This window comes from Parafilimonas sp. (genome assembly GCF_051953455.1).
Lineage (GTDB): Bacteria > Bacteroidota > Bacteroidia > Chitinophagales > Chitinophagaceae > Parafilimonas.
Genome location: NZ_JBQCIT010000063.1, coordinates 1 through 57,671 on the forward strand (window position 1 = coordinate 1; position 57,671 = coordinate 57,671).

Below are 57,671 nucleotides of genomic sequence, written 5' to 3' on the forward strand. Positions count from 1 at the left end.
CCACTTTTGAAAAATACGGCGAGGGCGGCCTATGCCACCTATATTCTTCACCCGCTTGCCGTTATTGCCATTACATTGTTGCTTAAAAACTTGCAGATTGAACCGGCAGTAAAATTTTTAATTGCAGCACCTGTTATTGTAACCTTGTCATTCCTGCTGGGTTCACTTGCCGTAAGATTGCCCGGGATAAAAAATATTGTTTAAAATTTATTTACCGGGAATGGTTGGCCTTATTTCTACCTTGCTTGGCAATGCACGCGCATTCATTTTCAAGAGATCTTCCACAAGTTCGCCAATATCTTCGGGCTGAATTTTCCATGCATCATCATCAGATGGCGTGTGATCATTAAAATGTGATGCAACAGAGCCGGGCATTATGGTAGTTACTTTAATTCCGTATTGACGGAGGTCTAACATAATCGCCTGTGAAAAACCAACCAGCCCGAATTTACTCGCATTATATGCAGAACCATCTTTAAAAAAATTGGTGCCGGCGAGGCTTGCAATAGTTATAATATAGCCTTTGGTTTTCTTTAATGCATCAATACTTGCCTTAACGCTGTTAAAAACGCCGGTAAGGTTGGTATCGATTGTTTCATGCCATTCATCTATCGTTATATCTTCAATGGATGCAAAATGGCCAACACCGGCATTGGCAATTAAAACATCTAACCGGCCAAATTTTTTTATCACTGCAGCTACCGCTTTGTTTTCGTTTTCAGCATCACTTACATCAGATTGCAAGGCCAGCACTTTTGAGTCATCATTGCTTAACGATTGCGCTGCTTTCTTTGCTGAACCTGCATTGCGGCTTGTGATAGCTACTTTCATTCCTGCTTTCAATAATGTTTCAGCAATACCGTAACCAATGCCTTTGCTGCCACCTGTTATATAGGCCACTTTATTTTCGAGTGAATTCATTGTATGTTTTTATTGATTACAATATGTCAAAAACTCAGCCATTTGTTTAAACTGATTATACTACGCTTCATTAAGTTATGCGGGCTCCGTTATTGCGGCCTTAACTGCAGGCACCACTTCCTTTCCAAACAATTCAATGGAGTGCATAATCTTTTCCTGCGGGATATCGCCATGAATTACCTGCGCTAAAAACCGCGTGTTATTAAATAATTTGTATTGATAAATCAATTTATCAGCCACTTCTTTTGCGCTGCCCACCAACAAAGGGCCTTCCGGCTGGCACAAATATTCAAACTGCTGTTTATTCATGGGGCTCCATCCTCTTTCCTGTCCTATCTTATTCATCATCCTTCCATAAATAACCCAGAATTCATTCCTGGCCTGTTCACTGGTATCAGCCAGATATAAATGTTCATTGATGCATAGCTGCAGTTTGTTTTCATCGTGCCCTGCTTTTTTTGCGGCATTCCGGTATAAATTGGTAAGCTGCGTAAACTGCACGGGGCTGCCGCCAAGAATAGCGATGGTTAAAGGCAAATTCAAACTGCCGGCGCGGATTACAGAAGCCGGTGTTCCGCCAACAGCAATCCATATTGGTAATTGCTGTTGCAATGGCCTCGGATATACTCCAAGATTATTCAACGAAGCCCGGAGCGTTCCTTTCCATGTAACGTGTTCATGCCGGTTGATGTTTAATAAAAGATCAAGCTTTTCAATAAACAATTCATCGTAATCATCCAGGTTGTATCCGAATAAAGGAAACGATTCTATGAATGAACCTCGGCCCGCCATAATTTCTGCACGGCCATTTGATAGTAGATCGAGCGTGGCAAAATTCTGAAATACACGCACAGGATCTGAAGAGCTCAAAACCGTAACGGCGCTTATAAACCTTATGTTTTTTGTAATGGTTGCGGCGCCTGCCAATACCATTTCAGGTGATGATACAACATAATCGGAACGATGGTGTTCTCCTAAAGCAAAAACATCCAGCCCTATTGCATCTGCAAGCTTTGCTTCGTCCAATAAATCCTGTATCCTTCTGTGTGCATTTTCTGCATTGCCCGCTTTATGATCGGGAACGATTTCTCCGAATGTGCTTATGCCAAATTCCATGAGCTTAATTTATGTAATGTAAAAGTATTAGATAGATGAACAGGAAATTATAAAGGATAGATGAATGAAAATTATTCGTGGCTGCACAAAGGGGTTAATGCGCCTTTAGCAGCTAAAGAAATATTTTTACAAGTGATAAAACGGGTGTATCAGGTTTGCTGCTGCAGGTTGGAAATATTTTCAAACTCATCAAACAACTTCAAACTCAGGCTTTCAAATATCCGGAAATAATTATTATATATTTTATGATTCTGCTTGTTGGGTTTATAGCTGTCGGGCACCACAACTGTTTGCGCCGCTTCGTCAATTGTTTTATATATGCCCATTTCCACAGCACTCAGCAGGAAAGCGCCGAGACCAATACTGTTATTACTTTGCCTGCTTGCATATAAAGGCTTATTAAACATGTCAGCAATTATTTGCGCACAAAAAGGTATCGAAGCAAAGCTTCCGTTTACGGAAAGGCTTTTTATGCTGCGGTGTTCCTGTAGTGTTTTTCCAATGCTGTATATTTCGTATAAAATACCTTCAATGGTAGCGCGTATAAAATGCTGGCGGCCGTGATTAATATTCAATCCAAAATAGCAACCCCTTGCATTAGGGTTCCATATCGGCGCCCGTTCTGCCAGCAGGTACGGCAGAAACAATAATCCTTCGGAGCCCGCGTCCACTTTAGCAGCTTCGCTCATCAGCATATCCATACTGTATTCTATATCGAAAGGGTTTTTAAATTCGCCAAATTGCCGCGCAAACCAATCGAAGATAACGCCGCCATTATTGGTGGGCCCGCCCGACACATAATAGTTTTTTGTAAGCAGGTAATTAAAGAAGCGCTGCTTTTCATCCTGTAACACCTTTTTGCCCACAATACGCACGGCGCCGCTGTCTTCAATGGTAATGGTAGCTTTGCCTTCGCCCCAAACGCCGGCACCGAGCGTGGCCAGGCAGCCATCGCTGGAACCGATTAAAATTTTAACCCCCGAAGGCAGGCCAAGCGAAGTTTGATAGGCCTTCAGTAACCGGCCCGGCGAATGAAATACCGGCACAAGCTCCGGCAATTTATCCGGCTTAATACCGGCAAATGCGAGGGCGTCTGGCTCCCAGTCCAGTGTATGGATATTCATCAGGCCTGTTGCAGAAGCGAGACTGTAATCAATACAGCATTTGCCTGTTAGTTGCTGAACGATATAACTTTTAATGGATAAAAATTTTGCGCTTTTTTTAAATTTCTCTTTATCATTTTCTTTTATCCAGGCAATTTTTATTAATGGCGACATTGGATGAATAGGAGTTCCGGTGGCCGTATAAATTTTTTTGCATGCCCGTGATGCAATTAATGCCGCCGCCACTTTTTTGCCGCGGTTATCACTCCATGTAATGGCATTATCAAGCGGCACCCCGTTTTCATCAACCGCCAAAACGCTGTGCATGGATGCGCTGAAACAAATGCAACGCACTTTTATTTTCTGCGGATGGATTTTTTCATTTAACAGGTTCTTTAATACATACAGCATGGTAATAAAAATCTGTTCCGGGTCCTGCTCACTGTAATCGGGCCGGATATGAAATGTAGGATATGAGCCCTTCATAGAGGCAAGCAGTTCGCCTGAAAGGCTGAAGGCAAAAACCCTCACTGCATTTGTTCCTAATTCTATCGTAATAATACATTCCATAAAAGTTGTTGATTTATTTTTGAAGCAGGTTATTTTTTCTGAATTCACTTGGCGTGAACCCGGTTAATTTTTTAAATGTTGTTGAAAAATGCTGTGACGAATAGAAACCCGTATCCAAAGCTATGGCTGTAACCGATGTGTCGCGCCGCTTCAATAATTTAATAGCTTCCGATATGCGGATATTAATAAGGTAATTCAAAGGGGAAAAGCCGGTATAGTTTTTTACTTTCTCATTAAAGGCCGTGGTGCCAAGGCCAACGAGGGCCGCCATTTCATCAACCGTCCATTGATAATCCAAACGTAGCCGCAGTTGCTCTTCTAACTCCAAAAAAGTTTGCGGAAAATTGCGCAGCGTATTGTTTTGCCGGGTAAGCCCCCGCGTAATTATAATAAACAATTCATCTATCAGTTGGTTCACCCTTGTATGAAAACCAATTTCCTGGGAGCATAATTCAGCTTTTAATTTTTCAAGAATAAAGCCGGCTTCTTTCAGTTGCAAATGCAGTGGCCGGTTATTCATCATAAGAATTTTGCCGATGGTTGTTCTTTCATTTTCAGAAAGGCTGCTCCATTTTCCCGGAACTAATTTCCCGGCTGGTTCTATTTTCTCTATTTTAATATTTATCCAGCAAAGTGTTCCTATATCAAGAAACCCTTTGCCGCCGCCAAATTTCTGGCCCGGCAATATCATGGCCACATCGCCGGGATATAAAATATGCTGCCTTTCGTGAATGAGCCATTCAAATTTACCATCTATTACATAGTAAATGCGCAAACTGTTAGTTGCTGTTGTATTCAAAGAGTCCAGCCGGATGGCATTATTCTTTTTTAGAGCAAGCTCAACAATATGCGGAAATGATTGCAGTTCTTTGGCAGCGCCTTGTTGTAAATAAAATTGGTTCATGCAGCAAGCAGTTAAAAATACAAATTCCTGGTTATTATGCGAATATTTGATCGGGGTAATGAGTTAACAAGCCTCAATATTGTTTGTATAAAATTCACCACCGTAGATTATTGGAAGTTTGGGTGTTGATGTTGAAATATCATTGCTAAAATAATTGTGTTCCGAAAGGGTGCTTAGAGAATTTATCAACTGCTAAAATTTACTTGCTGTATGAAAAACGAACCTTCGTGCCGGTGCGCCGGCGTAAGGAAAAAGTTACTCGGTTTCTGTTTATTTTTTCTCCTGGCTTTCTCAGTTAAAAGCCAAACAGTTACCGGTAAAGTAACCGATGAAGATGGTAAGCCGCTGCAGGCTGTATCTGTTGTAGTAAAAAATACGAAAACGGGTACAACCACCGATTCTTCCGGTAATTATAGTATCAGGACCGGCCCAAATGTTACACTTGTTTTTAGTTCTGTAGGGTTTGTGAGTATAGAATTGAATGTGGGAAACCGCTCAATTGTTGATGCTGTTTTGCCGGCCAACACACAAAACCTGGGCGATGTGGTGGTAACAGCCCTGGGTATTAAAAGGAGTGACAGGGGCCTGGGTTATTCCGCCACAATCGTTAAGCCCGATGAGCTTACGGTAAACCGGACCTCTAATCCCATGAATGCATTGCAGGGAAAGGTGGCCGGTGTAAATATCTCATCGTTAGGCACGGGGCCGGGCGGCACTTCCAAAATACGCATCCGTGGCCAATCGGCTATTACCGGTGGTGGTAACCCGCTTATTGTAATTAATGGCGTGCCGATTGATAACTCCAATTTTAACGGCAATACCGTTGGGGTTAACGGCGGTGGTGTATATGCCGATGGCGGCGATGGCCTTGGAAGCATAAACCCTGATGATATTGAAAGCATGACCGTGCTGAAAGGCGCACCCGCGGCCGCGCTTTATGGCAGCCGGGCCGCTAATGGTGTCATTATGATTACCACAAAAACAAAGGGTAAGAACAAGGGCATCGGCGTTACGTTAAACTCGAATTATACGTTTGAAACACCGCTGGATTTTACAGATTACCAGAAAGTATATGGCCAGGGGGAAAACGGGGTACGGCCAACCACGCCTAACCCTACGTCGGGCGAATGGTCGTTTGGTGAAAAAATAGAGCCGGGTATGACGCAAATACTGTTTGATAATCTTACTGTTCCTTACGTGGCACAGGGAAGCCGTATAAAAGAATTTTACCGTACCGGGCAAAACTTTGCCAACACTGTAACACTGGAAAGCATGGGTGAAAAAGGCGGCGTGCACCTTTCGCTGAATAATACGGAAAACCTCGGTATTACGCCTAATAACAAATTTAGCCGGTACATTGTAAACCTTGGTTTTAATTATGATCTTTCCGATAAATTCAGCTTTGCCGGTAATGTGAATTATTCCAATGAGCGCATTAAAAACCCACCCAACATTGCTAACCAGGATAATTCAATTCCAACCACACTCATGGCTTTAGCTAATACAATGCCGCTGAAAGTATTGGAGGAAAACAAATACAATGCAGATGGCAATGAATATGTGTTTTCACGTTTTACAAACCGTACAAACCCTTACTGGGTTTTGGCAGAGCAGTTTCATAATATTAAAAGAGACCGCATTTTCGGCAATATCTCTTTAAAGTATAACATACTTCCGTGGTGGTGGGTGCAGGGCCGTGTGGGCATGGATTACTACAGCCGCGATGAAGATGTAAATAATTTCCCCACAGGAATTGCTTCAAGGGCTCCGGCCCAGGCTGGCTTTGTAAACGGCGTATACACCCAGGAGGCGCGTCGCAACAGGGAAACAAATCTTGACTTTTTAACGGTAGCCAATAAATCCTTCGGGGATTTTGATATAACACTTACTGCAGGTGGTAATAACCGTCGCAACCGCCTTGATATAAATAATGTGCAGGTTACCGATTTTGTAGTACGCGGTCTCTATACCGTGCAGAACGGAAGGGCAAAAAACCCGGTTTATACCTTATCACAGTTTGGCGTTAATTCATTGTATGGGTCAGGTGAAATTGGCTGGAAGAAAACACTCTATTTAAACGGAACAATAAGAAAAGACTGGTTCTCTACCCTTTCTAAGGAAAACATGGGCATTATTTATCCCTCAGTATCCGGTTCCTATGTTTTTTCAGAATCACTGGGTAAAGCAGCTCCCTGGTTAACCTTCGGAAAACTAAGGGTTGGTTATGCAGAAGTAGGCAGCGATGGCGATGTTGGGCCCTATGCAGACCAGTTATTCTATGCCGTAAATTCCAATACTATTCTTAATCCTTCGGGAACAGCCGTTACAGTAGGTACAAGCGGCACCACCTTGCCTAATCCAAATCTGAGGCCGATGAGGGTAAAAGAATTTGAGGCCGGTATGGAATTAAGGATGTTCAACAACCGCGTGGGCCTGGATGTAGCCGTGTATAAAAAAACCACTATCGACCAGATATTCTCTGTTCAGATTTCAGATGCATCCGGCTTCCTCAATACCCGCATTAACAGTGGTGAAAGTTATAATAAAGGTTTTGAAGGCCTGTTGAATATAACACCTGTGCTTACCAATAATTTCAGGTGGGATTTCACGGCCAATACATCTTACAATATCACCAAGGTAATAAGCATCAGCAGTAAGACTCCAGGTGAGCGTGCCACCATTGGCAGCCATCCGTTTAACGGCGAAGTGCGTGTAGTAGTAGGTGAAGAAATGGGACAAATAGCAGGCTATGGTTATGCAAAAGATGATAATGGCGAAAGGATCTTTCAAAGCAACGGATTGCCATTGCGTACCAGTGATTTTGTATTGTTTGGGAGCGGCCTGCCTAAATGGACCGGCGGTTTCTTCAACAGCTTTAATTACAAGGGCGTTTATCTTACTGTTTTGATTGATTATAAACTCGGCAATAAAATGTTATCCGGTACCAACTTCAATGCAGTGCGGCACGGTTTGCATAAAATGACGCTGGAAGGACGTGAAACAGGTTATGTGGTGGGAGATGGTGTATCGCAGGATGGGCAAAAGAATACCGCACAGGCGGCTGTGCAAACTTACTGGGAACACCTTCGTACCCAGCAAATTGTTGAACCCGTTGTTTACAACGCAGGTTTCTGGAAGATCAGGCAGGTTTCGCTTGGCTACGATTTTACAAAAAAGCTTCCTGCTAACTGGCCTATTAAAGGGCTTAAACTGGATTTTGTGGCCAACAATGTTTTAATTCTCAAAAAATGGGTAGATAATATAGATCCTGAAACAGTTGGTTATGGAGTTGATAATATGATCGGCCTTGAATCGCCCGGCGTACCTTCTACCAGGAGCATGGGCGTAAATCTAAATATCAAATTTTAATACGATAAGTATATGAAAAAAATATTGAGTTATTGTGCCCTGGCTTTATCGATGGTCACAATTGTGTCATGCACAAAAGGGTTGGAAGATTTGAATGTAAACAAAGTAAACCCCACTTCTCTTGACGCTGTACTGCTTTTAAATAATGCCATTATCAATACTTCATACCCAACAAAAACCGTGGTATATGAAATGTGTATTGTACAGCAAATGGTAACGCCGAATGGTGGTGTACTGGCCGGCGGAAATTTTAACCAGGATAGCCGTGATGTTACGAATGCACCCACCTGGGCAGGCTATTACCAGAATGTGATTAAGTATACGCACGATGCCATAACCAAAACCAAAGACGACCCCGCCCGTGCCAATCTTTATAATATGGCGCGTATATGGCAGGGGTACGCCTTTATGATCCTCACTGATACCTATGGTGCCATCCCTTATTTTGAAGGCGGGGCAGGTGTAACAGACCAGATATTATTACCTAAATACGATCAGCAGCAGGATATTTATACCGACCTGGTTAAGGTATTTGATGAAGCTTCGGCAGCGCTAAGTACATCGGCAACCGTTGAAACTTCCGATCTTTTGTATGCGGGCAATATTGAGAAATGGAAAAAGCTTGGTTACTCCCTTCTGCTCCGGGCGGGCATGCGCCTGAGTAAGGTGGATGCCTCAACTGCGCAAAGCATAGTAAAAAAGGCGGTTGACGGCGGCGTAATAACCGATAACGCAGATAATGCTTATATGCGGCACGACGCCAATTACCTGAACCCCATCGGAAATATGCTTAACAGTACAGAAGCAGCTAACTGGTACCTCGCAAATCCTTTTGTGGATACTTTAAAGATGAATAATGATCCGCGGTTGCAGTCAATTGCGGTACGTTATAAGGGCGCTACATCAGGCTCCGGCCAAACGGCTGATCTTGCTACCACTGCTCCTGAAGACCAGATAGGTATGCCCATGGGTTACGATAATGGAACCATAGTTGCCAAAGCAGCTTCCGATGGCCTTGCCAGTTTTTACGACTACAGCCAGGCTGACCGGAAAAGAATTGCCGCCACATCTTCACCTATGTTTTTTGTTACAGCAGCACAAACCAATCTGCTGCTCGCCGAAGCCAGGTACAGGGGCTGGATAACCACAGGCACGGCAGCACAGTTTTTTGAAGCTGGCATAAGAGCACACATGAACCAACTGGCCACTTATGGAGCCAGCGTCGCTGTGGATGCTTCAGCCGCAGATACTTATATAGCCGCACACCCGCTGGTTGCCGGCAGGGAGCTGGAGCAGATCAATACGCAGTATTGGATTGCTTCTTTCTTAAATGGGCCTGAAGCATTTGCCAATTTCAGGCGCAGTGGTTACCCGGCCCTGGCACCTAATCCTTACGGGCAGCCAAACAATCCCGACGTGCCAAACGGTACGTTTATCAGGAGAATTGGTTACCCCACTTCGGAATTGTCAGTTAATACGGATAATGTAAATGCAGCCATAGCTATTATGGGCCCTGATAAACTTAGCACCCGGCTCTGGTGGGATAAATAAAATAAGAAAGCCGGCTGCGTCTTAAACAGTTATAATGTATGCAGCCGGTTAGCTGGCTGATATCGAAATAAAAAATGTTAAACAGCTTTTGAAAAAGAAAGCTGCAAACATCTTTGCAGTATAAAAGTTTTTTATGGAAAAGTTCAGGAGCTCAGGCTGGTTTGGAAGGAAAGATAAGGATGGAATTATTTACAGAAGCTGGATGAAGAACGAGGGTATGCCACCCGATATGTTTGATGGCAGGCCGGTAATTGGCATTTGCAATACGTTCAGTGAATTCACACCGTGTAATGCACATTTCAGAACACACGCAGAATCGGTTAAACGCGGTGTGCTGGAAGCTGGTGGTTTTCCACTGGAATTTCCTATAATGAGTTTGGGCGAAACCCTGCTGAAACCAACTGCCATGCTTTTCCGCAATCTCGCAAGCATGGATGCAGAAGAATCTATTCGCGGCAATCCTATCGACGGCGTGGTGCTGCTTACCGGCTGCGATAAAACCACGCCTTCCACGGTAATGGGTGCTGCAAGTGTTGGCCTGCCTACAATTGTTGTTCCCGGCGGTCCTATGTTGAATGGGAAATACAAAGGCACAGATATAGGTTCCGGCACACATGTGTGGAAGTTTGACGAAGACATGAAAACAGGCCGGATGACGGTGGAGGATTGCGAATTTGCTGAAAGCTGCATGAGCCGCAGCATTGGCCATTGCATGACGATGGGTACCGCTTCCACCATGGCCTGCATGGTTGAAGCATTGGGCTTAACGCTTTCGGGTGCAGCTGCTATTCCTGCGGCTGATTCGAGAAAAAAAGTAATGGCGCAGTTAAGCGGCAGAAGAATTGTTGATATGGTAAAAGAAAACCTTACCATTGATAAAATACTTACAAAAGAGGCTTTTGAAAATGCCATAAAAGTGAATGCGGCAGTAGGCGGCTCGTCTAACTTTTTAATTCATTTAATGGCTATTGCCGGAAGGGTTGGGATAGATCTGAAGCTGGAAGATTTTGACAGGCTGGGCAGTGAAATCCCTTTGCTTTTAAACCTTATGCCTTCAGGAAAATATTTAATGGAAGATTTTTATTATGCCGGCGGCCTGCCTGTTATTTTGAATGAATTAAAAGACCACCTGCATAAAAATATAATAACCGTAACGGGCAAAAATCATCATGAAAACGTAACAGGCAAATGTGATTGCTACAATGCTGATGTAATTGCTTCTATTGCTAAACCTTTTATTGAACATGCAGGTTGCGTAGTGGTAAAAGGCAACCTTGCAGAAAACGGCGCCGTAATAAAACCGTCGGCAGCAACGCCTGCTTTAATGAAGCACCGGGGCCGCGCCGTTGTATTTGAAAGCATTGAAGATTATCATGCAAGAATTGATGATGAAAACCTCGATATTGACGCAAACTGCGTAATGGTTTTAAAATATGTGGGCCCGGTAGGTTATCCCGGCATGCCGGAAGTTGGCAATATGGCTTTACCCAAAAAAATATTGCAGCAGGGCATAACAGACATGGTGCGCATTTCAGATGGAAGGATGAGTGGCACCGCCTATGGAACTGCAGTCTTGCATGTTTCGCCCGAATCCGCCATTGGTGGTAATCTTGCACTCGTTCAAAATGGCGATATAATTGAATTGGATGTGGCACAAAGAAGGCTTCACCTGGATGTGAGCGATGATGAACTGGCTGAAAGAAGGAAGAATTGGAAGAAGCCTGCACCCGCTGCAACAAGAGGCTATGTTAATCTATATATCAACCACGTTCAACAAGCTGATAAAGGCGCCGATCTTGACTTTTTAGTTGGCAATTCCGGTTCGCAGGTAACAAGAGACTCGCATTAAAAAACCCTTTGGCCTGTTATAGATAATCAGTTGTTTTTAAATTTTCCATCCGGCTTGCCGGATGGAAATTACATCAGCTTTATAAAATTGCAATTATCTGTGCAGCAAATGCCGCAGTCTTTCATCAACATAACTTCTTTCTTTTTCTTCAAATATTAATAAGCAATTAAGCGCTGTTATGTATTTTCATTGTGCTTAAACTTATTTGTGCATGAGGAGTTATAACCCGAAAGAATGGTGGAAGATCGTATTGGATTTTCATAAGTCTGATACACTGCGCAAGCTTTTGCCCGTTTTAATTGCCGTAGGTGTTTATGCTTTCTGCATAGCTTTTATTGAAAAGCATTATGTGGATAGTGAACATAAAACCTTGATAAAGGGCCTGTCGATCATACATACCCTGCTGGGTTTTGTAATTTCTCTTTTACTGGTATTTAGAACCAATACAGCTTATGACCGCTGGTGGGAAGGACGTAAGCTTTGGGGAAGCCTCGTAAACAACAGCCGCAACCTCTCCATTAAATTAAACAGCCTGCTGGAAGCTGATGACAAAAATTCAAAGTCATTTTTCGCAGCGCTTATTTCAAGGTTTGCATTTGAGTTAAAAAAGCACCTGCAAAGTGCAGATGCCCGTTATGCATTGGACCAGTTTGAACACCCGGAAATTCCTGATTTTGACCGTTTCAGGCACGTGCCTGAGCAGGTAGTTGGTACTATGATAGAGAGACTGATGCAAATGCAAAGACAAGGTCGGATTTCAGCAGAGCAAATGTTGTTTATAAATCCTGAGCTGACATCGTTCATGGATATTTGCGGCGGCTGTGAACGTATCAGGAATACACCGATCCCTTTCTCTTACAGCAGCTTTATAAAAAAATTTATTTTGTTTTATACCCTCGCATTGCCCATTGGTTATTCATTGTCGCTTGGCTATTTAATTATACCGGTTGTAGTTTTTGTGTTTTATGCGCTTGCCAGCCTGGAATTGATTGCTGAGGAAGTTGAAGAGCCTTTCGGCAGTGATGAGAATGATCTTCCAATGGATAAGCTTGTTGAAACCATAAATAAAAACGTAACCGCTATCCTGTCTTAATAAAGCTTATTGCATTATTGCTTTTTAAAAGGAAAGCCGCAGGCTTTGCATTGCACAATAGCAGTTTCAGAATAACTTCATCATGCACTGTTTATCATATTAATGAACACTTGAAAAATGTTTACTATTTTTATTGCAACCAAAACAATTTCGTGCCATGTATTGCAGAATACTGCTTTCTGTTTTATTAATATGCTTATTACATTTTAATGGCCTTGCGCAAACAAAAAAAATAAATGCGCTTAAACAAAAGGTTGACGTTGCTACTTCAAATGATGAAAAGCTTGCAGCTATTATTGCTTATTGTGAAGACTATGGAAATATTGCACAGGACAGTCTTGAAAAGTATGCTTATATAGCGCTTGACCTTGCCGCTGCTTCTAAAAACGAAAGGCTGAAAACGCTTGCGCAGCTTACGCTTGCACAAGATTATATGCAGTGGGGATGGACAGATAGTGTGCACGCTGTTGTGGCGCAGGAATTACCAAAAAATAAAGTAACTGATAATGACCGGCGCGACATTTATTTCAAATTAAAAAGATTAGATGCAACTGCATATGGAGCTGATGGTAAAATACAGGAATCTATTGCTATTCTATACCCGCTTTCGGCTGAAGCAGAAAAATATAATGACAGTGTGCAGTCATCTGCAATTGCGAATATTATTGGTTTTGCGGCAGCATACCGCAATGAAATGAAAGAAGCGCTTAAATGGAACAATAGAGCATTATTGTATGCATCAGGAACAAAGCATAGCAACCTCGGTTCAATATATATAAGCAGGGCGCAGATAATGTACAAAGAAGATAAGATTGATTCCGCCTTATATTATCTGCAAAAAGGAATTGACCTGTGCAGGCAGGTGGAAATGTACGACAGGCTGGCCAGCGCATATCGTTTTCAATCTGCAGTATATGTAAACATGAAGAAGTTAAATGATGCCGAAATAGCATTGCGCAATATGCAGGAAATGCGTAATAAAATTGAAGCGAATCCTGATGCTATTATAGAAGATAATTTGCAGATAGCAGACTTTTATGCCAGTACGGGCCGTTTAAAAAAAGCCATTGCCTTTTGCTGGAGCAAGCTTGAAACGGGCGACCTGCAAAGAAAGCCGGGCGATTCATCCAAAACCTTCAATAACGATCCTTCTGTACGCCTGCCCTTTTATCTGGCACTTGCCCGCTATTTAAAAGAAGATAAGGATTATAGTGAATATCAGCAAGTGCTTGAAGAAATCATTGTATTAAAAGACACGGTATATGAAAGAAACAAAGCTGAAGCTATTGCTGAAATACGCACTAAGTATGATGTTAACCAAAAAGAAAACACGATTGTGGTGCAGCAGTTAAAACTGGCAAGAAGAAATTATTTATTGTTTGGTTCAATCGCTTTTATTGTTTTAGCAGGCATAATAGCATGGCTTTGGTACCGCAATCAAAACATAAAACAAAAAGTGCGGATGCACCAGGCAATTGAAGAAGAGAAAAGAAAGGCAGCGCAATCTATTCTTAATGCGGAAGAAAAAGAGCGCAAACGCATTGCTGCTGATCTTCACGATAATATTGGCGCTTATGCCACAGCTATCTCCGCCGATGTTGAAACTATTTCAGCAAAAGGCATTGAGGCAGGAAGCCGCCAGCTTGCAAACCTGCAATTACATTCAAAAGAAATCATTCATTCCCTGCGCGATACCATATGGGTATTGAATAAAGAAAATATAACCATTACAGGCATAAGCGACCGTGTAAAAAATTATGTGAACAAATTAAAACCAAGCTATGGCCATATAAACATTGCTGTTGAAGAAAATATAGTAAACGATATTCGGGTCGGTTCGCAAAAAGCGCTGAATATTTTTCGTATTGTGCAGGAAGCTATCCACAATGCTTTAAAGCACAGCCACGCAAAAAATATTATTGTTGAAATAAAAACCGGCGATGTTATTTCCATTATAATTAAAGACGATGGAACGGGCATTACTAGCACTGCCGATAGCGCTGGGCATGGTTTAAGAAACATGAAAATAAGGGCTGAAGATGCGGGCATTCATTTCAATATAGGATCAGCAGAAGGCAGTGGCACCAATATTTTTTTAGAAACTGCCTGAATTATAAAATTCAACGCTACTATAAATTAAGTATTGTGTTTTTTAAACGTATAAAGAATTTTGCATAGAATTATATTCCTCTTTAAAAGCCTTGTATGAATCCGTTAAGAATTGGAATAACAGACGATAAAGCCATTAACCGCAGCAATATAACCGATAAGCTAAAACAATTTAATGATCTTAAAGTTTGCTTTACTGCGGTTAACGGGAATGATTGTCTGGAGCAGTTGAAAGGCCTCCCCATTGAAAAGCTGCCACATTTGATATTTATGGATATTGAAATGCCCGAAATGGATGGCATACAAACCATAAGCATTGCACGCTCTCTTTACCCGGATATATTTTTTATTGTGCTTACTATTTTTGATGACGACGATAAAATTTTTGAAGCCATAAAAGCCGGCGCACACGGTTATTTATTAAAAGATGAAGATGCAAAAGGATTGTATAATGCTGTTATAACGGTAACCCAAAACGGGGGTGCGGCTATAAACCCGGCCATTGCACGAAAAACACTGCAATTGCTCAGCCAGGCATCTGTACCGCTGCGGGAACAGAAGCCTGCTGGCAGCGATATATCATCTTTATTATCTGAAAGAGAGAAAGAAATTCTGCATCACACTGTGAGAGGATATGATGCAAAACGCATAGCAGAAATAACGGGTATAAGCGTGCTTACGGTAAGAAAACATGTGGGTAATATTTATCAAAAGCTGCATGTAAACAGTAAAGCGCAGGCTATGCGCATTGCTTATGATAAAGGGTTGATATGATTACTTTTCATTTAAAAATTATTGCCCGGTTTAATGCTTAAAGTCGAGAATATTCAGTTGCCGGGTACAAAAACTGAATTCATTTTTATCATTGCTTGAAATAATAACCAGCCTTCCATTGCTATAATTCTCAATCCATCTGTAATACAAGGCGAAGCCTGCTGCATCAAGATTGGTGCACGGCTCATCAAGCAATATAACAGGCACATCAGAAAAAAATGCCTGCGCCAGTTTTAGCCTTTGTTTCATACCACTGCTAAAAAAACGGATCTGTTTATTAGCTGCCTGCGCTAAATCAGCTTCTTCTAAGATAGTTTCAACAGGAAGATTTTGTATAAATTTTTTGAAGTTGCTGTGAAAAAGCAGGAATTCTTTTGCCGTCATTTCCTCGATCAGTTCAAGATAAGGTGCTGCAATAGAAATATAGGCATTTGCTTCTTCAGGTTGCATATTCTTATTGTCCGGCTGCCACTCTATGCTGCCTTCATTTAAGGTAGATGCACCGGCAATGGCCTGCAGCAATGTGCTTTTACCACTGCCGTTAGGGCCGGTTATTGCGTATTGCACACCGGGCAAAAATTCATAACTAAGATTGCGAAAAATCCACTCACGGCTAAAGCGTTTGCCGGCATTTGTAAGCTGTATTTTCATTTGATTGCTAACAAAGATAAGAGAGTGGCGGCTGGCTACTGTTCGTCGTCCGTATCGGGCTTGGAAAATCTTTTTATAATGCCTCTTTCGCTTTCGCGGATGAAACCAACAATTTCGTCGCGTTCATCGCTGGCCGGCATTTCTTCTTCTATATACTCCAGTGCTTTGGTTGTATTAAGGCCTTTATTGTAAATAATGCGGTAGATATCGAGGATGGCGTTTATCTTATCTAATGAAAACCCTCTTCTTTTTAAACCCACGCTGTTAACGCCGCCGTAACTTAAGGGATTTCTTATTGCTTTTATGTAAGGCGGAACATCTTTTCTTACAAGGCTGCCACCTGCAATAAATGCATGCTGGCCAATTTTTACAAACTGATGAATGGCTGTAAAACCTGCTACCCACGCATAATCACCCATAACCACGTGGCCGGCCATTTGGCTGTTATTGCTCATAATACAGTGATCACCAACTATACAGTCATGTGCAATATGGCTGTACGCCATAATGAGGCAATTTTTGCCAACTGATGTTTTCCAGCGGTAACTGGTACCGCGGTGTATGGTTACAAATTCTCTTATAGTAGTGTTATCACCAATTTCAACGTAGGTATCTTCATCCCTGTATTTTAAATCCTGTGGAACAGCACCCAGTACGGCACCCGGGAAAATGCGGCAGTTCTTGCCGATTTTAACGCCTTCCATAATGGTAACGTTGCTGCCTATCCAGGTACCCGCGCCAATTTCCACATTTTGGTGAATGACGGTAAAGGGGTCAACCTTTGCATTTTCAGCAAGCCTGGCGTTTGGATGAATGTACGTGTGCGGATGAATCATTTAATATTGCATTAATGAATGCAGGATTTGTTTAAAAGTAAAACGCGGCAAAGTTAGCCGTTCATATTTAATATAATGCTAAATTGGTTAATCAACTTTTACGAGCTGGGCCACTAGGTTAGCTTCTGTTGCCACCTTTCCGGCAACATAAACGGTGCCTTTCATGTCGCAAATACCCCGCCTGATAGGCCCGTTTAATTCCATTTTTAGCACCATCGTATCGCCGGGAACCACTTTTTGTTTGAATTTGCAATTATCGATCTTTAAAAAATAAGTATCATATTTTCCTTCAGGCATAGAGTTAATACAAAGAATGCCACCGGTTTGAGCCAGCGCTTCAATTTGTAAAACGCCGGGCATGACAGGATTATTTGGAAAATGCCCCTGGAAAAACCACTCGTTGAAAGTAACATTTTTAATACCGATGATACGTGTATCTGTCAACTCAATAATTTTATCAACCAACAAAAACGGAAACCGGTGTGGTAATGTTTTTTCTATATAGTCAAGGCCAAACACCGCAGGCTGCGCCGCATCGTAAACAGGCACATCTTTTAAGTGTTTGTTCTTCTTTATATACTGCTTTATTTTTTTGGCAAAAGCTACATTGCTGCTATGACCCGGCCTGTTGGCAATAATATTTGCCTTTAAAGGATAGCCCACCAATGTAAGGTCGCCCACAATATCCAATAGCTTGTGCCTTGCAGGTTCATTGGGAAAACGCAGCTCCAGGTTATTAAGGTAGCCTTCGCTTTTTACTTCAATCCTGTCTTTTTTGAAAACTTTTTGAAGACGTTTTAATTCTGCATCGCCAATTACTTTATCAACAATAACAATAGCATTATTAATATCCCCGCCTTTTATAAGGTTATTATCCAGCAGCATTTCGAGTTCATGCAAAAAACAAAAAGTGCGGCAGGGCGCAATTTCGGCTTTAAAATCATGCATGTTTTTTAAACCGGCATGCTGCGTACCCAATACAGGGCTGTTAAAATCTATTAATGTAGTAATGCGGTAATTGGTGGATGGCAGCGCCGTCATTTCCACCCGTTTATCTTCATCAAAATAGTAAATATTTTCTTCAATGCTGTACCAGGCTTTTGCAGCTTCCTGCTCCAGCACGCCGGCTTCTTCAATATGTTCAATAAAGGGCTGCGAACTGCCATCCATAATGGGTACTTCAGGGCCGTTCAATTCAATCAAAACATTGTCAACACCCATACCGGTAAGCGCAGCCAGCAAATGTTCTATCGTGCTTACTTTGGCTTCGCCAATTTGCAAAGTAGTGCCACGGCTGGTGTCGGTTACAAAATCGCAATCCGCTTTTATAGCTGATGAACCCGGCAAATCTGTGCGCTGAAACTGGATGCCAAAACCCGGGTGGGCAGGATTGAGCTTCATATCAACCAAAACACCCGTATGTAAACCGGTGCCGCTGATGGTAATTGCGTTAGCTAAGGTGTGTTGTTTATCTGGATTAAAATTTACATCCATTCTTAAGTTTTTTATGCTGGATTTTTTCAATACTTATTAATCTGAATATTACCGGCGTGCAAAACTAAGCCTTCTGGTTTTGGTAATAGTTTTAAAAGGATATATGATGCTATAAAATTCAATTTAAAAATTAATTTTTTCCTGCATTAATTGCTGAACGAGTTTTTCTAGTTCAACCAGCCTTTTTTCCATTTGCGGAAGGTTGCGGGTTAATGCCTGGCTGCGTAAAGCGCTTGTGTAATCAAAAGCGGGTGAACCAGTAACCGCAGTATTTTTTTCTTTTATTGATTTTGACACGCCACTTTGTGCATTTATTTTGGCCCCGTCGGCGATTTGGAGATGCCCAACAATACCCACCTGCCCGCCGATCATGGCATTCTTTCCTATTTTGGTGCTGCCGCTAACGCCGGCCTGTGCTGCAATTACCGTATTGCAGCCTATTTCAACATTATGTGCAATTTGTATAAGGTTATCGAGCTTGGTACCTGAATGGATAATGGTGGAACCAACTGTGGCCCGGTCGATTGCTGCATTGCTGCCAATTTCAACGTTGTCTTCTATAACCACATTACCAATTTGCGGTACCTTTTTGTAACTGCCGTCATCCTGCGGGGCAAAACCAAAACCATCGCCGCCGATAACTGTTCCTGCATGTACGGTTACATTTTTTCCTATCTGGCAACCAAAATAAATTTTTACACCGGGATGAAGAATGGTGTTATCATCAATCTTTACATCGTTGCCCACATAAACACCGGGATATAATTTTACATTATTGCCAATAACAGCATTTGCGCCCACATAAGTGAAAGCGCCTACAAAAACGTCATCACCTAATTTGGCCGAATCATCTATGTAACTTGGCTGCTGAATACCGGTTAATTGCGATTTCATTAATTCCTCGTATATCTGCAATAATTTGGCGAAAGCTATATAAGCATCCGGTACGCGGATTAGCGTTGACGTAACCGGCTGTTTTAACTCGTAACTATCGTTTAATAAAACAACAGATGCCTTGGTCTTATACAGGAATTCTTCGTATTTGGGATTGGCAAAAAAAGCAAGCTGGCCTTCGCTGGCTTCTTCTATTTTGCCAAAAGAACTAACTTCGGCATTTCCGTTCCCTTCAACTTTTCCTTCTAAAAACTGGGCAATGCGTTCTGCATTGATCTTCATACATTAAATTTTATTGTTCCTGTATATGGCATCATATAAAAAATATACAGCGTCAAACTAATTGGCAAATGTAAAATTTTTTAACGGGCATAGAAAGTGTTTTGTGGATGAGGGGATCGTCAACCTGGGATATGTCTTTAACATTTCCGTTTTTTGAAAGAATGTTGATTTGTTCATCCTGCAGCCTGTAAGTTGTATTCATAGCCTCGCCCGTAAAAACAAAATACCCGGCTTCGTGTACAGATATATTCATTTTTGCGGCTATTTGTTTTCGTTTCTCTTCAATTTCATTTTCATCAAAAGCCTGCGTTTGAAGCCTGCATTTATAAAGTTTGCGGTTTAATAAATTGCTGCATAAAGTGGAAAGCACTTTATCTGCATGGCTGCTCCATTTTTTTACTGCAAACATCACATCGTAATCATCAATCAGGCAGAATTTTTTAAGCGCTTCATCATCCATTTCATAAAAATCTTCGAAAAAATAATCAAGTGTTGAATTAAGCTTTAAACTATCATCAAAAATTTCCCTTGCACGTTCAATAATTTTTACAATCATTTTTTCTGCGGCCAAAACGGTTTTATGCAGATATACCTGCCAGTACATTTGTCTGCGCGCTACCAAAAATTTTTCTACACTGTAAGTGCCTTTTTCTTCCACCATTAACTGACCATCGTGCACGGCAAGCATTTTTAAAATGCGGTCGTAGCCAATTACGCCTTCGCTTACGCCTGTAAAAAAACTGTCGCGGGTTAAATAATCCATGCGGTCCACATCTAACTGGCCGCTTATTAACTGGTGCAGAAATTGTTTAGGATATTGATTGGTAAAGATGTCAATAGCAGTAGTTAGCCTTCCGTTTAATTCATCATTTAATTTTTGCATAATGCGAAAACCTATCATTTCATGATGAACACCCGGCACGAGAATATGTTCAAGTGCATGCGAGAAAGGGCCATGACCAATGTCGTGCAGCAGTATGGCAGATTTAGCCGCTATTTCTTCTTCATAGCTAATGTCAATTCCCTTTTGCTTCAGTTCGTTTAGGGCAAGGCAGATTAAATGATAGGCGCCCAATGAATGATGCAATCTTGAATGCACAGCGCCCGGGTAAACCATTTGTGCCAGCGCCATTTGATAAATGCGGCGTAAACGCTGATACCAGGGGTGGTTAATGACATCAAAAAGCAAGGTGTCGTCAATGGTTATAAAACCATAAATGGGATCATTAATAATCTTTCTTTTTGATGATGGCATTACTGTTGAGGCTTTGTTAAATCGGCCATTAATAACATTTAGCTATGCAATAACGGAGTTTTAAAAAGATAATTTTACAAACCGCGCTTGTTTACAAAGATTGTAACATTTTGGTTGAAAACCGTAATCAAAAAAATCATAGATCATAAAATATTTATATGGCTGTAGCAACTATACTCTGGGTAGATGATGAAATAGAAAACCTTCAATCGCAAAAATTATTTTTAGAGAATAAAGGGTATGAAGTGCATACAAGAACCAATGGTTTTGATGCGGTTGATTTTGTAAAAGATAATACGCTGGATGTTGTTCTGCTGGATGAAACCATGCCTGGCATAACCGGCCTGGAAACTTTGCAGAAAATAAAAGAGGTGAAAAATATTCCGGTGGTTATGATAACAAAAAATGAGACCGAGAATTTGATGGAAGAAGCCATTGGCAGCCAGATAACGGATTATCTTATAAAACCCGTAAACCCAAACCAGGTTTTGCTTTGCCTTAAAAAGATTATTGATAATAAAAGGTTGGTTGCAGAAAAAACAACGTCAGCTTACCAGCAGCAGTTTCGTAATTTATTCATGGTGCTGAACAGTAACCCGGATTATAATGAGTGGATGGATATTTATAAAAAACTGGTTTACTGGGAGCTTGAAATGGAAAAAAGCAACAGCCCCGAAATGCAGGAAGTTTTTCAAACACAAAAACAGGAAGCCAATACGGAGTTTTTTAAATTCATTAGTAAAAACTATACTAACTGGATTAATGCCAAAGGTGATGATGCCCCTGTTATGAGCCATACTTTATTTAAACAAAAAATTCTGCCGCAGGTAAAAAAAGGTGAAACAACTTTTTTTATATTGATTGACAACCTTCGATTAGACCAGTGGAAAGCTATACAGCCTATTTTTATGGAGAGTTTCCGCATTGTGGAAGAAGATACGTTTTACAGCATTTTACCAACGGCCACTCAATATAGCCGCAACGCAATTTTCTCAGGATTGCTGCCGGTTGATATAGAAAAAAATTTTCCGGGCCAATGGAAAAACGATGATGAAGAAGGCAGCAAGAATTTATGTGAAGAAGAATTTTTTAAAGCGCAGTTAAAGCGTTTAAAAAAGGATGATTTAAAATTCAGTTATACAAAGGTGCTTCATCACAACGATGGCCAGCAACTGGTGAGCAATATTCATAACCTGCTGAATAACGACCTGAATATTATCGTTTACAATTTTGTAGATATGCTTAGCCATGCAAGAACAGAGATGGAAGTTTTGAAAGAGCTGGCCGGCGACGAAACCAGTTATCGCAGTATTACAAAAAGCTGGTTTGAACACAGCCCGCTGCACCAGGCTTTAAAAAAGGTGGCGGATAAAAACATTAATTTAATTCTTGCTACCGATCATGGCAGCGTGCGGGTAAACACGCCCTGCAAGGTTATAGGCGATAAACAAACCACGGCCAATCTTCGTTACAAACACGGCCGTAATTTAAATTATGAAGCGAAAGATGTACTAGCTTTCCGCGATCCGCGCCAGGCGGGACTGCCGGTGCCTAATGTAAATTCATCTTACATTTTTGCAAGGGAGAATGCTTATTTATGTTATCCTAATAATTACAATTATTACGTGAATTATTACCGCAACACTTTTCAGCATGGTGGCGTAAGCATGGAAGAAATGCTGATTCCTTTTGTGAAGATGGTGAGCAAGTAAGGCCTCTCCAAAGGAGAGACTTAGATCGGATCCCTGAAAAATCAGCGGCTAAAGCCCTTTCCTTTGGGAAGGGTTTGGGATGGTCTTATTCATCATCCTCTTCATAATACGCATCTTCATTGCTGTAATAAGCATTGGTCCATTCCTTCACTTTTTCATCGCTCAACAATTCAACTATATCAAATATAGGATCAGTTTTTCGCTTCCATTCCTGCACAATACCTTCAGGATATTTTTCAACATACATACAATGATCGCTCACAACCTTTACCTGCAATAGAATTAATCCATCATTTTCTTTTTCCTGAACCAGGTAAAAACAACCGGGTTCCAATAATGCATAAGAATACATAGCCTGCCCTCAGATTTTAATTACAAAATATTTGTGAACTTAATGGGATAGAGTTTAGAAAGTAAGTATGGGGTAGTAATTAAATCAAACTCACAAGCAAAATTATTGAAATAATATAAAGAACAAATAAAGGTTTTGTTGAAATTAATAAAGAGGTAATAATCAGGAGGTTAGTTTGTCTGTCTCGGTAAAGGCGGGTTGAATGTAATTATGCGTTGGCGGGCGCGTTCTCATGCGTTTGCGATAATTGCCAAACAGGCTTTTTACCTGTATGGAAAGCACGCCAAAAACGCCTTCCTTTAAGATTTTGCCGCTCATTTTGCTCACGCCAATTTTACGGTCAATGAACACAATCGGCACTTCGGTTATTTTGAAACCAAGCTTCCAGGCAGCGAATTTCATTTCAATCTGGAAGGCATAACCAATGAATTTTATTTCGTCAAAATTTATGGTTTCCAGCACTTTTCTTCTGTAACAAACAAAACCCGCCGTAGGGTCTTTTACAGGCATAAAAGTTATCATCCTGGTATATAAGGCGCCGCCTTTTGAGTAGATATGCCGGTCTAAAGGCCAGTTCTCTATCTTTCCCCCGGGAACATAGCGGCTGCCTACGGCCACATCAAAGCCATCTTTTTTGCAGGCTGAATATAAACGCTCAAGGTCAGCGGGGTTATGGGAAAAATCGGCATCCATTTCAAAAATGAATTCATACCGCTTTTTAATTGCCCATTTAAAACCTTCAATATAAGCCGTGCCCAAACCAAGCTTGCCGCTGCGTTTTAAAATAAATAACTGGTTGGGATAAAAGAATTGCAGCTCTTCCACTTTAGCTGCCGTACCGTCCGGCGAATTATCGTCAATCACCAATACATGATAATTAAGCTGTAAGGAAAATATAGCTTTGAGAATAAGCGGAATATTCTCTATTTCGTTATATGTGGGTATAATAACTAATTTTTCCAAAAGGCAAAAAGGCTTAAAAAGACAGTTACCGAAAATACAATATTCTGCCCCAACAATAGAAATAAAAAGCCAAAATTGACTTAATTTATTTTTTCAGAAAAGTGCGGTTAAATATCTCTGTGAGTTTTTGTTTTGTATGAAGCGAAAAGTCTCCTTTCATCATCCAGTCGTAATACTGCGGTTCGGCTTTTAAAACATGGGCAACAGGCTTGCCTTTATGCTTCCCGAAATTGAAGGTTTCAATGCCATCAATCATAATCATCCTGCGGGCAAAATCCACACAATCATCTTCACCAATGCAATTTAAAATTGTTTCTATGCTTAAACCAAGCTGCGGGTAACGCACCACCTGCGCATGCAGAATTTCCAGCGTAGCTTCTGCATCGGCCTCGGCGCTGTGCGCATTTTCCAGCACTTTATTGCAATAAAATTTATAGGCTGCACTTAAAGTGCGTTGCTCCATGCTATGAAATATCTTCTGTACATCCACCAGTTTTCTGCCTTCCATAGAAAATTCAAGGCCTGATCTCAGGAATTCCTCCACCAGCATGGGAATATCAAAGCGGTTGCTGTTATAACCACCCAAATCGCAGCCGGCAAGAAATTGTTTTATTTCATTCGCCACCTGTTTAAAAGTGGGCGCATCCTTAATCATTTCATCGGTAATGCCATGTACATTGCTTGATGCCTGCGGAATAGGTTTCTGCGGGTTTATCAGCTTTCTTTTCTTCTGGATGGTGCCATCAGGCATTAGCTTTACAATAGCAATTTCAATTATCTTATCCGTTGCCAGGTCAATGCCGGTAGTCTCAAGATCGATTATGGCAAGAGGGCGTAAAATCTGCAAACTCATTGGAAAATATTACTGTCGCGAAAGTAGTATTACTTATTAGAACTGGCTGCAATCTGCTTTATTTATTGAGAATATCGGAAAGATTTTAGTATTTATTTTTAAAGCGCCCGGGCACGTTAAACTAATTGTAACAAACATTCACAAATAATTTTAATAAGTTAGCAGAATATTGCTTCAGGCTTTAAATTTTATAAACAATTTTCGCATTCCAATATCCGTTTAAGTAAAATCAAAATTTTGTATGCGTAAACTTTTTTTAATACTGGTAACTGCCTGCTTATGCGCAGCGCTTTTCTCTTCCTGCATTGGAAGCAGAAGCACAAACTGCCCATCGCACGATCCTAATTACTGGACGAGAAGAAGATAAACCCTTTAACACAGCGACCTGCCTATTACAATTCTCTGAACTTCGCTGGTGCCTTCATAAATCTGCGTAATTTTTGCATCGCGCATTAATCTTTCCACGTGGTATTCTTTTACATAGCCATAACCGCCATGTATTTGCACGGCTTCGGTGGCAGCCCACATGGCCGTTTCAGAAGCAAAAACTTTTGCCATGGCTGAGCTCACTCCATAATCTCTGTGATTGTCTTTATCTAAAGCCGCCTTATATAAAAGCAGGCGTGCCGCTTCCACCCGGGTAGCCATATCAGCTAATTTAAACTGAATTGCCTGGTGGTCAATAATCGCTTTGCCAAAAGCCTTTCGCTCCTTCGCGTATTGAACCGATCTTTCAAAAGCGCCGGCGGCAATACCCAGCGCCTGGGCGGCAATGCCAATGCGCCCGCCATTCAACACCTGCATGGCGAATTTAAAACCAAAACCGTCAGGGCCAATGCGGTTCTCTCTAGATACCCTTACATCAGTAAACTGGATAGAATGCGTATCGCTGCCGCGAATGCCCATTTTATTTTCTTTTGGGCCAACCGTTACGCCCGGCCAGCTTTTTTCTACGATGAAAGCATTAATACCTTTGGATTTTTTTGCGCGGTCGGTTTGCGCCATTACCAGGTACACGCTGGCACTTGAGCCGTTGGTAATCCAGTTTTTGGTGCCGTTCAGTAAATAATAATCGCCTTTATCTTCTGCCGTGGTTTGCTGCGAAGTGGCATCGCTGCCGGCTTCGGGCTCGCTTAACAGGAAGGCACCAATATACAGTTCGCCATCTTTTTTTCCCTGCGCCAAAGGCGTAAGGTATTGCTGTTTTTGCTCCTCTGTTCCAAATGCCTCCAGGCCCCAGCAAACAAGGCTGTTGTTCACACTCATGCACACGGAAGTGCTGGCATCTACCTTTGAAATTTCTTCCATGGCAATCACATAGCTCAGCGTATCCAGGCCGGCCCCTCCATATTTTTCATTCACCATCATGCCCATAAAACCAAGATCGGCCAGTTTTAAAACCTGCCCCCTGGGAAACATCATTTTTTCATCCCGTTCTATTACGCCGGGCAAACATTCTGTATTGGCAAAATCGCGGGCAGCCTGCTGAATCATTAAATGCTCTTCGGATAAGTCTAAATTCATGGCAAGAAGTTTTTTGCAGCGCAAAAATAAGCTAACGATTGTAAGTATTTTAACGCGGCGAATAAAGATATTCAATAATTATTTGCCATATGCCTCCAGCATTTGCTTCAAATCCTGCAAGGTGTTTATTTCTGATGCCGGTTTATCTTTCCGCCACCGTTTAATTCTCGGAAAGCGCAGCGCTACGCCGCTTTTATGCCGGTTGCTCGCCGCAATGCCCTCAAAAGCAATCTCAAAAACCAGCTCGGGTTTTACCGTTCGCACGGGGCCAAACTTCTCCAGCGAATTTCTTTTGACAAAAGCGTCCACCTGTGCAAATTCTTTATCGGTTAAGCCTGAATAAGCCTTGGTGAAGGGAACAAGTTTATCATCATCCCGCACGGCAAACGTATAATCGGTGTAGAGTGTGCTGCGGCGGCCGCTGCCTTTCTGGGCATAAATCATCACCGCATCTATGGTGAGCGGGTCAATCTTCCATTTCCACCAATCGCCCACTTTTCTGCCCACCTGGTACAGGGATATTTTGCGCTTCAGCATAATACCTTCGGCATTTATATCGCGGCTCATTGCCCTCGTTGCCGCCAGCTCATCCCAATTGGTAAAATGGATAACCGGCGACAGCCGCAGCACCGGCTCATTCGCTTCCGCCACAATTTTTTCCAGCACCGCCCGCCGTTCTTCCAGTGTTTTGCTGCGGAAATCTTCACCATTAAATTCCAGTAAATCGTAGGCGATGAAACCCACCGGTGATTCCGTTAACTGTTTCCGGGTAACATTCTTTCTTCCAATTCTTGTTTGCAATAAGGCGAAAGGCAACACGGTAAATTCATTGATTGCTGCATTGGCATCCGTTAAAGTAATGATCTCGCCATCCAAAGCCACGCCTTCCGGCAATTTTTGCTGCAGCATGGCATATTCGGGAAATTTCTCCGTCATCAATTCTTCGCCGCGGCTCCAGACAAACAGTTCATTATTTCTTTTGATGATTTCGCCGCGAATGCCATCCCATTTCCATTCCGCCTGCCATTCATGCGGTTCGCCCAAAGTTTCGGGATTTTCTTCCAAAGCATAAGCGAGATAAAAAGGATAAGGTTTGGAAAAATCAGTAATGTTCGCATTCTCACTCAAAAGGTCATCAAAGCCGGTGGTAACAGGGTCCCAGTTGCCGCTGATGCGGTGCGCAATCACCGAAGGGTCCAGCTTTACCGTTTTGGCCAGCGCATTTACCATTTGTTTTTGCGAAATGCCGATGCGGAAATTGCCTGTAAGCAATTTATTAAACACAAAACGCTCATCTTTATGCATGCTGCGCCAGCAACCGGTGATAAAATCTTTTTTTACAGCTTCGCTTTCTTTTTCAAGCGAAATGAGTTTCTCGATATAGAAAGATAAAGAAGATTGGCCGGCTTCTTCGGTGGCTTCGGGCAGGAGCAAAGCAATGGTTTCGGCCATGTCGCCCACGGAACCGTAACATTCGCCAAAGAGCCAGCCGGGAATTTGCGCTATTTCCACACACCATTGCGGCAGTAAGGATGAATTTACCAGCCGCCGCGGCCTGCGGCCACTGAACAGGGCAATCACCCACACTTTATCTTTATCGTCTGCGAGGGAAAAATAGTTGATAAGCGCTTCCTGCTTCTCCAATGTTTTGGTAGAAGCGCCCAATATATTTACAAGGTTTGCAAATGCCTTCATACAGTGTTTTTGTCAACCTTTTTATTAAAAATGTTCCGCGTCCTTTTCCATATTCTCCGCGTTTTACCGGTTTTTTTACGGCGGAAAACCGATTCTTTTCCCCAGAATATTGGAAAAACTCCCCGGAAAACTCAAAATTTCACCCAGAAAACCGGAAAAATTCCCCAGAATATCGATTCATTTCCCCAGAAAACTGGTTATTTCTTCCCTATTTTCAGTCCATTTTTCCCGATTCTTCGGTCAAACCCCCTGCATTCTCCTTCTCTTCCTCTTCTTCGCCGTACTCCGTTTTTACTTCGGCGCTCCAAATGCCCTGTTCGTTTAAATAACGGCTGAAAACGGACTGATAACCGTGCGTTACATACACTTTTTCGGCCTCCGTTGCCTTAATGGCCTGCAAAAGACCGCTCCAGTCGGCGTGATCGCTCAACACAAAGGCGCCATCCACGTTTTTGCGGCGCACATTACCGCGTACCTGCATCCAGCCGCTGCAAACACCGATAGCGTAGGGCGAAAACTTCTTTAACCACGAAGAACCTTCGGCGCCCGGTGGCGCTATTACAATACTTTCTTTCAGTTTTTCCTTTGGCGTTTCGGGCGTTACACGCTCCGCGTTGATTTTTGGGAGCGAAACATTTGCATTTACCAATGCCTGGTGCATATTCCAGGTGGCGCCATGCATATAAATGGTTTCATCAAAATCTTCCAGCGCTTTTAACACGCGCTGCGATTTTCCCAGGCTGTACGCTATGATGATGCTGGTTTTATTCAGGGCTTTATTGGCGAGTATCCAGTTGCGCATGTTTTCAAAAACCGCTTCCTGGTCTTTCCAGCAATAAATAGGCAGCCCAAAAGTGGATTCGGTAATAAAAGCGTGGCATTTTACCGGCTCAAATGCACCGCTGATACCATCGTTGGTCACTTTATAATCGCCGCTGGCCACCCATATTTCATTATTGTATTCAATTCTTATTTGCGATGAGCCGATAATATGCCCGGCGGGATGCAGGGAAACCTTTACACCGTTAATGGTTTTGCTTTCGCTCCATTCCAGCGTTTCATAATGGTTATCGCCGAGGCGTGCCTGCAGCAAAGGTTTGGTGAGCGTATGGCACAAATAATTTTTGCTGCCCCATTTGGCGTGATCGCTGTGGGCATGCGTAATGATGGCATAATCAACCGGCTTCCAGGGATCGATATAAAAATTGCCGGCGCGGCAAAACAGGCCTTTATCGGTGAATTCAATCAGCGGCATAGTGATATGAATGTAAACAAAAATGTTACCGGGAAATGAATAAGGCAGCCGGGTTTTAAAAGTTTCTAAAACTTCTTAGCGGGTTTATTTTTATACTTGCGTATAAATTGATCGTATGCGCAACCTCTATTTTCTCTCTGCTATAGCCCTGCTGGCTGCTGCCTGTAATCAAAACGAAAATAAAACTGCTGAAGCAACTGCGGCTGCCTTTAACCGCGACAGCATGATGCAGAATATAAAAATACTGGCCTCCGATTCTTTTGAAGGGCGCAAGCCTTTTTCGCCCGGCGAAACAAAAACGGTAGCTTTTCTGGAGCATGCTTTTAAACAACTGGGGCTGGAACCGGGCAACGGCAGCAGTTATGTGCAGGATGTGCCGATGGTGGAAATAACGCCTTATGCCGATGCAGTCATGAAGGTGCAATCGCCCAAAGGCAGTTTTGATTTGAAGAAGACAGAAGATTTTGTGGTTTCTACCGAGCGCACCGATTCTGTGATTTCATTTGATAACGACGAACTGGTATTTGCCGGTTATGGCGTGGTGGCGCCGGAATATAACTGGAACGATTATGCCGGTATTGATGTAAAGGGAAAAGTGGTGCTGGTAATGGTGAACGATCCGGGTTTTGGTGTGGATACCACTATTTTTAAGGGAAAAACGATGACATATTACGGCCGCTGGACCTATAAATATGAAGAAGCGGCCAGGCAGGGCGCTAAAGGCATTTTTGTTATTCACAATACAGAAGCGGCGTCTTATCCTTTCAGCGTGGTGCAAAGCTCATGGGGCAGTTCAAATTTATACCTTGACAAAAGGGGGGATAAACAATATCATTGCGCCTTACAGGGATGGGTTTCAGCAGATGCAGCCAAAAAATTGCTGGCGGCTGCGGGTAAAGACAGCTCTTTGCTGGTAAGCGCTAATAAGCAGGGTTTTAAAGCGGTGCCGCTGGGCGAAAAGTTATCGCTGAAAGTAAGAGTAACAGCAACTTATAATACTTCACATAATGTACTTGCCAAACTTACCGGCAGCAAAAGGCCTGATGAATATATTATTTATACAGCGCACTGGGACCATCTGAGTATTGGCCAGCCGGATGCAAAAGGTGATTCCATTTATAACGGCGCCATTGATAATGCCAGCGGCACGGCGGCGCTGATTGAAATGGCAAGGGCATTTACTTCCTTAAAAGAAAAGCCGGAACGCAGTATTTTGTTTTTGGCGGTTACGGCAGAGGAGCAGGGGTTACTGGGGTCTGCATATTATGCGGAACATCCTGTTTATCCCTTAAATAAAACAGTGGCTGATTTAAACATGGATGTGGTGGATGCTTATGATAAGAAAAAAGACATTGTAATTGCCGGGCAGGGACAGAATGAGCTGGAAGATTATGTGGAAGCGGAGGCGAAACAACAGGGCAGGTACCTGGCGCCGGAAGCACACCCTGAAGCGGGGCATTATTTCCGTTCAGACCATTTTAGTTTTGCCAAGGTGGGTGTGCCGGCCATAAGCAGCGGCGGCGGGGTAGATGTAGTTGGCAAGGGAAAAGCATATGGTGAAAAGCTGGAAGATGATTATAATGCTAACCGCTATCATCAGCCTGCGGATGAATTTAATTCAGCCTGGACGTTTGACGGCGGGTTGCAGGATATGCAAATGTTGTTTTCTATAGGCGATAAATTAGCGAATGAAATTACTTTTCCCAAATGGAAAGCGGGTTCTGAGTTTAAGGCGGTGAGGGATGGGATGATGAAACAGTAGGCAGGTTATTTTTTTGCCGGCAAAAACTTAGCGGCTGATTAATATTCTTTCTTAACCCACAGCACATTTCTGGCCTTTAAATAATCTATCACAAAATCGAAGGCAGGTTTGTGTTTGCCCACAAGTTCCGGTGGAAACACGCCTTTTTCGGTAAAAATATTATTTGCAATAAGATTGGCAGATGCTGTGCAGGTGTAACCCGTGGTGCGGCTCATGGATGAAGTTTGGGTGGCAACATCATACCGGTCGAGGAGATTGTATTCAATGGTTTTGGTGGCAGATTTCAGGATTACTTTCATTACCGTTAATTCTTCTTCGGCTTCACCCAGCTTCCATTCTTTAAATAAAATCTTTGAAGTGAATTGCAGTGGTGATATTCCGTTTTCATCAATATTTATTTTCTCTTCATTGAAAAAACCACTTTCTTTTAAAGCAATGATGAGATCAACATGGCCGGGGTAACGCAGGGTTTTCTCTTTCTGGTTTCTTATATGCGGCATGGTAAACAGTAAGGAACGCAGACCATCTGTATTAAAAGTTTCCAGCGTACCAATTTCATCAAACTGCATGTGTTCAAGTTCGGTGAGGGACGGTTTGATGACGATGTTGCCGTTTTCCATTAAACGGGCTGGGCGGGTATATTCTTCAATTACATCCACCGGTGAGAATGGCGCTTTATATTCAAAGGGTTTTTTGCGGATCTTAGGTAATCCGCCCACGTAGATTTCAAAAGCCTCAATGGTTATTTCAACGTCATATCTTCCTATAATATAATTGCTCATGCCCGGCGCCACGCCGCAATCAGTAATTATGGTCACGCTGTTTTCTTTTGCTAAGGCATCGAGTTCCAATGCATTTTCGGGAAAGAAGGAAATATCCGCAACGTTTTTTCCGCATTCAATAACGGCTTTCAATGTTTCAAAACCCATAAAACCCGGAACAGCCGTTACAACGAGGTCAAAAGGTTGCAATAATGTTTTGTAAGAGGCATGATCTTTCAGGTTGGCTTGTATGGTTTTAATGGCTGGATTCTTTTGCTGAACCCGCTGCAGGTTATTTTCATTAACATCGATGGAAGTAACGGAATGCTCTTTGGAAAGATCAAGTGCCATAACACCGCCTACCATACCGGCGCCTAAAACAGCAATATTCATGGGAAAAGTTTTTGCAAATATGAAGCAAAGCGTTATAAATTTCGGCTTTCCAACTTTACAACCCAATTTTGAAATATGGATTTTGATACCTTCTGGCAGCAATTTACAGCAGGCATGCAGGCAACCACCTGGCTTGAATATGTGGCCGTGTTTACGGGGATTGCCAGCGTGTATTATTCAAGGCTGGAAAATATTTGGGTATATCCAACCGGGTTGGTGAATACCATTATTTATATATGGCTGAGTTTGAAAGGGCATTTGTTTGGTGAAGCCAGCGTAAATCTCTATTACACCATTATGAGTATTTATGGCTGGATTTTATGGACGAAAAAAGATGCGCTGCAACATCATGTTGTAAATATCAAATTTTCCAATGGCAAACAATGGATGCAGCAGGTATTGTTTTTCGCAGCTTTTTATTTAGGCATTTTTTTAATTCTTACTTACCTAAAACGATCTTTTGCACCCGGCGCCATTCCCTGAGCCGATGCATTTGCCAGCGCAACTGCCTATACCGGCATGTGGCTGATGGCAAAGAAAAAAGTAGAAAGCTGGTACTGGTGGTTAGCCACCGATTTTGCCTCCATTCCGCTTTACTTCGTAAAGGGTTATGTGTTTACAAGTGTGTATTACCTTATATTATTAATAATAGCTTTTTTTGGTTTGATAGAGTGGATGCGGAGGGCGAATATAGGCAAGCAGGCTACTTTAAATTTTACGGAGTTGAAAGGATAAAATGATTTAATAAAACTAATCACATTAATTTAATGACAAAAGGACTTGTGCTCGGAAAGTTTATGCCTTTGCATGTTGGGCATTTGGCACTAATTGACTTTGCTGTTAAAAATTGTGATCTTTTGTATGTTTTAATTTGTGCTGAACTTACTGAACCCATTAATGGTAACGTTCGGTATAACTGGCTGAACGAATTATTTGTAAATAATAATAAGGTTGAGATAGTGTTATTTTGGTATGATCAAAAAGACTTGCCAAATACATCAGTAAGCTCTTTTGATGCTTCTGAAAAATGGGCTGAAGTGATTAAAGCAAAGTTTCCCGGCCTGAATAAAATATTTTCATCAGAAAAGTATGGCGGTTATCTCGCATCAATTTTAAACATTCGGCATATTTGTTTTGATAGAAAAAGGTTGCTGAACAATATTTCTTCAACAGCAATAAGAAATAACCCTTTTAATTGCCGGCTCTATATTCCTTCTATCGTTAAACCTTTTTTTGTAAAAAAGATTGCTTTGGTTGGGTCTGAATCAACCGGCAAATCCACATTGGCAAAACGGTTAGCAGAACACTTCAATACATTGTATGTTCCGGAAATGGCCCGCGATATAATTGAGCAAACCGGATCTTGTTCATACGATCACCTTATGGAAATAGCTGTCTTGCACGCAAAAACCATTTTACAAAAACAACAAAATGCGAATAAAATTCTTATAAGCGATACCGAGTTGCTTATTACAAAGTCGTATTCTCTTTTCTTATTTGAGAAAGAGTTGATTGTTGAAGATTGGATAGAAAAAGCTAATCAATTTGATCTTTATATTTTTTTGGATAATGATTGCCCTTTTTTACAAGACGGAACAAGATTGAATGAGCATAATCGAAATGAATTAAGCAACCATCACAAAGCATTCATAGAAAGCAAAAACGTAAAAGTTGTTTATATCGGAGGAGACTGGGAGAGCCGGTTTATCTCTGCTATTGAGAAAATAAACGAGCAGTTTTTCAATCATGATTAAAAAAATTGTAACCATAGGCCCGGAGAGCACCGGCAAAAGCACGCTGGCCAGGCAGCTCGCCGAACATTTTAATACAATCTGGTGCCCCGAGTATGCAAGAGAATACCTGCATCAGAATGGCGTAAAGTATGATTATGATGACCTGATGAAAATTACGCAGGGCCAGTTGGCTATGGAAGATTATTGTACAGAAAAGCTGCAAGACGCAAGCCCGCAGCTCCCGGCTGACAGCTCACAGCTTCTTTTTATCGATACCAATATGTACGTAGTGAAAGTGTGGTATGAATATGTATTTGGTAAATGCGAATACCTGGTACTGGATGAAATTGCTAGGCGCAGCTACGATCTCTATCTTCTGTGCAATATAGATTTACCCTGGACTGCAGATGAAATGCGGGAATACCCCGATGAAAAACCACGCGTGGAATTATACCATATATATAAAGACCTGCTCCTAAACCAAAATACGCCATGGATTGAGATAAGCGGCAACTATGAGCAACGTTTACAAGCGGCACTAAAAAGCATTAATAAATTCCTGTAAACTGGAAATCAAATCAATAAAGCGGAGATTTCTATTTTTTAAAAACTTAGAGAACTTTTTAAATTTTTTATGAAAGGTTAGATAAGTTTATAAAAATTCGTTTATTTTGGCCTCTGAACAACTAAGCTTATTGGTTAAACGAGCTGCTTAACTAAAAACTGTATCGATGATGCTTAAAGGGGCCTTGCAATTATATTATCCGGGATATGTGTTTACATTATCTGAATATGACTGGTTCAGGGTTTAATTAGTCCAAAGCATTTTCAAAACAAAACTGCTCGCTATCCATAAAATCAAAAACAAATCTCTAATTAATCAAACTGTTGTTATGAAAAAACGCTTCCATTTTTTATTCTTTCTCGTGCTTGTGCTGATGACTGCAGGCGCAAATGCACAGGGAAAGAAAACTATAACGGGGACTGTATATGACAGCCTTAATAAAGGCTTGCCTGACGTTTCTGTTCATGTAAAAAACAGTAAAACAGGTACTGTTACTGATGGCCAGGGAAATTTTAGAATAGCTGCCGGTGCAGGCGATGTACTGCAATTTTCTTCAATTGGATATGAAGCGCAGGAGGTAGCTGTGGGAAATAGTTCAAACGTTTCAGTTACGCTTAAAAGTGCCAGCAATTCTTTGAATGAAGTGGTAGTAACAGGTTTCGGTTCAAGAACAAATACCAGGAAGTTATCGTATGCCACCCAGGAAATTAAAGCTACGGAGCTGCAAACAGCCCCGTCTCCAAATGTCTTAAATTCCCTCCAGGGTAAATTGGCCGGTGTGCGTATTGACCAGGGCACAGGCGGTGCGGGTTCAAGTTCGCGTATTCGTATTCGCGGTAATACATCTTTAACCGGTAATCAGTCTCCTTTATTTGTAATTGATGGCGTTTTAATTAAACCGGGCATATCAGGCCCGGAATCCTGGTCAGACAATAACAATGTTGATTTTGGAAATATTCTTAAAAACATCAATGAAGATGATATTGAGAGCATATCTGTTTTAAAAGGTTCAGCAGCCAGCGCTTTGTATGGTTCCGGTGCGCAGAATGGTGTAATACTTATTACAACGAAAAAAGGAACAGGCCGTGGCTTAGGCGTTAGCGTAAATATAACCGGGATGTGGGACAAAGCTTACAAAACGCCGGATTTCCAAACAGAATATGGCGGCGGTATCTCTCCAACTTTTGAAAAAGATGCGGATGGTAATAATATATTGGATCCCGACTGGAGCCCTTATTACAATTTTGGCCCTAAAATAGATCCAAATGTTATGGTGAAAGACCTTGATGGTCACATGAGGCCATGGAAGAATTATGATTTCCTGGATTTTTTTCAAACAGGGGGACAGCAAAACTATAATGTGGCTTTAACCGGCGCTACAGAAAACAGCTCAATCCGGGCGTCTTTCTCCAAGAATATTTCAACAGGCCTTATACCAAATGGCTCTAAACTTGACAGGAACACATTTACTGTAAGAGGAACCCAGAAGTTGGGTAAAATATTCAATGTGGATGTTAGTGCCACTTATGCACAAAGTAAAAATACCAACCCAACAAGGGAAGTAAGTAATTATAACCCGTTATTCAGGTTTACTTATTACAGGGCCAATACAACGGACTGGAATTACTACCTTAAAAACTATATGGACACCGTAAACGGCGGGCAGGTGCAGGGTGCAGCAGACCCTTATGGCGTGAATACATTTTTATGGACAACTTTCCAAAATAACCAGTATAGTTACGACGATAATTTAAGGGCGAATATTGACTTTACAACCTATATACGCCCGTGGTTAACTTTGTTAACAAGGGCAAATCTTAATAATTATGATGTTCGTATTGAAAAGAAATTTTTAGGTTCAGGCGCAGGTTATGCTAACGGGTATTATTATGTTCAAAACTCTCAAACGAGAAATTATAGATTTCAGGCACTTTTAACTGCAAGCCGGAATCTTACAGATGATCTTACAGGCAGCCTTACACTTGGTGCAGAGAAAAATAAAGATAAGCTTGGCATGGTGCTTACCCAAAATACAAACGGTGGGCTATCAACCAACAATCCATTTTTCTTTAATTTAAGTAATTCTGTAAACCCGATTTCTACAACACAATCATATAGCCCGTCAAGGCTTACAAATGCCATTTACGCCTATGGCGATTTCACATGGCGTAATATGTTAACCCTGAATTATAGTGTGAGGCAGGATTATAATTCAACCCTTACTTATGCAGATGGTACCGGGAAATATACTTTCGTTTACCCATCTGTGGGGGCATCTTTCATATTTACAGAATTGCTTAAAAATTCATCTGCTTTAGATTTTCTTAGCTATGGACAGTTAAGGGCTTCTTACGGTATTACCGGTAAAGATTATGATCCGTTTGCATTAAACCAAATTGGCAATTATAATTTACAGGGCGCAGATGAAATCGTTGGCCCGGACGGGTCGGTAACCACAATACCGCATGCAGGATTTACTAATCTTACCTTACCCAATAAAGATTTCAAAAACGAGAAAACCAAAGAAATTGAAATAGGAACGAATTTGAAATTCTTTAATAACCGTTTAGGGATAGATGTATCCTATTATAATAAGAATACCTATAACCAGATATTAGCGCTGACTATTCCTGCAGAAACAGGCGGTAACAATGCCATATTTAATGTGGGTCAGGTACGTAACCAGGGTTTGGAAATATTGCTGAATGCAACACCTATACAGCGAACAAACTTCTCCTGGAATTTTATTGCCAATTTCTCAACTAACAAAAACACTATAATATCATTGGCGCCTGGTATTGCTCAGTATAATTTGCTAACGGCCTTCGGTGCTGATGTGCGTGCAATTGCAGAACCCGGCAAACAATACGGCGCTGTTTACAGCGGTTATTCTTTTGCCTATTACCAGGCTACAGATGGTGACGGCAAGCCAATTGATGATCCGAATAACGGAAAGAAAGTTATAGGTAATGCGCCTAACGGCTCCGATGGGCTTACCTTTTTACGTGCCCAGGATTATGGACCAGGCCTCGTACACGATAAATATCTTGGTACTATAATGGAGAAATTTATTGCCGGTACTTATCAAACATTTACATACAAAGATTTCACACTCGGCTTCCAGGTTGACGCAAAAGTAGGCGGCTTAATGGCATCCGGCACTCATCAATATGGCGGCTCCAATGGTTCATTTACTTATTCACTTCCGGGCAGGGATGCAGCACATGGTGGTATTGAATACACCGATGACCAGGGTGTGGTACAGCACGACGGTATAATACCCGACGGTGTATTTGGCCAGGGCGTAACTGCAAATGTAAACGGCCAAACTATTGATCTTGCCGGCCTTACATGGCAGGAGGCTTATGAAAGCGGCTACGTTAAACCCAAACCGGCATGGCAATATTATGAGGATCTTACCCAGTGGTCATCCGGCATACGTGAGTATTCAGTATTTGATAATTCATGGGTAGCATTAAGGGAAGTAGCTATCGGCTATAATCTCCCCAAGAAAATTTCCTCAAAATTAAAAATGAACAACCTGCGGGTAAATCTTATAGGCAGAAACTTAACTTATATATGGAAAAATGCCAAGGGCGGTATAAACCCTGAAGGGTTAAGCAGCAACAATGCAGCAGCTTTCGCAGAATATGGTGGTCTGCCTTATGTTAGAAGTTTAGGGTTTTCGCTAAATGCTAATTTTTAATTTTTTAACTCAATTTAATATGAATAAGCTTTTATTAATAATAATAACATTGGCGGTTTTTACAGGCTGTAAAAAGCAGGATTTTGTAGATGCCAATATAGACCCCACGGTGGTCTATTCTGTTCCGCCGGAAAATCAGTTTTTGAATGGCAGTAAAACCATTTTTGCCAACGATTTTGAAGCGTATTACGAAGTGTATAGGAATATAATGCCCTGGCTTCAATTGAATACACCGTTAAATGGGAATGCAAAAAACTTTACCGAAGCATCAAATCCTTTTAGCAGGTACGACAATTTGTTTGGAAGAGGGGGCGGTGCATATTTATACGACGTCAATGTACTTATAAGCAAAATGCCCGACGGTGTAAAAAAAGACTCTTATGCACAGCTTGGCGCCATAGCAAGGATATTGCTCGATTTTGAATATTTCTATGTTTCTGATATTTATGGCAGCATTGCTTATACACATGCTTTTGAAGGGCGTTATAACTCGGTTTATACAGTGCCTTTCGACAACCAGCAAACTATTTTCAGCGGTATAGATGCAGACCTTAAAAATGCAATTGCGGAAATCAAGAATGCTCCTGCAGGCCAGTTTGATATAGGTAATTATGACCAGTTTTACTATGGTGATGTTTCTAAGTGGGTTAAAGCTGCCAATGCCTTACGCCTGCGCATCGCCATGCGTTTGCTGAAAAAAGACCAGTCAACAGCCGAAAGCATTATAAAAGAAGTGCTCGCCAGCCCCTCATCAGAACTTATGAATGCAAACGATGACAGCTGGACCTTCAAAGCGTCAAGCAGCCTTACTTCCGGCGGTAACTTTAATCCCGACCAGTTAAGGGCTGCAAAAGGAATGGTGGATTTTATGCTGAAAACCAATGATCCGCGCACAAGAATATTCTTTACAAAAAATTCTTACAGCAAAGAAAACTTTGATCTTGCCAAAGCGCAGGGTTTGCTCAGCAATTCGGCCGTATTTGTTGACCAGCGTTATGTAGGCAGCTATGCTTCGCCTGATTCTTCGTCTAATACAAAAATTACCAATCAATATTACAGAACCCGCACCATAGCCAAGGGTTCATCCAATCTTGTATTGGATACATTAAGCAATATCAACCCGCGTATGTTCCAAACAGCATTCAATGGCGGCAATGGTATTCAGTATTTTCCTTTAATTACGAATGCTGATTTCCTCTTTATGCGTGCTGAAATTGCTGCAAGGGGTATTGTTCCGGGTAATGTTGAAGATCTTTATACAGCGGGTGTTGCAGCCTCACTCAATTATTATGGCGAAATGGCAGTTAGCCATCAGGTGCTGGATTATTACCTGGAAACAGATGCCGGCACACAGGTGGCAGCGCCAACACAGTCTGAAATTACAGATTACCTGGCCCAGCCTGATGTTAAATTCAATCCGGCAAAAGCATTGGATCAGATTGCTTCTCAATCATTCCTTAATTCATTTAAAGAATGGAATGAAGCCTGGGCACTGGTGAAGAGAACAGGTTTACCAAATAATTCAACTGTTTTAAAACTTGAAAATTTATATTATAATGGTGAATTGCTCGCAATACCGCGCAGGGCGCCGAGGACAATTCCTAACACGGGAGATATAAACTATCAGAATGTAACGGATGCATATAACGAAATGGCCCAGGACCCTAATTATGGCAGTGGCCCTGGCGATATAAGCGGACGTGTTTGGTGGGATGCGCCATAGCAGAGATTTTGATTTGATTTTTTACAAGCAAACTCCCTGTTATTGGCAGGGAGTTTTTTAATTTACAATCTTTATTAACCGTTTTGCATGGCAGATATATAAATGGGAAACATGATTTCTATAGGCAAGCGAATAAAATTTCGGGTAAATAGTTTTGGTATAGTTACAGTTATATTTTTTCTGTTACTTGCCCAAAGCGTTGCTGCGCAGCAAAAAAATGACTCGGTATTTAATGCCGTTTTTATTTCAAAAATTGCATTGAATACAACTGACGGAAAAAGCTTTTATCTGAATGGAGAAAACAACCAAAATTTTCAAACACTTTTAATTTTTTTATCACCGGAATGTCCTTTATGCAAAAATTATTCTCCTGTCTTAAACGATTTATATAAGCAATATTCAGACAGGGTGAACATTTATGGGATCATTCCCGGCAAAGCATATTCGGCAATAGATGTAAAAGCTTTTCAGAAAGATTATCATATACCATTTCCATTGTTAACAGACTCCCATAAAGAGCTTACACAATACCTGCAGGCCACGGTAACGCCGCAGGTAATTTTATTAGATAATAAATACAGGCTTCTATATAAAGGCGCTATTGACAACAGGCTGCAATCGCTGGGCAAGCAAAGATTAAAACCTACTGCTTTTTATTTAAATGATGCCTTGCAGGCGAGTTTATCAAACAAAATAATTACAATAAAACGGACAAAGGCAGTTGGCTGTATTATAAACGATTACTGACATGAGAAAATTGTTGAATTCATTGCTTTTACTACTGCTTTTAAAAAATGTAATTGCACAAAAAATTACTTATTATGAAGATGTGCAGCCCATCATTCAAGTTAATTGTGCACCTTGTCATCAGCCTGGTAAAGCGGCGCCTTTTTCTTTGTTAACATATGATGATGTAGCCAAACGGGCAACGTTTATAAAGAAAGTGGTACAATCCCGTTATATGCCACCATGGAAAGCAGATAATAATTATGTTCACTTTGTGAATGACCGTTCCTTAACGCAGCAGCAAATAGATCTTATTTCCGAATGGGTGGATAACAAGGCGCCGGAAGGGAAAAAGAAGGCTGCACCGGTTAACATAGCTGTTGAAGGCACGGGTTATAACCGCAAACCAGACCTTGTTTTAAAAACACAGGAACCTTTTACCGTAAAAGGCGATGGGCTGGAGCGGTTTATTGTTTTTAAAATTCCTTTTGAATTAAAAGATACTGCCAATGTTGAAGCCATAGAGTTTTATAGCAATAATGAAAAGCTTGTGCATCATGCCAATTATGAATTTCATGAAGTAGCAGACACATCTATTGATATTTATAAAACGGCTGATTTTATCAATCTTACCGATGATGACCGCAAGAAGTATGATCAATATCTTCCTTACAGAAAAACGATAACGTATTATGGTGGCTGGATCCCTGGCTCAAGCTATGAATCTTTTCCCGGCGATATTGGATGGGTAATGCCTAAACGTGGCGTTATTCTGTTAACCGTGCATTATGCACCCGCTGTAAAAGATACTCCCAGCATATGCGGCATTAATCTGTTCTTTAAAAATACACCGGTAAAGCGGCCTGTAAAAGTTATCAGTTTTGGTTCCGGCGGTATTGGCCAGCAGGCAATAAAGCCTTCGCCATTTTATATACCGGCGGGCCAAACCAAAACCTTCAGCCTTGAAGTTACCAATCCAGGCGAAGATTTTTCCCTCATGGATGTTTGGCCGCACATGCATTACATTGGTAAAGAGTTTACGGCATATTTAACAACGCTGCAAAACGATACCATTAATTTGGTGCATATACCGGATTGGGATTTCCGCTGGCAGGAAATCTATCGTTTCCAGCGCCTGGTTCATGTGCCAAAAGGTTCAACACTGCATATTACAGGCAGGTATGATAATACCGCAGATAACCCATTCAACCCATTCAGTCCGCCGCGAACCATATGGTCTTTTGGCGACATGCGCTCTACCGATGAAATGCTTACCTTAATGATGGTGTTTTTGCCTTATCAAAACGGAGATGAAAATATAAAGCTGCAAAAATGATATTGCTTATGAAAAGGGTGATTTTCATTTCTTTTTGTTGTGGGTTTACCGGTTTAATAAACGCTCAAAATGTAACACTGCCCTTATTCACTTTAATGGACTCCAAAGAAACAGGCGTTTATTTTGAAAACGATATTAAAGAAGACGATTCGCTCAATGTGCTGCGTTATGAATACTTATACAACGGTGCAGGTACAGGTATTGGCGATTTTAATAATGATGGCTTGCCCGATATATTTTTTTCGTCCAATACATCCTCTTCAAAATTATTTCTCAATAAAGGCGGTTTTAAATTTAATGATATTACCAAACAGGCAAACGTGGAAGGCAATGGCACATGGGGAACCGGTGTAAGCATTGCCGATGTGAATGGTGATGGATTGCTTGATATTTATGTTTGCCATTCAGGAAAGTTTACCAATCCGCAAAAGCTTTGCAATGAGCTATTCATTAACCGCGGATTGGAAAACGGTATTCCTGTTTTTAAGGAAATGGCCAAAGAATATGGCCTTGATGCACCCGGCACACAAAGCACGCAGGCTGCTTTCTTTGATTACGATAACGATGGCGACCTGGATATGTTTTTATTAAATCATTCTAACCATGGCTTCGATCCTTTTATGCAAACACGCAAACAGCGGTCAACGCCTAACGCGAATTATGGAAATCAATTATTCCGTAACGACCGCGATGCTGCCGGTAATATGCATTTTACAGATGTTACTCTAAAAGCCGGTATCATTAATAATGCGCTCAATTTTGGCCTAAGTGTAATTATTAGCGATATAAATAAAGATGGTTGGCCTGACATTTATACCACCTGTGATTATACGGAAAGAGATTGTTTCTATATAAACAATAAGGATGGCAGCTTTACAGAATCGCTCGAAAAATCTTTCGCCCATATTTCCAAGAATTCAATGGGCGCCGATATTGCCGATTATAACAACGATACAAGGCCGGATGTATTTACGCTTGATATGTTGCCGGAAGATAATTACCGCCGGAAATTATTAAGAGGGCCCGATGATTACGAACATCATCAATTGATTGTGGATAGCGGTTTTTATTACCAGGAAATGCGCAATATGCTGCATCTGAACCAGGGTTCAGATGAAAAAGGCAATATGCGTTTCAGCGAAATTGGCCAGTTGGCAGGCGTTTCAAATACCGACTGGAGCTGGAGTGGATTATTGGCAGATTTTGATAACGATGGCTGGAAAGACCTCTTTATAAGCAATGGTTACCTCCGGGATTTTACCAATATGGATTTCTTGAAATTTTCGGTTGCCGCAGCAAAAATTGAGGCTGCAAAAAGGGGTAATCAAAACTTTCAATCCTATGACCTCGTTCAGCAAATGCATGCAACTAAACTCAGTAATTATCTCTTTCAAAATAATCATGATTTAACTTTTACCAATAAAACGAACGATTGGGGTTTATACACGCAAACAATATCCGGTGCAGCAGCTTATGCAGATTTTGATAATAATGGTACACTTGATCTTATTGTTTGCAATAATAACCAACCAGCTATGTTATACCGTAATAACGGTGCATTGCTCAATCATTATATAAAGCTGCGGATAGAAGGAGACAGCCTTAACAGAGGGGCTTATGGTGCAAAAGTTACCGTAACAACTCCCGATGGCAATAGTCAATACCAGGAATTATATCCGGTAAAAAGTTACCAGTCAACTGTAATGCAGGATATGATTTTTGGAATAGCCCAAAATAAAATCATCAGGGAAATTAAAATAGTGTGGCCTGGTGGAAAACAAGTTATTTTAAACAATGTGGAAGCTGATCAGGTGATTCAGTTAAAACAGGCGGATGCCCGGTATATGCAGCAGGTACCAACAATTTCCAAAAAAATATTTGCCGATGTAACGGATTCAACCCAACTGAATTTTATACATAAGCCCAATGATTTTATAGATTTTAAATCAGAGCCATTCATACCATATCAATTATCGAAACAAGGCCCGGCATTAGCAAAAGCTGACGTAAACGGGGATGGCCTGGAAGATGTTTTTTTAGGAGGCGATATTAACCAGTCATCTATATTATACCTGCAAACAAGCGAAGGAAAGTTTAAGCCATCACCGTCCCAGCCCTGGAATACCGATGCAGCCGATGAAGATGTAAACGCTGTTTTTTTTGATGCAAATAATGATGGTTTTGCTGATTTATACGTTGTAAGCGGCGGAAACGTATATGAAGATGGTTCACCCGAATACCAGGACAGGCTGTACATGAATGATGGCAAAGGGAATTTCATAAAAACAATTGATGCCTTACCCATAATGACAGGCAGTAAATGCGCCATTGCCGTCGGCGATTTTGACAAAGATGGCTACATAGATATGTTTGTAGGAGGAAGAGGAATTCCGGGCTCATTTCCCCTGGCATCCAAAAGCTATTTGCTGCATAACAATTCAAAGAACGGAACTGTAACTTTTACGGATGTAACGGATGATATTTGTACAAGCCTGCGTTTGCCCGGCATGGTTACTGCCGCCTGTTTTGCAGACGTAAATGATGATACATACCCTGATTTATTAATTGCCGGTGATTGGATGCCCGTAATGCTTTTTATTAATAACAATGGAAAATTTAAAGATGTTTCAGACAGGTTGCCAAAATTGAACGGTATGTGGGCTTCCGTTACGGCTGCAGATGTTGATAATGATGGTAAAACAGATTTTATTTTAGGCAATAGCGGTTATAACAACCAACTTAAAGTAAGCGACAAAGCGCCACTTACCATGTATGCATCCGATTTTGATAATGATGGAATAATAGACCCTCTTATATGCAGTTATATACAAGGAGTAAGTTATCCCATTTATTCCAGGGATGAGCTGTTAAACGCAATACCTTCCCTCAGGAAAAAATTTACCAGGTACAGCGATTATGCCGGTGCCCGCATCAGTGATATTTTTTCAAAAGATAAAATCAAACAAGCTTTAGTGTACACCTGCAATAACCTTGCATCGGGTATATTGTATAATAATGGCAATAATGATTTTGAATTTCAACCCTTTCCTCCCGAAGCTCAATTTTCAAAAATATTTGGAAGCATTACAGACGATTTTGATAAAGATGGGATAAAAGATATTCTCATTGCTGGTAACTATTATGTGTATAAAACGGAGCTCGGACAGAATGATGCCGGCCTTGGGCTGCTGCTGAAAGGCACTGTTAACCGCAAACTACAACCAATGTACCCCACAGAGTCCAATTGTTATATTGATGGAGATGTGAGGGCGATGGTTGAGATAAAAAATAAAAACGGTTCTTTAATAATTGTTGCTAAAAACGGGGCGGCAGTGCAGGTATTGGCAAAATAAGAACCCGCTATTTAATTTTTGGAAGATGGGCAAAAGGAACTTTCTAAATTTTTTTCAAAAGATTTGTTACATTCATTAATTATTTATTAATATTGATGAATAATAAAGCCACTAACAAACATTGGATAAGTTAACTGCGCATAAAAAGGAAGTCATAAAAGAACTCTTTTTCTCAGGTGAATTATCTGCCGCTGATATAAGCACAATTACTAAAAAAAGCCTTCCCATTGCAGGAAAGATATTAGCTGAACTTATTAATGATAAATGGATAATTGAGAACGGTTATGCCGTGTCAACGGGTGGCCGCCGGCCGCAAATGTTTTCCCTGGCGCCTGATAATTTTTATATAGCTGCCATATCCATGGACCAGCATGTAACACAGGCTGCACTGATAGATGTAAATAAAAATATAGTTAGTGAAGTTGAAACTGTAGGGTTAAACCTGAAAGACAATGATGCCGCCCTGAATACGCTGATCGATTTCATTAACACCTTTATTGAAAACACACACATTCCCACTAATAAAATTGCAGGTATTGGCATTGCCATGCCAGGCTTTATTGATGCCAACAAGGGAATTAATTATTCTTTTTTCAGGAACGCCAAAAGTTCGCTCAGCGCATACATAAGCGATAAAACAGGCTTGCCGGTTTTTATTGATAATGATTCAAGTGTTATGGGCCTGGCTGAACTGCGTATGGGTGCAGCACGCAACTGCAAAAATGCAATGGTTATAAATGTGGGTTGGGGCATAGGCCTTGGAATGATTATCAACAATAAATTATTCAGGGGAGATAATGGTTTTGCAGGCGAGTTCAGCCACATCCCGCTTTTTACCAATAATAAAATTTGCGACTGCGGTAAAACAGGATGTTTGGAAACAGAAGCTTCGCTCTATGTAATGGCCGAAAGGGCCATAAAAGCAATAGAAGAAGGCAAAACCACCATGCTGAAAAACCTTTCGCTGGACCAGATGCAGGAAACAGCGAACAAGATTTTATCTGCTGCTGTTAAGGGCGACAAATTTGCGGTGGAACTATTGTCAGAAAGTGCCTTCAATATAGGCCGCGGCGTATCCATACTTATACATATAGTTAATCCGGGTAAAATAATAATAACAGGAAGAGGAACCGTAGCCGGGAAATTATGGCTTGCGCCTTTGCAGCAGGCTTTAAATACCTACTGCATTCCAAGGCTGGCAGAAAATACCACAGTGGAAATTTCTTTGCTGGGTGTTGAGGCCGGTTTAATGGGTGCAGCCGCTTTGGTAATGGAAAATTTGAATAAGGATTTTATTCAGAAAACAGGCAAAGGTAAACCTGAGTTGCACTCTGTGCAGAAAGAAAAGAAAGACACTGCTGCTGTTTAATTTTCACGATCTGTTTCTCTACAAAGAAGCAGCGCTCAACTGATAAAAAACATCTCTGATAGATAAGTACCTTATAATATCAGATCAAAATTAGAAATGCTTGTATTTATTGAATCTCTTAATTAAAAATCAAATCTCAATGAGAAAGTATCCTCCTCCACAAATGCTTGTGTTATTTATTGTGCTGATCTTTTGCTCAATGAATTTATCTGCACAAACAAGATCTTTAACCGGGGTTGTAAAAGACTCCGCTAACCAGCCCCTGGTTGCCGCTACGGTAACTGTAAAAGGGAGCAAGGTTTCTACTACCACTGCTGCAGATGGCAGCTTTACTATTGCCGTACCCGCCGGTAATGTAACGCTTGAAGTGAGTTATATAGGCTATAACCCAATGTCTGTGTCTGTAGGGCCAGACCAGGCAGATGTGTCGGTTGTAATGCAGTCCGGCACTAATACAATCAGCGATGTGGTAGTAACGGCGCTGGGTATTAGAAAAGATGAGCGCAAGCTGGGTTATGCCATCAGTACCGTAAACGGGGACGCACTGAATAAAGCGCGGGAAACAAACGTGGCTTTATCACTCAGTGGCCAGGTAGCCGGCCTGAAAGTTACAGGTACGAGCGGCGGGCCCGGCGGTACAGCGAGGATACTTTTAAGAGGTATGCCAAGCATGAATTCCGGCGGCTCGCCCTTGTTTGTAATAAACGGTGTGCCAATGGATAATTCAAACAGGGGTGCTTCCGGTGAATGGGGCGGCGCCGATGCAGGCGATGGTATTGGTAATATTAATCCGGATGATATTGAAACCATGACTGTTTTGAAAGGTCAGGCGGCTTCTGCATTGTATGGCGCCCGTGCTTCCAATGGTGTTATTCTCATCACTACCAAATCTGGATCAAAGGGTTCTCCTACAGTTGAATATAATGTTAACTATGTTACAGATAAACCAATTGACTTTACAGATTACCAGTATGTATATGGGCAGGGTCAGAATGGAGAAAAACCAACTACGGCTGCCGGTGCATTGGGTACAAACAGGTTAAGCTGGGGTTCAAAACTGGATGGAAGCCAGGTAATAGGATACGACGGTAATCAATATTCATATAGTCCTTATAAAAATAACTTCAGCAATTTTTACCGCAGTGGTTATACGCTTACCAATACCGCTTCTGTAAGTGGTGGCGGCGATAATGGTTCGTACAGGGTCTCTGCTTCCACTTTAGGCAATGATAATGTTACGCTCAAAAGCGGCATCAGCAGAAAAACAATCAATTTAAACTTAAATCAGAATGTTACTAAAAAACTGAATGTTGCTGTAATTGCCAACTATATCGATCAAAAAGACCGGAACAGGGAATATTTGAGTGATGGCCCCGGTAATCCTAACAACTTCCAGTTTTTGGCAAGCAACGTGAACAATGAAATATTTAAGCCAGGCGTTAATGCCGATGGCTCAGAAATTGTTTTTAGTGATGATAATTATGTAACCAATCCCTGGTTTGTAGTAAATAACTGGGTAAACAATACCGGCAGAAAACGTTTAATTGGAAGCCTTAGCGCTAAATATAATTTCACTGACTGGATTTATGCTATGGCAAGAGTGGGTTATGATCATGAGAATGATGATTACCTGAATGTTACTCCAACAGGAACTTCTTATTCCTATAATTCGGCAGGCCAGTCCGGAAGCATTAACCAGTCCAATGCACAAACATCAGAATTGAATGTAGATGGTATTGTTGGCGTTAATCATTCAATTACAAAAGATGTTTCTTTTAATGCAACATTAGGCGCCAACCTCAGAAAGAATAAGTTTCAAACCATTGGTGTAAGTGGTGGTCCTTTTGTTGTACCATATTTGTATACTCCTTCCAATGTAGTGAGCTTTAACAGAAGTTTTGATATTACAAATAGAGAGGTTCATTCTGCCTATTATTCAATTGAATTTGGCTATAAAGACATATTAACTTTATCTACTACGGGCCGATATGATGCGTTTTCAACTTTATACAATTCCGGTATTCCAAAAGATCAGAGAAATATTTTTACGCCATCGGTATCAGGAAGTTTTGTATTCTCCCAATTGCTTCACAGTCCTGTTCTCAGCTTTGGTAAACTAAGAGCATCTTATGCTCAAACAAGTGGCGAACCAGCCCTTGCTTATCAAACAGCCGTTTATTATAGTGTAGGAAACTCAATCAACCAAACACCAACCGGCAATTTTAATTCTACTTTGCCCAATCTCTTTTTAAAGCCATTTACAAAAACAGAATTTGAAGTCGGTACCGAATTAAAATTCTTCAGCAACAGGTTAGGTTTGGATGTTGCCTGGTACACGCAAAAAACCAGGAATGAAATTATGAATGGAAGCCTTAGCGCTTCAAGTGGTTATACCGGCCGGGTAGTGGCTAATGGCTCTGTTCAAAACCAAGGCCTTGAGGTTGCAGTAACAGGCACGCCGGTAAGAGGTAAAGATTTTAACTGGGATATCACTTTAAACTACACCCATGTGCAAAACAAGATACTTAAAACAGATGAAGCAAATAACAACATAGGCCTTGGTACTTACAGGCCGCTTAATGCCAATACTGCATTTGTAGTTGGTTTGGCAGGCCCGCAAATTCTTGCACATGATTATACCTATGATTCAAAAGGCCAGGTAGTTGTAGATGCAGATGGTTTGCCAATACAGGGCGGCCTCATTCCTATGGGCAGTGTTTTACCAACCGATTATGGTGGATTGAATAACTCATTTACTTACAAAAATTTCAATCTGTCTTTCCTGGTTGATTATAATTATGGAAATAACGTATTATCTGCCACCAATTATTATTCTATTTATCGTGGTTTGAATAAGATGACGCTTGAAGGAAGAGAAGGCGGTATTACAACCGGTGTTTATGCCGATGGCACTGCCAATACTGTTGCTGCAAATGCGCAGGCTTATTACCAAAGGCTGGCAACGATTTCAAAAATAAATGTGCTAAGTGGTGATTACATTAAATTAAGGCAGGTAACATTGGGTTACACTTTCTCCGAAGAGATGCTTAAAAAAGTTCCTGTTATACGCACACTGCAAATTTCACTGGTTGGCCGTAACCTGTTTTATCTAATGAAGAAGAGCGATAACATTGATCCTGAGGGCGGCTTCAGGGCAGATGTAAACTACGCAGGCATAGAAGGCACCAGCCTTCCATCAACAAGAACATTTGGCTTTAATGTAAACATCAAATTTAAAAATTAAGCTATCATGAAGAAGATATTAATATATATTGGTGCGGCAACGATTATGCTGGCGGCATCGTGTACCAAAGATTTTGATAAAATAAATACAGACCCTACACAGGCTACCGGCGAACAATTCGATCCAAACCTGCTGCTTGCTACCGCCGAAGTAAATTATGCAAGCACAATACAGGGGTATAGCGGTGCTATATTATTTCAAAGTATGTGGGCGCAAATTTTTGCGAATGCAGAATATCCAACATACTATAGCAATGGTGATAAATATGTTGCATCCGGTAACATATTAACTTATGCTGCCAGCATCTGGAATAATGCGTACCAGGCCGCAGCCAGAGCTAAAGAAGTGCAGAATCTGATCGCAGAAAAAGGGTTAAGTGCGCCTAATTTAAATGGCATTGCATTAATCGTTCAGTTATTAAATCTTGAGTTAGTAACTGATGTGTATGGCGATTGTCCTTATACCCAGGCACTGCAGGCAAAAACAATCCCGCTGCCTGCCTATGATAAGCAGTCAGATATTTATCCGGCAATGCTCAACAGTCTTGATTCGGTATTAAGCACATTAGATGTTTCTGGCGATGCACCAATGAATGATTTGATTTATGATGGCGATGTTGCGAAGTGGAAAAGGTTTGGCTATTCATTAATGCTTCGTATGGCAATGCGTTTAACAAAAATAGATGCAGCAACCGCGCAGCAATATGCTGAAAAAGCATATGCAGGCGGCGCTTTTAGCAGTGTTGATGACAATGCTTATGTTAGTTTTGATAATGCAAATGGGTATAATAATGCCAATGTTGCTGCATTGCAAACACCAGAAGATTTTTCGCAGGTAAGATGGAGCAAATCGTTTATGGATTTTCTAAAAGCAACTAACGATCCAAGAGTTTCTGTTATTGCCGAAATTCCAAAAAACGGAACCGCTAACAACAATAATAAAAGCCTTGACGGTGATCATACATTTGCCAAGCAAGTAGGCATGCCAAGCGGATACGATCAGAATGGCGGTGCAACCGATATTAGTAAAGAACCAAATTATCCAGGTGCATCACCTGCTGATCCTACTACCAATACAGATAAATATACAGACGCTGCATTTGCTGTTGGCTTATACTCAAGGCCAACCGCTGCAATTTATACGAGAAGCCTGAGTACACCAGGTTTTATTCTTACTTATGCTGAATCCGAATTGCTTTTTGCCGAAGCTGCTGTAAGGGGCTGGAATGTTGGAAATGCTTCAACACATTATCATAATGGGGTATCTGCTGCTATCCAATCGATCGGAACATTAAATAGCGCAGGTGCAATTTCTGCCGCAACGGCCGAAGCTTATGCAACAACCCATCCGCTTGTTACTACTTCAACTGAAGCTTCTCTTGCCCAGATCAACACACAATTCTGGGCCACCACCGGCACATTGTTCAATTTTATTGAAGCATGGAATAACTGGAGAAGATCAGGTTATCCTGTATTAACACCGGTTAACTATGCGGGTAATTTCTCCGGCGGGCAAATTCCGAGAAGAGAAACTTATCCTTCAACAGAGTCATCTAATAATGGTGAAAATTATAATGCCGGTGTTACCTCAAATGGCGGAGACACCTGGACGAACCGCGTTTGGTGGGATAAAGAATAATGATAAACTTTAAATAATTAAATTTTAAGGCTGCTTAAGGGCAGCCTTTTTTTTACTTTTATATGCCTGCGATCATTAGCAGCATTTCAAGATATAGCTGATGCAACAAATAAAAATTACTGCTGTTTGTTTCCTCTTATTCATAACCTGCTTTTTAAATGTTGCTGCGCAGCAAAAATTATTTCGCCTGCTTGATTCAGCTAATACTGGCGTTAATTTCAGCAATCATTTAACTGAATCGGAAGATCTGAATGTGCTGGCTTTTGAATATTTTTTCAACGGTGGCGGAGTGGCCGTTGGCGATATAAATAATGATGGCTTATTGGATATTTTTTTCACGGCCAACATGCAGCCCAACAAACTTTACCTGAACCTGGGCAACATGCAATTTAAAGATGTTACGCAGGAGGCTAATCCCATGTTAAGTGGCAGGCCCGGTGGATGGAAAACGGGTGTAACAATGGCTGATGTAAACGGTGATGGGCTGCTTGATATTTATGTATGTTATTCAGGGATAGTGAATGATGATACAAGAAGAAACCAGTTATTTATAAACAAAGGCAATTTGAAATTTGAAGAAGAAGCGAAACAGTATGGTCTTGATGATAAAAGTTACAGCACGCAGGCTGCCTTTTTTGATTATGATAATGATGGTGATTTAGACATGTTCCTGCTTAACCATAGCAATAAAAAAATTGGAAACGAAGAGCTGGCAAAATATCGCAATGACATTGACAGTCTTGCCGGCAGCAAGTTGTATGAGAATGACGGGCATGGACATTTTAAAGATGTATCTGCCAAAGCAGGCCTTCATCAAAGCCCGTTAACTTTTGGATTGGGCATTGCTATTGCCGATATTAATAAAGACGGCTGGCAGGATGTGTATGTAACCAACGATTATAATGAGCCCGATTATTTATATATCAATAACCGCGATGGCACATTTAAAGATGAAACGCAAAACTGTTTCCGGCATCTTGCACAATTTTCAATGGGCGTGGATGTTGCAGATTATAACAATGACGGCTTGCCGGATATTATAAACCTCGATATGCTGCCGGAAGATAATAAGCGGCAGAAGCAATTGCAGTTGCAGGAAAACTATGAATCGTTCCAGCTAATGATAAACCAGGGCATTTACAAACAATACATGCACAATGCCCTGCAATTAAGCAATGGTGATGGCACTTTCAGCGAGATTGCGCAGTTTGCGGGTGTTTCAAATACTGACTGGAGCTGGACGCCTTTGCTTGCCGATTTTGATAACGATGGTTATAAAGACCTCTTCGTTACAAATGGTTATTTAAGGGATTATACCAACAAAGATTTTCTGAAATACTGGGGCGATTATAAAGTGAAAAAAGCCGTGGAGCGCCAGCCGGTTTTATTAATGGATCTTGTAAAAGCCATGCCTGCAACCAAACTGCCGAATTATATTTTCAGCAATAACCGCGATCTTACTTTCACTAATAAAATAACAGATTGGGGAATGAATGAACCTTCCATATCAAGCGGCGCCGTATATGCTGACCTTGATAATGATGGCGATCTTGATCTGGTTATAAATAACGTTAATCAACCTGCATTTGTATATCAAAACATGAGCAGGGAAAACGATAACTCGTCCTATATTTCAATACAATTAAAAGGCGTTGGCCAAAACAGTTTGGCTATTGGTTCAAAAGTATATGTGTATGCAAACGGCAATGAACAATACCAGGAAGTAAATCCTGCACGCGGATATTTATCGTGCTTGCCGGCTGTTTTAAATTTTGGACTGGGCACCGCTTCTGTTATCGATTCTATCCGCATTATTTTTCCTGATCAGAAAACAATGCTTTTGCAAAAGCAGAATATAAACCAGCATCTTGTTATTGATGAAAAAGAAGCAACGGAAAAGTACAATCAGCCTTCAGCCAAATCATCAAAAACAATTTTTACGAAGGCTGAAAACCTACTGAAATATTCAAGAACAGAGTTTGATGAAAATGATTTTAAGCGCCAGCCATTAATGTTATTTATGCTTTCCAAAACAGGACCCGTAATGTCCAAATCAGATATTAATAAAGACGGGCTGGATGATGTTTTTATAAGCGGCGATGGTAATAATCCAGGTAAAATTTGTACGCAGCAAAAAGATGGTTCATTCAAACCTGTTGCCGGTTTAAATATTGGTGATGAAAACACTTCAGCCATTGCAGCCGCTGCGTTTTTTGATGCCAATGGCGATGGTTATCCTGATTTATATATCGCCAAAGGTGGTTATTCATTATTCGAATCAAACACGCCTGCCTTGCAGGATGAATTGTATATAAATGATGGTAAAAACAATTTTGCCATATTGCAAAATGCTTTGCCTGATATGAGCGCCAGCAGTAAGAGCTGTGTTAAGCCTTGCGATTATGATAGCGATGGCGATATTGATCTCTTTATTGGTGGAAGGGTTATTCCCGGCCAATATCCTGCAACGCCCGAAAGTTTTTTATTGCAGAATAATGGCAAAGGCTATTTCACCAAAATAAAAGCAAGCTTTGAAAAAGCCGGCATGGTTACAGATGCACAGTGGATTGATTTGAACAATGACGGAAGAAAAGATTTGGTTGTATGCGGAGAATTTATGCCGCTTAAAGCCTACATCAATTCTGCTAATGGTTTTACAGATGCAACGGCAATTTATTTCCCTGAAAACAATAATGGTTTCTGGAACACGCTTACTGTGGCTGATATAAATGGTGATGGCAAGGAAGATGTTATTGCAGGAAATCTTGGTTTGAATTTGCAGATACATGCGTCATCTGATGAGCCGGCAAAAATGTATTATGCCGACTTTGACGGCGACGGTAAACTTGACCCCATTTTCAATTTTTATATCCAGGGTAAAAGCTATCCTTATGTGAGCCGCGATGAACTCAACAATCAAATTATTGGCATGCGTAAAAGGTTTACAACCTACAGGGATTATGCCAGTGCAACTATTACGGACATTTTCTCGCCTGATGAAATAGCGAAATCAGATTCCCTCACAGTGAATGAATTGCATACCTGTGCATTTATAAATACAAATGGAAAGTTTATTAAAACAGTATTGCCTTCACAGGCGCAGTTTACTTATATATCAAAAATTATTGTTGATGATTTTGATAAAGATGGTAAAACAGATTTATTGTTATTCGGCAATCATACAGATAACAGGTTAAAGCTTGGCGCTATGGATGCCTCTTATGGTACTTTATTAAAAGGGGATGGAAAAGGCGGCTTCATTTATATACCGCAAACATTATCAGGCATGAGCATAAAAGGCGATGTGAAATCTGCTTTGCAAGTGAATGTTCATCAATCTTCATACATATTTGCAGGCGCTGCAGGCAGCGCATTACAGGTGTATAAAGTAAACGATAAATAAAAAGCCCCACTTTTTATTTATCGTCTTTGTCATCCTATAGAAAAGAAGAAGGCCAATCGTTACGATTGGCCTTCTTCTTATGATAAGCATAAACTATTTCTTTTCAAAATCTGAAGCGCTTGGCAAAATTTCACCGACAGCAGCGCCTACTTTGCTATGCTTCTTACTATAGCCAAAATATATTACCAATCCTATAATCATCCATACTAAAGCGCTTGCTAAAGTTTCATTGGGCAGGCCAATAATCATAGCTGTACATACTACCATCCCAAGAATAGGTACCAGCGGTACCAGGGGTGTTTTAAAAGGACGTTTTATCGTTGGCTCTGTTTTGCGCATAATCATTATGCCCAGGCAAACCAGCACAAAGGCGAATAAAGTTCCGATGGAAGTAAGGTCGCCTGCTACATTAACAGGAACAAAAGCGGCAAACAATCCCACAAAAACAAACAGTACAATATTGCTTTTATACGGTGTGCGGAATTTGGGATGAAGGTCGCTGAATATTTTTGGCAACAACCCATCGGTTGACATGGTATAAAATACCCTTGACTGCCCCATCAGCATTACCAGTATTACTGAAGAAAAGCCTAATAAAATAGCAAAAGATACAAGCTTTGCCAGCCAGCCATAATTGGTCATGTATGTTTGAATAGCATAAGCAACAGAAGCTTCTTTACCAGACTTTACAAAATCGGTATAAGGTGCCACACCGGTTAGAACATAAGAGAAAAGTATATAAAGAATGGTGCAGATAAGCAATGAGCCGAGAATGCCAACAGGCATATCTTTCTTTGGATTTTTTGCTTCCTGCGCCGTTGTTGAAACAGCATCAAAACCAATAAAAGCAAAAAATACAATGCCTGCACCGGTTAATACACCGCCCCACCCATGCCTGAAGAAGTTCGAATACGAGTATTCAGATCCATCCGGCAGTATGGCTGGTTTTGCATCTTCGGGAATGAAGAAAGGCGTATGGTTGGCACTGTTTATAAAGCCCCATCCAATCGCTATGAAAACAAGCACAATAGCTACTTTAATAATAACGATAATCATGTTTACGCGGGCAGATTCCTGCGTGCCTTTTATTAATAAAACAGACAGCAGCAGTAAAATAAACAATGCCGGTATATTCATGATGCCATGATGCATTACCCCATTTGCATCCTGTAAAGATTCAAACGGCGAGTGGCACCATTCATACGGTATCGTTTTGCCCACAAGTATATTCAAATACTCACTCCATGAAATAGATACTGTGGCTGCGCCAAGAGCATATTCAAGTATCAGCGCCCATCCAATTATCCAGGCTATTAATTCGCCCATAGTGGCATAGGCATAAGTATATGCGCTGCCTGCAATAGGGATCATGGAAGCAAATTCAGCATAACATAATCCTGCAAAGGCGCATCCAATTGCAGCAACAATAAAAGAAATGGTTACGGCAGGGCCTGCATGCTGGCCTGCTGCGGCAGCCGTTCTCACAAAAAGGCCCGCGCCTATTATTGCGCCAATACCAAGAGCAATAAGGTTACCCGCATTCAATGTGCGTTTCAATCCTTTTTCTCCATCCTCTGCCTGTGCCAGCAAAGAGGCCAGCGTTTTTTTTCTGAATAAGCTCATAGATTTAGTTATTAATAGCCGGAAAAATAAGGATTTATTTTTTTGCAGATAAAATGTTTTAAGCTGCCCGTGGAAACAAGCCTTTGATTGACTTTATTAATATTATATTGCAAACGAAATTATCTGATGAGGAAACGCAATAATCTTACACTCTATATTTTAGTGGCGATGGCTTTGGGCGTGGTGGTTGGCTATCTTGTATTTCTGTATTGTTTGCCGGAAACAAGAAACGGGTTTGCTATAAAAATAAAGCTTCTTTCCACTATTTTTTTACGGCTTGTGCAAATGATAATTGCACCGCTTGTTTTCTCAACACTTGTGGTAGGCATAGCCAAGCTCGGAAATATCAAAACAGTAGGCCGCGTTGGCGGCAAGGCTTTGCTGTGGTTTATTTCAGCTTCGCTGGCCAGTTTATTATTAGGCATGCTGCTGGTAAACGTTTTTAAACCAGGTGCCTCTATTGATTTAAGCAATGCTGATACTGCCGGTGCAAAAGACCTTATTGGTAAAACGCAGCAATTCAGCCTGCAAAATTTTGTAGAGCATGTTTTTCCTGTGAGTGTAATTGAATCAATGGCCGAAAACCAGATACTGCAGATTGTAGTGTTTTCGGTAATGTTTGGTATTGCCACGGCGGCTTTGGGCGATAAAGGCAAAATTGTAATAAAAGGTCTTAATGCGGTTTCCCATGTTATTTTAAAAATGGTGGATTATGTTATGATGACGGCGCCGCTTGGCGTATTTGGCGCTATTGCAGGCGTAATGGCTGTGCAGGGCCCCAAAATATTTTTATTCTATGCGAACTACTTTTTATACTTTATTATAGGCATTGCATTGTTGTGGCTTTTGCTGCTGACTGTTGGGTTTATTATTCTCAATAAAAGATTGCCCAGCCTTTTAAAGCATATTGTTCAGCCATTAATTATAGCTTTCAGCACAACGAGCAGCGAAGCTGTTTTTCCCAAGCTTACCGAAGAACTGGAAGATTTTGGCTGTGATGAAAAAATAGTTTCTTTCGTTTTGCCGCTCGGCTATTCGTTTAATCTTGATGGCAGCATGATGTATATGACTTTTGCAAGCCTTGCTATTGCACAGGCTTATGGCATTCACATGGACTATGGCACCCAGCTTACCATGTTGCTGGTTTTAATGCTTACCAGCAAAGGCATTGCAGGTGTGCCGAGGGCATCGCTGGTGGTGGTAACTGCCAC

General features: G+C 41.2%; 39 protein-coding genes and 1 pseudogene (1 of these 40 running past the window's edge). 23 read left to right on the plus strand and 17 right to left on the minus strand.

The features are described from left to right. Positions 1 to 204, plus strand: a 204-nt coding sequence (locus tag ACTHN6_RS21540) for a hypothetical protein (protein ID WP_440437851.1), incomplete at its 5' end; no start/stop codon positions are given. A 3-nt stretch (positions 205 to 207) separates the two neighbouring features. Here ACTHN6_RS21540 and ACTHN6_RS21545 read toward each other — a convergent pair. From ACTHN6_RS21545 to ACTHN6_RS21560, 4 genes are all read right to left on the minus strand, one after another. Beyond that, the gene (locus ACTHN6_RS21545; RefSeq protein WP_440437852.1) at positions 208 to 921 is read right to left on the minus strand and encodes an SDR family oxidoreductase; all 714 of its coding nucleotides are present in this window, start codon (positions 919 to 921) and stop codon (positions 208 to 210) included. Positions 922 to 996: 75 nt separating this feature from the next. Further along, positions 997 to 2,037, minus strand: coding sequence for an LLM class flavin-dependent oxidoreductase (locus tag ACTHN6_RS21550; protein ID WP_440437853.1), 1,041 nt, complete (start codon positions 2,035 to 2,037; stop codon positions 997 to 999). A 149-nt stretch (positions 2,038 to 2,186) separates the two neighbouring features. Beyond that, positions 2,187 to 3,710 carry a gluconokinase gene (locus ACTHN6_RS21555; protein WP_440437854.1) on the minus strand — a complete coding sequence of 508 codons (1,524 nt, stop codon included), beginning with the start codon at positions 3,708 to 3,710 and terminating at the stop codon, positions 2,187 to 2,189. A gap of 13 nt (positions 3,711 to 3,723) precedes the next feature. After that, positions 3,724 to 4,614: a helix-turn-helix domain-containing protein gene (locus ACTHN6_RS21560; protein WP_440437855.1), complete on the minus strand. Its 891-nt coding sequence runs from the start codon at positions 4,612 to 4,614 to the stop codon at positions 3,724 to 3,726. A gap of 210 nt (positions 4,615 to 4,824) precedes the next feature. Between ACTHN6_RS21560 and ACTHN6_RS21565 the strand changes: the two genes are divergently transcribed. The 6 genes from ACTHN6_RS21565 to ACTHN6_RS21590 all read left to right on the plus strand — a co-directional run bounded on the left by ACTHN6_RS21565 (position 4,825) and on the right by ACTHN6_RS21590 (position 15,359). After that, positions 4,825 to 7,983: a SusC/RagA family TonB-linked outer membrane protein gene (locus ACTHN6_RS21565; protein ID WP_440437856.1), complete on the plus strand. Its 3,159-nt coding sequence runs from the start codon at positions 4,825 to 4,827 to the stop codon at positions 7,981 to 7,983. 12 nt (positions 7,984 to 7,995) lie between these two features. Further along, positions 7,996 to 9,534, plus strand: coding sequence for a SusD/RagB family nutrient-binding outer membrane lipoprotein (locus tag ACTHN6_RS21570; protein WP_440437857.1), 1,539 nt, complete (start codon positions 7,996 to 7,998; stop codon positions 9,532 to 9,534). A gap of 133 nt (positions 9,535 to 9,667) precedes the next feature. Continuing rightward, positions 9,668 to 11,383 (plus strand): IlvD/Edd family dehydratase, encoded by a 1,716-nt coding sequence (locus ACTHN6_RS21575; RefSeq protein ID WP_440437858.1) that lies wholly within the window; start codon positions 9,668 to 9,670, stop codon positions 11,381 to 11,383. A gap of 211 nt (positions 11,384 to 11,594) precedes the next feature. Then, positions 11,595 to 12,476, plus strand: coding sequence for a bestrophin family protein (locus tag ACTHN6_RS21580; RefSeq protein ID WP_440437859.1), 882 nt, complete (start codon positions 11,595 to 11,597; stop codon positions 12,474 to 12,476). A 157-nt stretch (positions 12,477 to 12,633) separates the two neighbouring features. Then, entirely contained in the window at positions 12,634 to 14,586 is a 1,953-nt protein-coding gene (locus ACTHN6_RS21585) for a tetratricopeptide repeat-containing sensor histidine kinase (RefSeq protein WP_440437860.1), read from the plus strand. A gap of 95 nt (positions 14,587 to 14,681) precedes the next feature. Further along, positions 14,682 to 15,359: a response regulator gene (locus ACTHN6_RS21590; RefSeq protein WP_440437861.1), complete on the plus strand. Its 678-nt coding sequence runs from the start codon at positions 14,682 to 14,684 to the stop codon at positions 15,357 to 15,359. Positions 15,360 to 15,389: 30 nt separating this feature from the next. Here the strand turns inward: ACTHN6_RS21590 and ACTHN6_RS21595 are convergent, their stop codons facing one another. The 5 genes from ACTHN6_RS21595 to ACTHN6_RS21615 all read right to left on the minus strand — a co-directional run bounded on the left by ACTHN6_RS21595 (position 15,390) and on the right by ACTHN6_RS21615 (position 20,771). Next, a complete protein-coding gene (locus ACTHN6_RS21595; protein WP_440437862.1) occupies positions 15,390 to 16,010 on the minus strand; it encodes an ABC transporter ATP-binding protein in 621 nt (206 codons plus the stop codon). A gap of 35 nt (positions 16,011 to 16,045) precedes the next feature. After that, positions 16,046 to 16,846 (minus strand): acyl-ACP--UDP-N-acetylglucosamine O-acyltransferase, encoded by an 801-nt coding sequence (gene lpxA, locus ACTHN6_RS21600; protein WP_440437863.1) that lies wholly within the window; start codon positions 16,844 to 16,846, stop codon positions 16,046 to 16,048. 87 nt (positions 16,847 to 16,933) lie between these two features. Then, complete coding sequence (locus ACTHN6_RS21605) at positions 16,934 to 18,340, minus strand: bifunctional UDP-3-O-[3-hydroxymyristoyl] N-acetylglucosamine deacetylase/3-hydroxyacyl-ACP dehydratase (protein ID WP_440437864.1); 1,407 nt, start codon at positions 18,338 to 18,340, stop codon at positions 16,934 to 16,936. 123 nt (positions 18,341 to 18,463) lie between these two features. Continuing rightward, complete coding sequence (lpxD, locus tag ACTHN6_RS21610) at positions 18,464 to 19,516, minus strand: UDP-3-O-(3-hydroxymyristoyl)glucosamine N-acyltransferase (RefSeq protein WP_440437865.1); 1,053 nt, start codon at positions 19,514 to 19,516, stop codon at positions 18,464 to 18,466. Between the two features lie 52 nt (positions 19,517 to 19,568). After that, positions 19,569 to 20,771, minus strand: coding sequence for an HD domain-containing protein (locus tag ACTHN6_RS21615; RefSeq protein ID WP_440437866.1), 1,203 nt, complete (start codon positions 20,769 to 20,771; stop codon positions 19,569 to 19,571). Between the two features lie 158 nt (positions 20,772 to 20,929). Between ACTHN6_RS21615 and ACTHN6_RS21620 the strand changes: the two genes are divergently transcribed. Beyond that, positions 20,930 to 22,483: a response regulator gene (locus tag ACTHN6_RS21620; protein WP_440437867.1), complete on the plus strand. Its 1,554-nt coding sequence runs from the start codon at positions 20,930 to 20,932 to the stop codon at positions 22,481 to 22,483. Positions 22,484 to 22,568: 85 nt separating this feature from the next. On the opposite strand, the gene ACTHN6_RS21625 is transcribed toward ACTHN6_RS21620, so the two are convergent. The 3 genes from ACTHN6_RS21625 to ACTHN6_RS21635 form a co-directional block, all read right to left on the minus strand. Next, a complete protein-coding gene (locus ACTHN6_RS21625) occupies positions 22,569 to 22,835 on the minus strand; it encodes a hypothetical protein (protein WP_440437868.1) in 267 nt (88 codons plus the stop codon). Positions 22,836 to 22,997: 162 nt separating this feature from the next. Further along, on the minus strand, positions 22,998 to 23,798 hold the full coding sequence (locus tag ACTHN6_RS21630) for a polyprenol monophosphomannose synthase (protein WP_440437869.1): 801 nt from the start codon (positions 23,796 to 23,798) through the stop codon (positions 22,998 to 23,000). 85 nt (positions 23,799 to 23,883) lie between these two features. After that, positions 23,884 to 24,651, minus strand: a complete 768-nt coding sequence (locus ACTHN6_RS21635; protein WP_440437870.1) for an exonuclease domain-containing protein — start codon at positions 24,649 to 24,651, stop codon at positions 23,884 to 23,886. 241 nt (positions 24,652 to 24,892) lie between these two features. On the opposite strand from ACTHN6_RS21635, the gene ACTHN6_RS21640 reads away from it, so the two are divergent. Next, positions 24,893 to 25,018 carry a hypothetical protein gene (locus ACTHN6_RS21640; protein ID WP_440437871.1) on the plus strand — a complete coding sequence of 42 codons (126 nt, stop codon included), beginning with the start codon at positions 24,893 to 24,895 and terminating at the stop codon, positions 25,016 to 25,018. A gap of 5 nt (positions 25,019 to 25,023) precedes the next feature. Here ACTHN6_RS21640 and ACTHN6_RS21645 read toward each other — a convergent pair whose 3' ends face one another. The 3 genes from ACTHN6_RS21645 to ACTHN6_RS21655 form a co-directional block, all read right to left on the minus strand. Continuing rightward, the gene (locus ACTHN6_RS21645) at positions 25,024 to 26,175 is read right to left on the minus strand and encodes an acyl-CoA dehydrogenase (RefSeq protein ID WP_440437872.1); all 1,152 of its coding nucleotides are present in this window, start codon (positions 26,173 to 26,175) and stop codon (positions 25,024 to 25,026) included. Positions 26,176 to 26,253: 78 nt separating this feature from the next. Beyond that, positions 26,254 to 27,870: an ATP-dependent DNA ligase gene (locus ACTHN6_RS21650; protein WP_440437873.1), complete on the minus strand. Its 1,617-nt coding sequence runs from the start codon at positions 27,868 to 27,870 to the stop codon at positions 26,254 to 26,256. Between the two features lie 214 nt (positions 27,871 to 28,084). Continuing rightward, positions 28,085 to 29,125: a ligase-associated DNA damage response exonuclease gene (locus ACTHN6_RS21655; protein ID WP_440437874.1), complete on the minus strand. Its 1,041-nt coding sequence runs from the start codon at positions 29,123 to 29,125 to the stop codon at positions 28,085 to 28,087. Positions 29,126 to 29,240: 115 nt separating this feature from the next. Here ACTHN6_RS21655 and ACTHN6_RS21660 point away from each other — a divergent pair, with 115 nt between their 5' ends. After that, positions 29,241 to 30,887 (plus strand): M28 family metallopeptidase, encoded by a 1,647-nt coding sequence (locus ACTHN6_RS21660; protein ID WP_440437875.1) that lies wholly within the window; start codon positions 29,241 to 29,243, stop codon positions 30,885 to 30,887. Between the two features lie 38 nt (positions 30,888 to 30,925). Here ACTHN6_RS21660 and ACTHN6_RS21665 read toward each other — a convergent pair whose 3' ends face one another. After that, entirely contained in the window at positions 30,926 to 32,041 is a 1,116-nt protein-coding gene (locus ACTHN6_RS21665; RefSeq protein ID WP_440437876.1) for a saccharopine dehydrogenase family protein, read from the minus strand. Positions 32,042 to 32,155: 114 nt separating this feature from the next. On the opposite strand from ACTHN6_RS21665, the pseudogene pnuC reads away from it, so the two are divergent. The 12 genes and pseudogenes from pnuC to ACTHN6_RS21725 all read left to right on the plus strand — a co-directional run bounded on the left by pnuC (position 32,156) and on the right by ACTHN6_RS21725 (position 54,837). Next, positions 32,156 to 32,776 (plus strand): annotated as a pseudogene (gene pnuC / locus ACTHN6_RS21670) (nicotinamide riboside transporter PnuC). Positions 32,777 to 32,808: 32 nt separating this feature from the next. After that, positions 32,809 to 33,795, plus strand: coding sequence for an AAA family ATPase (locus ACTHN6_RS21675; protein ID WP_440437877.1), 987 nt, complete (start codon positions 32,809 to 32,811; stop codon positions 33,793 to 33,795). Further along, on the plus strand, positions 33,788 to 34,339 hold the full coding sequence (locus tag ACTHN6_RS21680; protein ID WP_440437878.1) for an AAA family ATPase: 552 nt from the start codon (positions 33,788 to 33,790) through the stop codon (positions 34,337 to 34,339). The genes ACTHN6_RS21675 and ACTHN6_RS21680 overlap by 8 nt, the downstream gene beginning before the upstream one ends. Before the next feature lie 328 nt (positions 34,340 to 34,667). Further along, positions 34,668 to 38,045, plus strand: coding sequence for a SusC/RagA family TonB-linked outer membrane protein (locus ACTHN6_RS21685; protein WP_440437879.1), 3,378 nt, complete (start codon positions 34,668 to 34,670; stop codon positions 38,043 to 38,045). Positions 38,046 to 38,064: 19 nt separating this feature from the next. Beyond that, complete coding sequence (locus tag ACTHN6_RS21690; RefSeq protein WP_440437880.1) at positions 38,065 to 39,768, plus strand: SusD/RagB family nutrient-binding outer membrane lipoprotein; 1,704 nt, start codon at positions 38,065 to 38,067, stop codon at positions 39,766 to 39,768. A 111-nt stretch (positions 39,769 to 39,879) separates the two neighbouring features. Next, on the plus strand, positions 39,880 to 40,515 hold the full coding sequence (locus ACTHN6_RS21695; RefSeq protein ID WP_440437881.1) for a redoxin domain-containing protein: 636 nt from the start codon (positions 39,880 to 39,882) through the stop codon (positions 40,513 to 40,515). Between the two features lies 1 nt (position 40,516). Continuing rightward, positions 40,517 to 41,830, plus strand: a complete 1,314-nt coding sequence (locus tag ACTHN6_RS21700) for a c-type cytochrome (protein ID WP_440437882.1) — start codon at positions 40,517 to 40,519, stop codon at positions 41,828 to 41,830. Positions 41,831 to 41,838: 8 nt separating this feature from the next. Then, complete coding sequence (locus ACTHN6_RS21705; protein ID WP_440437883.1) at positions 41,839 to 45,183, plus strand: VCBS repeat-containing protein; 3,345 nt, start codon at positions 41,839 to 41,841, stop codon at positions 45,181 to 45,183. Between the two features lie 121 nt (positions 45,184 to 45,304). Then, on the plus strand, positions 45,305 to 46,552 hold the full coding sequence (locus tag ACTHN6_RS21710; RefSeq protein WP_440437884.1) for an ROK family protein: 1,248 nt from the start codon (positions 45,305 to 45,307) through the stop codon (positions 46,550 to 46,552). 139 nt (positions 46,553 to 46,691) lie between these two features. Beyond that, entirely contained in the window at positions 46,692 to 49,796 is a 3,105-nt protein-coding gene (locus ACTHN6_RS21715) for a SusC/RagA family TonB-linked outer membrane protein (protein ID WP_440437885.1), read from the plus strand. Positions 49,797 to 49,802: 6 nt separating this feature from the next. Further along, entirely contained in the window at positions 49,803 to 51,434 is a 1,632-nt protein-coding gene (locus ACTHN6_RS21720) for a SusD/RagB family nutrient-binding outer membrane lipoprotein (RefSeq protein WP_440437886.1), read from the plus strand. A gap of 100 nt (positions 51,435 to 51,534) precedes the next feature. Continuing rightward, a complete protein-coding gene (locus ACTHN6_RS21725; RefSeq protein WP_440437887.1) occupies positions 51,535 to 54,837 on the plus strand; it encodes a VCBS repeat-containing protein in 3,303 nt (1,100 codons plus the stop codon). 93 nt (positions 54,838 to 54,930) lie between these two features. Here ACTHN6_RS21725 and ACTHN6_RS21730 read toward each other — a convergent pair whose 3' ends face one another. Then, the gene (locus tag ACTHN6_RS21730; protein WP_440437888.1) at positions 54,931 to 56,460 is read right to left on the minus strand and encodes an amino acid permease; all 1,530 of its coding nucleotides are present in this window, start codon (positions 56,458 to 56,460) and stop codon (positions 54,931 to 54,933) included. A gap of 126 nt (positions 56,461 to 56,586) precedes the next feature. Here ACTHN6_RS21730 and ACTHN6_RS21735 point away from each other — a divergent pair, with 126 nt between their 5' ends. Continuing rightward, positions 56,587 to 57,671, plus strand: partial view of a dicarboxylate/amino acid:cation symporter gene (locus ACTHN6_RS21735; RefSeq protein WP_440437889.1) — the 5' portion only. It continues 148 nt past the right edge of the window; 1,085 of the gene's 1,233 nt are visible here — the first part of the coding sequence; its start codon is at positions 56,587 to 56,589; its stop codon lies off the right edge, out of view.

What these genes read in the sequence shown, in the direction of transcription:
- ACTHN6_RS21665 (WP_440437876.1), bottom strand. Translation starts at nt 32,041, where the DNA reads ATGAATATTGCTGTTTTAGGCGCCGGTATGGTAGGCGGTGTTATGGCA.
- ACTHN6_RS21695 (WP_440437881.1), top strand. Translation starts at nt 39,880, where the DNA reads ATGATTTCTATAGGCAAGCGAATAAAATTTCGGGTAAATAGTTTTGGT.
- ACTHN6_RS21660 (WP_440437875.1), top strand. Translation starts at nt 29,241, where the DNA reads ATGCGCAACCTCTATTTTCTCTCTGCTATAGCCCTGCTGGCTGCTGCC.
- ACTHN6_RS21720 (WP_440437886.1), top strand. Translation starts at nt 49,803, where the DNA reads ATGAAGAAGATATTAATATATATTGGTGCGGCAACGATTATGCTGGCG.
- lpxA (WP_440437863.1), bottom strand. Translation starts at nt 16,846, where the DNA reads ATGATTCATCCGCACACGTACATTCATCCAAACGCCAGGCTTGCTGAA.
- ACTHN6_RS21680 (WP_440437878.1), top strand. Translation starts at nt 33,788, where the DNA reads ATGATTAAAAAAATTGTAACCATAGGCCCGGAGAGCACCGGCAAAAGC.
- ACTHN6_RS21730 (WP_440437888.1), bottom strand. Translation starts at nt 56,460, where the DNA reads ATGAGCTTATTCAGAAAAAAAACGCTGGCCTCTTTGCTGGCACAGGCA.
- ACTHN6_RS21570 (WP_440437857.1), top strand. Translation starts at nt 7,996, where the DNA reads ATGAAAAAAATATTGAGTTATTGTGCCCTGGCTTTATCGATGGTCACA.
- ACTHN6_RS21560 (WP_440437855.1), bottom strand. Translation starts at nt 4,614, where the DNA reads ATGAACCAATTTTATTTACAACAAGGCGCTGCCAAAGAACTGCAATCA.
- ACTHN6_RS21625 (WP_440437868.1), bottom strand. Translation starts at nt 22,835, where the DNA reads ATGTATTCTTATGCATTATTGGAACCCGGTTGTTTTTACCTGGTTCAG.
- ACTHN6_RS21650 (WP_440437873.1), bottom strand. Translation starts at nt 27,870, where the DNA reads ATGAAGGCATTTGCAAACCTTGTAAATATATTGGGCGCTTCTACCAAA.
- ACTHN6_RS21550 (WP_440437853.1), bottom strand. Translation starts at nt 2,037, where the DNA reads ATGGAATTTGGCATAAGCACATTCGGAGAAATCGTTCCCGATCATAAA.
- ACTHN6_RS21705 (WP_440437883.1), top strand. Translation starts at nt 41,839, where the DNA reads ATGAAAAGGGTGATTTTCATTTCTTTTTGTTGTGGGTTTACCGGTTTA.
- ACTHN6_RS21685 (WP_440437879.1), top strand. Translation starts at nt 34,668, where the DNA reads ATGAAAAAACGCTTCCATTTTTTATTCTTTCTCGTGCTTGTGCTGATG.
- ACTHN6_RS21635 (WP_440437870.1), bottom strand. Translation starts at nt 24,651, where the DNA reads ATGAGTTTGCAGATTTTACGCCCTCTTGCCATAATCGATCTTGAGACT.
- lpxD (WP_440437865.1), bottom strand. Translation starts at nt 19,516, where the DNA reads ATGAAGATCAATGCAGAACGCATTGCCCAGTTTTTAGAAGGAAAAGTT.
- ACTHN6_RS21605 (WP_440437864.1), bottom strand. Translation starts at nt 18,340, where the DNA reads ATGGATGTAAATTTTAATCCAGATAAACAACACACCTTAGCTAACGCA.
- ACTHN6_RS21565 (WP_440437856.1), top strand. Translation starts at nt 4,825, where the DNA reads ATGAAAAACGAACCTTCGTGCCGGTGCGCCGGCGTAAGGAAAAAGTTA.
- ACTHN6_RS21555 (WP_440437854.1), bottom strand. Translation starts at nt 3,710, where the DNA reads ATGGAATGTATTATTACGATAGAATTAGGAACAAATGCAGTGAGGGTT.
- ACTHN6_RS21580 (WP_440437859.1), top strand. Translation starts at nt 11,595, where the DNA reads ATGAGGAGTTATAACCCGAAAGAATGGTGGAAGATCGTATTGGATTTT.
- ACTHN6_RS21675 (WP_440437877.1), top strand. Translation starts at nt 32,809, where the DNA reads ATGACAAAAGGACTTGTGCTCGGAAAGTTTATGCCTTTGCATGTTGGG.
- ACTHN6_RS21615 (WP_440437866.1), bottom strand. Translation starts at nt 20,771, where the DNA reads ATGCCATCATCAAAAAGAAAGATTATTAATGATCCCATTTATGGTTTT.
- ACTHN6_RS21655 (WP_440437874.1), bottom strand. Translation starts at nt 29,125, where the DNA reads ATGCCGCTGATTGAATTCACCGATAAAGGCCTGTTTTGCCGCGCCGGC.
- ACTHN6_RS21590 (WP_440437861.1), top strand. Translation starts at nt 14,682, where the DNA reads ATGAATCCGTTAAGAATTGGAATAACAGACGATAAAGCCATTAACCGC.
- ACTHN6_RS21640 (WP_440437871.1), top strand. Translation starts at nt 24,893, where the DNA reads ATGCGTAAACTTTTTTTAATACTGGTAACTGCCTGCTTATGCGCAGCG.
- ACTHN6_RS21585 (WP_440437860.1), top strand. Translation starts at nt 12,634, where the DNA reads ATGTATTGCAGAATACTGCTTTCTGTTTTATTAATATGCTTATTACAT.
- ACTHN6_RS21715 (WP_440437885.1), top strand. Translation starts at nt 46,692, where the DNA reads ATGAGAAAGTATCCTCCTCCACAAATGCTTGTGTTATTTATTGTGCTG.
- ACTHN6_RS21645 (WP_440437872.1), bottom strand. Translation starts at nt 26,175, where the DNA reads ATGAATTTAGACTTATCCGAAGAGCATTTAATGATTCAGCAGGCTGCC.
- ACTHN6_RS21725 (WP_440437887.1), top strand. Translation starts at nt 51,535, where the DNA reads ATGCAACAAATAAAAATTACTGCTGTTTGTTTCCTCTTATTCATAACC.
- ACTHN6_RS21595 (WP_440437862.1), bottom strand. Translation starts at nt 16,010, where the DNA reads ATGAAAATACAGCTTACAAATGCCGGCAAACGCTTTAGCCGTGAGTGG.
- ACTHN6_RS21690 (WP_440437880.1), top strand. Translation starts at nt 38,065, where the DNA reads ATGAATAAGCTTTTATTAATAATAATAACATTGGCGGTTTTTACAGGC.
- ACTHN6_RS21700 (WP_440437882.1), top strand. Translation starts at nt 40,517, where the DNA reads ATGAGAAAATTGTTGAATTCATTGCTTTTACTACTGCTTTTAAAAAAT.
- ACTHN6_RS21575 (WP_440437858.1), top strand. Translation starts at nt 9,668, where the DNA reads ATGGAAAAGTTCAGGAGCTCAGGCTGGTTTGGAAGGAAAGATAAGGAT.
- ACTHN6_RS21620 (WP_440437867.1), top strand. Translation starts at nt 20,930, where the DNA reads ATGGCTGTAGCAACTATACTCTGGGTAGATGATGAAATAGAAAACCTT.
- ACTHN6_RS21545 (WP_440437852.1), bottom strand. Translation starts at nt 921, where the DNA reads ATGAATTCACTCGAAAATAAAGTGGCCTATATAACAGGTGGCAGCAAA.